This is a genomic window from Methylobacterium sp. 275MFSha3.1 (genome assembly GCF_900108435.1).
GTDB lineage: Bacteria > Pseudomonadota > Alphaproteobacteria > Rhizobiales > Beijerinckiaceae > Methylobacterium.
Map to the genome: position 1 here is coordinate 1 of NZ_FNWP01000017.1, position 55,014 is coordinate 55,014.

A 55,014-nucleotide genomic window follows, 5' to 3' on the forward strand; every position below is an offset into this window, starting at 1 on the left:
CTGCGCTGGAAACCCCAATCTCAGGAAGAAAACACGAGCAACAGCAGTTGGTTGTATGAGTTCCCTACCTAGGTCGCGAACCCATAACGGCTGGCACGGTTGAACCGCGGCGTCGTTAGCCCTCTGAGCAGGAGGGCCTTGATGGCGCGGTTTGATTTGACGGATGCGGAGTGGGCGGTGATCGAGCCGTTGTTGCCGACGGACGTGCGCGGCAAGGAGCGCGTGGATGACCGGCGGGTGCTCAACGGGATCTTCTGGCGGCTGCGCACGGGCGCGCCCTGGGCCGACATCCCGGTGCGCTACGGCCCACATACGACCTGCGGCAACCGTTTTCGGCGCTGGCGCAAGCGTGGCATCTGGGATCGGCTTCTGGACGCGGTGTCAAAGGCTTACGACGGCGACCTGCAGATGATCGACGCCACCAGCGTGCGGGTTCACCAGCATGCCGCCTGCACCCAAAAAAAGATGGCCGATCCGGTGGCATGGGTCGCTCGCGCGGCGGCCTGACGAGCAAGATCCACGCGCTGGTGGATGCCGAGGGCCGTCCGGTGGCGCTCAAGATCACCGCGGGTCAAGCGCACGATGGGCGCGCGGCGGCCGACATGCTGGGCGGTCTGGGCACGGGCCAGATCCTGCTGGGCGACCGAGCGTACGACAGCGACGCGTTACGCGCTCGGATGGCTGAGCAGGGCGCGTGGGCGAACGTCAGGCCGATGCCCAACCGCAAGAAGGTGTTGGCCTTCAGCCCGTTCCTGTACAAGTACCGCAATCTGGTCGAGCGCTTCTTCAGCAAGATCAAGCACTTCCGCGCCGTCGCCACGCGCTACGACAAGGATCCCGACAACTTCCTCGCCAGCGTCAAGCTCGCAGCCGTGCGGGTCTGGCTGCGAGCTTAATGAGTCCGCGACCTAACTGCCCGGCGAACTGGTCGCGCGGGTTGCCGCCTTCGTCGAGCCTTACAACCAAGCTCGGGCTCACGAGAGCTTGGGCAACCTCACCCCCGCCGACGTCTACTTCGGCCGCGGCGAGGCCATCCTGCAGGAGCGGGCGCGGATCAAGCGCCAGACCCTCATCGATAGCCGCTTGCGCCACCACGCGCAGGCTGCCTAACCCTTCAACCCAGAAGGACCAGAGCCTCCGCTCCTGAGCGCTTCAAGTCGTCTCAAATCATCTGACGACGGACACCACATCACGCTTTGATATGCAACTGTAGTACTAGAACGGGAGCAGAACATAGCGAGACGGGTGGCCGAGAACACCGGCATCAACCGGCCATGTGTCATGGGCAGACGCGAACAGAGCAACACCCGTTGACGGGCCGTTAACCATGCGGGGTCATGCTGCCGACAGCGATCGGTCGAGGGGCCGAGCGACGGCAGAGCAGCTCTATGGCCTACCCCCCCTGGCCTCGGTGCGGCCTCGCCGTCGCAGTCGCGCTTGCCTAGCGTGGGTCGCTATCCTCTGATCTGACGCCGTGTACGAGGGACGCCAGGTAAATGGCGGACGCGATCATGGCGCAGGCCATGACGCCAAGGGCTTGAGCTGTTGGCAAGGTCATACCGGTAACCATGCCGTCCGGTTGTAGCGAGCGTGTTGCCGGATATAGGTAGGGCGATCACGAGCTAGCGATATGGCGTGGTCAGCCCGTGATCAGATCGGCCGATGAGGCTGAGATGCAGGGCGGGCATGCGACCTAGCGCCGGATCTTTCTCACGATGTGATGTGTTCAAGCTTCGCCGCGATCCGGCGGCCAGGACGTGCCGTGTACAATCCCTTCTTCTCGTCGCTGATGCTGGCCATTGAGGCGCAGCGCGTCATCGAACTGCGTTTGGTTCGTCTGGCCTGGGGCGGTAGCGAAGGACTGGCTGAGGCTCAGTCCATGGTGATTGAGAAGGTTCACGCCGCCGGCGAGGCGATGACGACACTGATGTTCGGCGGCTCGCCCGAAACAGTCGTCGCCCGCTACCGTGAGCACGTGGCTGCGAACACGAAGCGCCTCTCCACTCCGTGAAGGCCGTGCGGCTTCATCATAAAATGCCTAGCTAGAACGCTTCGCGCTCCAGTTGCCGCTGCACTCGACCAAGCCACCAAACGTGCGCCAAGTGCCGCTGCCGCTGCCCTTCGCGGTCAGATTGCCGGCGATCGGCACCTTGTTCGAGCCCTGGGTGATCGTGGCTTGTACGGCGCCGGCCGCCGAGACACCGCCATCGATGTCGACCTCCTCCCCGGGGATCGACGCGTCGCTGTCCTTGATCTGCACCTTGTAGCTCGTGCTGGCTGAGCAGGGTCCTTCCGCAGTGGTGGCAACGATGGTCCAGGAGCCATCGAACTGGTTCGGTATCTGCACTTTTTTCGTCGCGGCATCCGCTGGGAGGAACGCGCCTGCCGTTAGCCCAGCCGCGAGGATCAGGGTCGGGGTACGTGCCACAGACTGGTCCGGAGATCGCGCCGCCGGAGACGGCTGCGCCACCGCAGAACGGATATGTCGGCTCGATAGTTTCAGCGGCTACGCAGCCCCCTCTGCGGCCGAAAGCCAAGGTGCTCAGGCGGCTCGTCGGAGAGCGCCCCTTCCACGAGCAATTCGACCTTCAGCAACCTTCTGTTAACCATAACGGCCGAGGTAGCTGTCAGCGATCGGCTGGGGGGCTGAGCGTCGGCAGAGCAGCACCGAGACCCGGATGTACGGTCTCGCGGTGCGGCCTCGTCGGCGCAGTCGCATCAAGCCCGCACCTGGAACACCAGGGCGGGCTTCTATCGTCAAATCGGGCGACGGAATGGCCTCGCTTCAGGCGAGCGGCTCATCCACCGGCATGCCCCACACCGTCTTCACCGCGGCATAGGGCGGGTCGCCCGCTGGGAAACACGCTCCCCAGCCTCGGCCGTTCTGTCAGATGTCGACCGGCCAAAGCGTCCGCCGTTCCAGACCAGATAGCCGAGGCCGGCTGCCACGCCGGCGAGCGTCGCGATAAGGGCGAACTCGCTCGACATGCCTCCCGCCACGGTGCCTCGCCGCCGCGACTGAAGCGCGTTCGTTTTGGCCCGCACGAACGCCCGTGTGGCAGCGGCAACCTCCTCGGGCCCGAAAAGCATCTGGGCTGCGGGGATCAACTCATGCACGTGGCGATGCAGGTGCTGATCCACGAGGAACGTGACATCCTCAAAGGTGTCGAGCCAGCCAGCCGAGTCCGCCCTACGGCGACGGGCGAGCTGCTGGAGTTGTCGCCTGAACTCAGCGTGGCCGCGGTTCAAGTCTTCGATCAGCGTGCGCGTCTGGCTCTCCCGGCTCAATGGGCCATACAAGCTGGCACCAAGGCCGATGGCATGCAGATCAAGCTCGTCCATGAGATCAGCCAGCATCTGCTCGCGGCTGCCGACCGCTCTGGGATCGTTGAGTGCGTATGGTATCTCACGGATCAGGCCACCAATGTTCTCATGGTCGCGCTCGATGAGTTGCCAAACGTCCATGCACGCCTTCCTTGCCGGTGGAACTACCAGCTCCGAACACCGTGCGCCCACAAAGCGTTCCTGATCGAGGTCGTACCGACCCAAGCCGCCACTTAGATGACTGCCTGAGGATGCGGCGATGGCGTGCCAGAGTACCGCTTCGGGTCCTGTGCGCAGCCGGTATGTACCCTGCGATGGGTCAACCTCCGTCGGCGGTGTTCGGCGTTGGAGGCCGAAAGGACCACCGCACCGCGGCAGGACGGGCATCGCTTCGGCGCCATCACGAAAGCGCTCTTTGCCTCAGCGACGCTGATCTGACGCCAGGCACCCTCGATCTTCGCTTCACAGGTCTGATCCTCAAGCGTCGCCATGCCCGGGGGGGGGGGCCATGGCGAGATGGCTCGCACCAGCCTGCGGCCGAGCGGACTGGCGCGACAGAATGGCAGCCCTCAGTTCATCCGCCGACGCCGTTCCCGAACCTCCTGCTGGGCGAGCCTGCGTCCGAGCGCCATTAGCAGCGTGTCCGCCCGTGCCTTCAACTCAGCGTCCTGCAACTCCACGATCGCCTGTTGGGCGGCGATAGCGTGCTCGGCCGCCCGGTCCAGCGGCCGTTCCATCGAATGGGTTTCGACTTCGCTGAACGCGTCCTCAGACATCCGCATCTGGGTTATGTCCACCAAGATGCCAGCACCGCCTACCGACCGGCCGAGATGATCAATGCTGAAGCGGCCTCGATCTAGGACCCAGCGCGTCTGGCCATCGGCCGATATCACTCGGTATTCGGCGAGATATGTGCCGCCGTCAGCGCGGCAGCGGCGGATCTGAGCGAAAACGCGCTCGCGGTCATCTGGGTGTATGCTGTCGATGAAGAGCGAGAGCAGCACACCCTGCTCAGCTTCGTCGGGATCGACATCGAACAGCAGCGCCACGAACCCATCAACACGGGCTCGATCGGTCGCCGCATTCCACTCCCACCTACCAATCACGTCGAGCGCATCGAGCGCGGCTTGAAACGCTTCAGGAGAGGTCTGTCCACTTGCGAGCTTAAGCTTTGGCACCACCGGACCCGCCTTGGTTCGTCCTAACGTGACTTAATAGACCTTTGAAGACAACCTCAAGGAGATTAAATTTAAGACTTCACTACTGTTGCGTGTATGGCACTACCAAAACGGATAGATCGTACTATTGATGCACGCTGAGGTGGCATGCACGCCCTAAGGAGGGGCCGATGGGATCGAAGGCGCGGCCTCTAGGCAAAGACACTCTGTGCGGACTGATGGCGGAAGAGTTCTCTGATCGCGCGACACGGCCTGGCTGTCTAAAGACCAAACGGCTTATCGGCCGCATCGCTGCAGGTCTCGCCGGCCGCGCTGTACAATCCGCTTGACCCCGTCGCGACAGGGCGCTGGGCTGACACCGATAAGGCCTCAAGCACCAGCCTGGATCAGAACTGCCTGGCGCTCCTGCACGCCTATAGGCGCATCCAAGATTCCAAAGAGCGGCAGCGGCTGCTGGCGCTCGTGCAAGAAGCGGCCGAGCGGACCTAGCTGCGACAAGCAGGCTATGACCTGACGGCGACCAATTCCTCTAGGACGTGATCGATCATACGGATGAGTTGCTCGGCGGTTTCAGCGACGGTGGCATCTTGCGACATTGCGATTGCGGCTTGCTGCAGCGTGCGAAACTCCTGAAGCCGCGCGACTGGATCACCTCCCCGGGCGACCGCCGACTGTACGAGGCCCTGGACCAGTTCGCGTGCCAAGCGCTCATCAAGACCCGCTGCGATTGGGTCTGAGGACGACGGAGCGGTCGTGTTCGCGCATCTTTCCGCTGCCGAGAGGAGCCGCCTGCGCCACTTCGGATGACGGTGGCCACCCACTCGTTCGACCAGACCTTCACCCTCCAGGACACCGCACGCCAGTTTGACGACCTCGCCCCGTCGGCGCGCTGTGATGCCGGCCCGCTCGGCAAGCTGCAGAGTGCTGATCGGCTCGTCGGTAAGAGCGGCGAGGATGCGGGCACGGATCGGAAGTTGTCGGCTCACGATCCCCCGAGCCCCATTCCCAAGAAAGCGGCAGACAATCATCCAACTTCGCTGCTCCAGCAACGGTTTAGCCGCTCTGATTGATTAAGGATCCCTGGAGGGATTCGCCTCAATCCATGTTGGGCAAGGTCGCTTCTGGCCGCATGGTTTAATGGCTACGCTCGCCGTAGGCCGTGGGATGGCTTCCAGTTTCGCCCCCACCATGCTCCCCGACGCCGCCGCCCTGTGGCGTAGCGCGCTCGAGGATCTGTCAGAGCACGCCTCCCCCTGCCGGTATCTCCTCCCAGCTCGATGGACCGCACTACGGGCGAACGCCGTGGTCTTCTGCGAGCAATTTGGGGCCGAGGCGCATCGGCTCGGCTGGACGGCCCCTGAGCTGTTCGCGGTGCATCCGGAGCACGGCACCCTGCGCGTGGACTACTGCGGGGTGCTCATGGTGGTGAGCGAGCCTGTCCGAGGCGTCGCAGTGCAGCGGATCTTGTTCGAGCGGCTGACTGGCTACCGGAACAAGGTCGGCCAGCAGTGGGGCATCCCGGTATGGGAGTTCGCCAAAAGGGGCGGTGGCCGATGAGGAGGGTTTCTAAGTCTCCGTTGCCCATCAAATGAAGGGTGACTGTTCGGGTTCAACCGCTACCGTGTCCGCCCAATCGAGACTCAACACCTTCCGCCCCGCCGGCAGTGCTGCGCGGGGCTTTTCTTTACCTTCGACGTGCAAAATGCCGTTGGATCCAAGCCCTTGCCCCCACTGGCGCGGATCTGGATTAGCCCGCCCGGTCCGCCGGAGCGGGCTTTTTCAAGCTGAAATGTCGATCAGTTCATCGTCTTAGGCCGATCGCCGACGAAGGGACCGATCCCAGTGGCTTCGACCGTCGCAAGGAAGGCCGCGTGTGCATCTGTGTCTGTGGCGAACGTGTCCTGCCAACGGGTGCAGCCGGAGAAATGCACCACCTCCATCCGCCAGCGATCCTGTGTGCCGGCAAGGCGGTAGATCTCGACCTCAACCTCATGTCCGTCGCGGGTGAAGAGGCCCGATAGGGGGGAAGTCTCGAAGTCGTAGTCCTCGTCGTCCACTCTCGCCGCTCCGTGCCGCTGAGCAGCGCGCCGCCCGGTCTCAACCTGGGACGGACGCGTAGAGTATGCTCGCACAATCCGGCAACCGACGCCCGCCATCTAGCCCCGCGAGCCGCGTTGCGTATCGGCTCTTATAAGTGAGGCCATCGAGACCCATGCCGCCGCAGAGCGAACCGCTACCTGCCGCTACTCGCGGCGAGAAGGCTGGCCGGCTTGCAGCGAGCGAGATGATCAAGACGGCGAGCGCCGAGACAGGAGGTCTTCAAGGCGTCATGAGCCGGCTGGGAGCAGTCGGGAACATCGTGGCCGAAGGGCATCTGAAAGCCGGAATGCCAGCGGCTGAAGTCCGAGCATGGCACATCGGCTTTCAAGCGGGGATCAGTCTTGAACTCGGGGATCACATGCGCCGCTTGCGATTGGCCACTTAATACCCCGCCCCGTGAGCAGACCGGCCGACGTGTGTGGCTAGGCTGGGGTCGGCCTCGTTCACCCCTGAACGGGGAGGCCCATGATAACGGCGGTCTTCACCATCGTGCGTCGCAGGCCGGGCGTCGTCGCCTCAACCGCCAGCAGCTTCTTGGCCTGTGGGTGCATCTCGATTGCCTTCGCCACATCGGCGGTATGGCCGGACTTGAAGGCGAACGGCTTGGCGCTCTCGTCCTTCAGGTAGGCGGCCGTCGCCGCTTCGATCTCCTCGTCCGTGATCTCGGCTTTGCGGCGCAGGTCGCCGACGTTGGGGATCTCTTTGGCCATGCCGGAGGCCTACCGCGGAGCCCCTGCCCCGTCCATGACCGGCCTCCGCGCTCACTCATTCGGGGCCAGCCAATTGAGCCGGAACATCGCCGTTTGGACTCCAGTTACGGCTGCTCAACAGGGAGTGAAACCGATGGTCGATGTCGCGCAGATCCAGGAGCATGCCGAGGTAGTTGGCTCGGACGGGAAACACGTCGGAACCGTCGATCATATCGACAAGGGCGAGATCAAGTTGACCAAGAAGGACGCGGCCGCGGGGGGCCTGCACCACTTCATCCCGGTCGATTTTGTGCAATCGATCGAGGGGGGAAAGGTTCATCTCGACCGACCAGCGGATGAGGTCATGCGCGAGTGGTCGACGTCCTGACACGTCGGCGTCAACGGCAGACTGAAGCTTCCGATGCTGACCGGACGGCCATATCATCACGGCTCGCCCGGTCTCGCGCACATCCCGACCGCGTCCGCAGGTCATTGGCCGGCGATAGTCCGATCAAAAAACCAGTGCCACGCCTCCACAAGACCACGTTACGACGTGACAGCGCGATCCCGTTGGCAGTTCCCACATCTCAAACTAAGGTCCAATAAGAGGAGATTATCGGACACCAGCAGATCCCATGCCGTCGACGCTGCCTCGCCTTCCCTTCTCACACGCCGGGCAGGAGTTCGTCGTCAAGGCGCGGCCGGTGGCGGATGGCGTCGAGGTTCGTGGCTTCTGGCATGCGCGCTCCAAGGAGCGGACGCGGTTCTTCGTCGTCGTGCCGACTGACGCTATCGAGAAAGCCAAGCGACCTGACTGGGCTGATCCGGTGCAAGCCGCGCTGAAGCTCGTTCGGAAGCAAATCGTTTCGGCGATCGACGGGGGCGAGCCGCTAGCCGAGGACCCTCAGCCTTGAGCACCGAAGTCGCCCTCCCCTCATCGACCGGGCTTCAGGCGTTCGCCGGCCGGGCGCGCGAGTATGCGGATCAGTCTCGAGCAGCGAACACGCGGCGCGCCTACGCTTCCGATGTGCGCGCCTTCGCAGCCTGGTGCGAGATGCGTGGTGAGCCGTCTCTGCCGGCAAGCCCAGCTGCTGTCCTGGCCGACCTCATCGACCACGCGACCACGTTGAAAGTTGTCACGTTACAACGTCGTCTGGCTGCCATCCGCGAGTGATCCGCCCCCAGTGAAGTGGTCCGCCCTGAGGTATGGCTTTCGGGCCAGGACGAGGACGGACAGACGGGAACGAAGCGGCACAAGCCGGAGGATGTCGTCGCCAAGCTGCGGCAGGTGGATGTGCTGGTCTCTCAAGGCCAGAGCGTCGGGGACGCGATCCGCTCGATCGGCGTGACGGAGGTGACGTACTACCGCTGGCGCAAGGAGTACGGCGGCCTGAAGAGCGACCAGGTCCGGCGCATGAAGGATCTGGAGACCGAGAACCAGCGGCTCCGGAAGGCGATTGCGGATCTCACGCTCGACAAGCTGATCCTGCAGGAGGCTGCCCGGGGAAACTGACCAACCGCTCCGGTGGTGAGAACGCCGCCAGGCTGGCGACGCCTCAGGCCTACGCCAACAGCTTCGGCGGCGGCGGTGGGGGAACCTTGCCGGCGCTGGCAGCCTCACGCGGGGGCTTGATGGGTTCGACCGCCCAGCGCGGCGGCTTCGGCTTAAACGGCATCGTCGATCGGGGCGCAGTCGTGCCGGGACAGGCTTCGGCCATGCCGGGTGTGGCCTCGCTGTCCGCTCAACCGATGGCGCTCGCGCCCAATCCGGTCGGGTTCTCCTCGGATCCGGTGGCCCAGCCCCAACAGCCGGGCAATCAGTACGCCCAGATCGGGAACGCCCTGAAAGCTGCGGCGGCAGGTAAGCAGAAGCAGGGACAGAAGGGCGGCGGGATGCAGCTCGCCCAGCCGGGGCGGCCGAGCCCCATCGGCCTGCAGCAGGCCAAGGCGATGTTCGACCCGGGCAGGTTCTACGGGGTGCTGCGCGACGCAGGGGTTCGCGGCGTCTGAGGCGTTGCCGTCGGGGTCCGAGCGTCAGATGGCCCAAGCCCTTACCGCTGTCGCCCGATCAAACCTCGCATTCTCAGGCTGTTGAGGTAGGCCCGCTGGAGAGGACACCAGAACGCGGCACCGCTCTCGCGGAGCGCCGCTGTGTCTTCGGTCTCGGCGACGTTCATGGCCTTCAGCAGCCGGTCCTGGCCGAAGCGATCGAGTGACTGCGAGAAGAGCGCGGTTCCGATCTCCTGCAGTTGGGCCTGATCGACAGCGTAGAACGGCGCGCAGTTCCGGCCGATGAGGGTCACGCGGACGATCATCCGTGCGGCTTGGTCGAGGCGAGTGGCATCTTGAGGCAGTGCAGCTTCAGGCGCCTTGGTCGGTCCAGCGACCGCATTGCAGTTCGCCAGCACGAACATGGCCAGCCCCCAGCACGCGACGGAGAGGCGGCCGCGGGCAAGCGATTGTGCGTGCACGGCCAAGCCTCTCTGTGAAGCGAGCCTCTTCTGTGGGTCGTAGGTCTGATCCTGTCGCTCGAGCATATTTTCAGGATGGCGAACGTCGCGGCGGGTGTCGAGGCGCTGGCATTGGCGCTGCCGTCATCTTGCAGCTACAGGTCTGACCATGCCCGACAAGCTCGACGCTCTCCTCGAACGCCTCAAGGCACACCAGCGCGCGCTCATCCTTGCAATGGCCGAGCATGATGGCCTGCCGGCGCAGAGCGCGATCCGCCAGGTCGCGGAGCTGGAGAACGTCATCGCGGCCGTTGAGGCGGTAGCGGCCGAGGAGGCAGAGCAGACCCGCCCTACGCCCCGATGAACCCGCGAGCGATCCACCCGACGGCCCATGCCGCAGCGTATAATGCCACTGCTACGGCGAGGGCCAACCCAGCTGGCGTATAGTCGGGCCGGCGGCCGAATACCTCTGCCTCGGTGTATTGATCCCGGTAGAGGTCCCAGGGCCCGCGATCCGTTGCACCCGGGGCAGGCTGCAGACACCTCGGTCGACCGCCACGCTCGGGGATCAGATCGTCGAACATCCCGACGCACAGCGGCAAAGGGCGGCTATCGCGCCACGCGGCAAAGCCGAGCCACAGCCCAAGGCAAAGGGGGAGGATCGCCAGTGCCACACCGATCCGGTGAAAGCCCCGGCCGATCTGAGACGGTGCCATGCCTGATCAGTCCGGTAACGTGATGCACACCTGCGCGATCGCCGCGATGGATGCCGCGCTTGCAGCAAGCGCGTTCATGGTCGATTGGAACCACGGCACGGTGCTGTCAGTCCTCTGCCGAAGCAAGCGCCGCACGCTCGGTCATTGCCCAACTGCCGATACCGCCCAGCACCCGGCTGAGATGATGCCGCAGAAGCAGGCGACGAGCTTGGTGGCGTGGAGCAGTATCATGGACCGACCTGAGCTACCGATGGAGCTTCCTCAATCGGATCCGTCAGTTCGTGAAACTCGGCCTCAAGCACACCCATCGTGTGCTCAATGGCCTCTTTCAGATTGATGGCGCTGAACTTATCCCAAAGGACCGTGACACCGCCGACCTCGTCGCCGATGTAGCTCGCATCGCATTCCAGTTCGCCGACGAAGCCAGGTGCAACGATGTCGTAGTCCTTTGAGCCGAAGCCGGGATTGAGCTTCGCACGCGTCAGCCGCGCATGCTTGGATGCATTGGCGAAGGCTTGAACAGTGGCATAGCCAAATGTGCCGGTCCCGGGGACGAGTCCCTGCCCGAGGTGGCTCTTGGCATCGTTGAACCGAGTGATCTCCCGCTCGGCCTTCTTCCCGTCCGCGTTCCGGTTCTGAAATACGTGATCAACCGTGTGCAGCAGTGCCATGCAGGCCAACATGCCGCGGCGCGGGTCATGGTGTTGGGCGAAAAATTCCTCGACCGTCGGGCGAACGATGAGATCGTAGTACTCGCGCGCGGGGTACACAGCGGCCTCCTGTCTGAGTCGCATCATGCCGCCGCGGTTCATCCCGCACCAGACTGCCGAAGCTGTTTCGCTCAAACGACAACGGCGCAGCAACCCGTGAGGTCACTGCGCCGCTTGATCGGGCCGTCGAGGGGGCGAATACGGCCTTGAGGACGAACTACGCCCGACGCCGCCTCCGTGAGGTGCGCCCAAGCACATCCAAAAGAATGTGGCCCGGTGGCGACAGCGATCAGCCATCACCTGTGGACGGCGCGAACTGCCCCTGATCCGTCAAGGTTCAGGAGCGAGCGTGCTCACATCGCCCCCGATCCTGCCTCGACATGTTCGCCAGCCCTCACGCCTTCGTCCTGCACCACCGCGAGCCCCTCGCCGTGCTCGTCTCCTACACCCTGTTCCTTGCGGGCGCGCTGCCATTGTTCTGGGCATTTAGCTAATCGATGGGCGAAATCGTGCAAATCTAAAGCCAACAGGCTCGCCCAGGCTATATTAAGCGTCCGATTAACCATTTTCGTCCAGATCTCGATGCCGGCAGTCCCACGAATGCTCCACTTAGCGGCTGCCATTGAGGTCGGCCGTGTCGTTCCAATCTTTATCCATTCGCAGCAAGCTGATTGCCGCCTTCGCAGTGCTGCTGTTGTTTCTCGGTGGCCTCAGCATCATAAAAATACAAAGCGCCTCGACGCTTCACCGTCTGCTTCTCGACGTAGAGACGAACTGGCTCCCAAGTGTCCGTGCCGCCAGTCAGATTGATGCTTTAACAGGTCGGTACACGACTAGTTTGCTTCGTCATATTCTGACGGAAGAGCCTCAAATGCTGACTAGTGTCGATAATGATCTCGTTGATCGGGGACAAAAGATCGGAGTCGCGACGAAAACCTACCAAGGGCTGATCAGCTCTTCGGAGGAGCGAGCACTGTACGAGACTTTTGCCCGCGAGTGGAATGCTCTTGCTGCCGCGGTCGAGCCGATCCTAGTGCTATCTCGCAAGGGTGAGAAGGCGCAGGCCCTCAGCCTCTACGAAGCCAAGGTGGTCACGCCGCGGCGGAACGCTTCGGTCGCGCTCGACAAAATCATCAAGCTCAACCAAGACGGCGCCGAGCAGGCTGCGCGCGACAGCCAAACCACCTACGCTCAGACACTCAGGGTGCTCATCGGCGCTGGCCTTGTCGCTGCGGCCCTGGCGATTGCTTTGGCATCCTTGATCATCCTGAGCATCTCGCGAGGCATCGGCTCGGTGGTGCAGCCGATGCAGGCGCTCGCCGATGGCAACCTCGCCGTCACGATCCCCCATCAAGGCCAGAAGACAGAGATCGGCACGATCGCGAGCACTGTTCAGGTGTTCAAGAACGGCCTGATCCGCATGAAGGCGCTGGAAGACGAAACCGCGCAGGCGCGCCTGGCCGCCGAGGAGCAGCGCAAGGCCGGCATGCGGCAGATGGCCGATGGTTTCGAGGCCGCGGTCGGCGGGATCATCGGCATGGTGTCGTCTTCTGCGACCGAGTTGCAGGCCACCGCTCAGACGATGACTGCCACGGCGACAGAGACCGCCAGCCAATCCACCACCGTAGCGGCCGCGGCCGAGGAAGCCGCCTCCAACGTCAGTACTGTTGCAGCGGCAGCCGAGGAGCTGGGCACGTCGGTGCAGGAGATTGGCCGGCAGGTTGCCGGCTCAGCCGAACTGGCGCAGTGTGCCGTGCATGAGGCCGACCAAACTGGCTCTCTTGTGCAGGAACTCAGCGCCGCCGTGTCCCGGATCGGCGACGTCGTCGGGCTGATCTCGAGTATCGCAGGGCAGACCAATCTCCTCGCCCTCAACGCCACGATCGAGGCGGCCCGCGCGGGCGCTTCCGGTCGGGGGTTCGCGGTCGTGGCCTCCGAGGTGAAGGCGCTGGCGGAGCAGACCGCCAAGGCCACGCAGGAGATCTCGGGGCAAATCGCGCAGATCCAGGCCTCGACCGGGCAGGCGGTCACGTCGATTGCCGGGATCACCGGGCGGATCCGCGAGATCAGCGGCGTAGCGACCTCGATCGCGGCGGCGGTCGAGCAGCAGGGCGCGGCGACCCAGGAGATCGTGCGCAACGTCGCTCAGGCGGCCATGGGCACCGGCGAGGTGACGAGCAACATCTCAGGTGTCGCTGGCGCGGCCGAGGAGACAGGTGCAGCGGCCAGCCAAGTGCTGGGTGCGGCCTCCGAGCTGTCGCGTCAGTCCGAGCACCTCTCGGCTGAGGTCAAGCGGTTCCTCGCTACCGTTCGGGCGGCCTGAGTAGCGGGCAGTTCGTCAAGTCAGCCATCGAAGGCGCTACCGTCGGAGGCCCGTCCCCTTGCACCTGCTGGGGGGCGGGCCTTCTGCATTTAGCAGCACAACGTCGGGCCGACACCAAGCTCACAAGGCAAAACCGCTACGCTTTCTTCACGCCGAGTGGCAGAGTGCCGCCACCATGCCGATCCGGCCAGAACACCGCTTCTTCTACCCGATCGACTGGGCGCAGCTTTCGGCCGTGATCCGATTCGGCCGGGCCAAGGGCTGCTGCGAGGGCTGCGGCCGTCCGCACGGGCGGATGGTCTACCACCTCGGCGACGGCCGCTGGTGGGACGCGGATGCCGGCCGGTGGCGCGATGGCTGGGGCCGTCGGATCCGGATCGCTGAGGAAGCTGACATCCTCGGCTATGCCCGTCGGACCCGGGTAGTCCTGGCCGCCGCACATCGGGACCACGACACCTCGAACAACGCGGATGCCAACCTCGCGGCCTTCTGTCAGCGATGCCACATGATCCACGACCGGCCGGAGCATCGGCGGCGGCGCTGGCGCACCCTGTTTCGGCGGAAGGCGCTCGGCGACCTGTTCGGTGGACCCTACGCGTAGAGCACCATCGGCCGCGCCGTGATCACCGGTGCGGCAGAGTAAACGAACGGTTCACCAAGTCAGCGCAATTGCTCGGATCGCCTCGATCCTTCCGCGATGTGACGACGTTCTACCGGCACACCCACCGGAGACACGCAGTCATGCTGATCCTCAATCCGCTTACCGGACAGATGGTCGAGGTTCGTGTTCCCCGGCCGGGACCCAGGACCGCCTGACCCTCCTGGCAATGTGGACCCGCGCATAGCCATCTCCCGGACAACAAGCGCCTGACCCGGTACCAGTAACCTCAGCCCCGCGGCATAAGCCCCGCCCGCCACGAACCCCAGCGAACCGATGACGCTGTCCGACCTCGACAAGCCCGCCGAACTCACTGTGTGGCCTGGCCATGCGCCTGCTCACGTCGCCGACACTCGTAGCTTCTCGACCCTGCGCGCGGCGCTGGCTGCAGCAGCCGAGGCGATCGACGCGGAGGATACGAAGCCCTGGATCATCACCGAGAGTGGCGACATCCTGGCGCCCAACTGGATCCGGGCCAACACCGGATCGCGACGCCTACAATAACAGGCCGTGGGCCGGCGCTCCGCGGTCTCCAGTCCCGCCGCACCACGCCGACCCTCACGCAACTGCCCGGCCAAGACTTCACGGGCGAGACCTAGGGAACGGGCCTAGGAACGCCTGTCGTCACGTGCTCGCCCGCCGCATGCCGTGCGGTGTCGCGAACACCTCGGGCACATCAGCAGGGGGAAGCTTTGCTGTAGCAGGTGTGTGCGCTGTCGTCGCCTACTACAACTAGGCTAAGCCTTGGGGATCGAAACGTAGGCCAAGGACCAACGGCTACGGGCAGAGCACCGAATGCCCCGTGCGGAACAGCATCGGCGCTACGCGGTTTCCTGAAACAAATCAGGAGGAACCGTCATGAAGAAGCTCGCCATTGTAGCTGTGTGCCTAACTTTCACCGGCCCAGCGCTCGCCGAAAGTGTGTCCGAGAAAACTGGCCTAAACTCGCTAGTCGGCGTCAGTCCGAATACGCAGGACTTTGTCACCCAAGCTGCCATCAGCGATATGTTTGAAATTCAGACGAGCAAGCTTGCTCAAGAAAAGAAAGACACCAAGGCAAACGAATTTGCTAACAAGATGATCGCTGACCATACGACCTCGAGTGACGCCATTAAAGCCATGGTTCAAAGTGGTAAGGTGAAGGCAGATATTCCAGGATCTCTCGACAGCAAGCACCAGAGCATGCTTGATAAACTCAAGGGTCTGAACGGCGACGATTTCGAGAAGCAGTACCGCTCCGATCAAATTTCTGGCCACAAGGACACGGTCGACTTGTACAAGCGCTATGCCAAGAGCGGTGATAACGCGGACCTGAAGGCGTTTGCAGAGAAGACGCTGCCGATCGTTGAGCACCATCAGAAGATGGCCGAGGATCTCGCCAAGTAAGGCCCACGGGCCCGGGTAACCCCACCGAGTGGTGTGCGGTGGGGAACAGCTTGGTGTCTCGTCAGCGGGCTCATTGTTGCCAAAGAACAGTGAGCCCGTTGCCGGGCTGAGCATCTGCGCCCGATACGCAGATAGGCCAGTCGCGCACGGTCTCGCGCGGGGGCAAGGTCTACTCGATGAATACCGGCCGGATCGGCCGGCAGCAGCCCGAACCCGCGCCTGCCGATCAGCCGCCTCCGATGCCGGTCGTGACCTTGCCGGTGCCCTTGCATTCCGGACAGCGCTCGCCATTGAGCTTGCCCGTGCCGCTGCAGGCCGGGCAGAGGTTCTCGCCGGTTCCAGGCGTTCCCGGGGGTGCTTCGTCGCCGGGTTTTGTGGGGTCTGTATCGTCCATCGGTTCCTCCCTTTATGGGAAGAAACCGAGGATCTCAGCCGCCGTTCCTGCCCCCGTCTTCGCAAGAGCCAATCACTTCCCGCGATGACCCGCCCTGTTAGCCAGCTGTCCGGCCCTGCATCCGCGACAGCTGCGAGATGTGCAGGTTGATCAGCGGCAGCGCGCCCCGGGCGATACGGCGCAGGCCAGGATCCTCGCCGGACTGGGCGTACGAGCCATGGATAGCAAGCGCCTCCTGGTGATCCTGCAGCGAGTTGGCCACGAAAGTGGCATCGTACTGCGGTCCCGGCGGCATCGCGGTCAACTGGGACAGGATCTGCGCCTTCTGAGCGTCCGTCGTCATGCCGCTGGGCGGCGGTGCAATACCGAGCGCGCCGCCCGCCACGCCAGCAGCCGTGCCAACTGCAGCCCCGGCAACGGCCACCGGCGCAGCAACGAGGCCGCCAATCAAGCCGCCGGATCCAGCCGGCACAGCTGCCATTGGAGCGCCACCGGTGTAGGGGCCGAGTTTGCGGGAGAGATTGACCTGCTCAATCACCTCGGCCCGGGAGAATTTCTTGACCATCGGGCTCGTGGTCTTCTCGTGGGCGTCGCGGGCGGTGTTCTCAAGGAACATGCCGCCGGTGGTCGCCATCTGAAGATAGACGCTCGACGGGATCGCACCGGCCGGTGTGACCTGGGCGACAGCGGTGCGGGTGATCGCCAGGGCCGCTGTGGCGCCCAGCATCGTGGTGAGGACTTCGCGACGGTGCATCATGAGACGACTCCGGGTCGTGAGAGAGGACACCGAGGCGCCAAACGTCGCTGTGGTGCCATCCCGCGAACCAGACGGCCCAGTCCCGGTATCCCGGCGTTGGAGCGGCTGGGACAAACCGCCACGCGGATCCAAACGTGCCGTGGACCGGCCGCTCGGCCCCGCCCCGATCTGCTCACGGGGCGGGGGAGCGTCCGATCTCACCAGCGTAGGCCGATACGCAACGCAGCCTGACTAGATGATGCCCAGATCCGATCAGCGAGCCGTCATCCGGGCAGGCTTGGAGCTGTACTGGAATAGGCCACGCAGGAGCCGGAAGGGCAGCCGCACTAGCTTGTAGAGAGCATGGGCGGCCATAACGGCGAGGACAGCGAGAAGCGCCAGGATGGTGTTCAGCATGCGGTGCGCCCTCTGACGGAGAGAAATCAGCGGTCCACCACCGCCGGTGGGCCCAAGAGGCGCGCCGAACACGGCGAGATCGTGAAGCACACCTGCAGTTCACAGGCCGGGCAGCTATTGAGGCTGTGCCGGCCGTCCTACACCGTTAGCGAGCGAGGGCGTCGGCGGGGCCACCGGCATGCTGACCCGAGTAGCGATAGGCCGGGGCAGGCCGGAAGTGGGTCACCGAGATCTCCGGCAGGACCACCGAAGCATTGCTGGCGTAGCCCGAGTACGCTGAAGCCGGATAGGGGCTGTGCTTGCTGTCGATGCCCTGGGCCAGGGCGGGCGTAGCAACAGCAACCAAGGCGGCAGCGGCGAGCAGATGCAGCTTCATGACAATCTCCATGCGGGTTCGTTTGACTTCACGGGGAAGCCATCCGGTCAGTCGGGTCGCGTGAGGAAGATCGTCGGTTCGGCGGTCTTGATTGCGGCGGCTGTGCTTGGCCGGCTGTGACCTCTCAACGGCATACCCTGCCAATCGTTCGCCAGGTTCTGTGCGCCGCGACACATCCCGGGGCATCGGCTAGCTACTGGCGCTATTCAGCGCCCTCGGATGCGAAGGCGAGGCTGAGAACCTCGCTTCGCCATCAAGCGCAGTCTTGACCGGCTATTTCATCGATCGCTTGAATTTCCTGGGCCCATTCCTCGTAGAGTTCGAGGCAGATAATAAAAATTCCGCACGAGATCGCGATGATTACAGCCGACCAAAAAATCGTATCCAGCATGATTGCCTGCCGATATTTCACCTCCTAACCAATTCTTATGGGTCATGGTTAACAATCGATTAAAGTGCTTGATCCACGCAGCTCGATTTTGACGCCGCGGCCGCTGGTGAGCTGTGCTGGTTCAGCCCGGCGGGTCCTTAATCGCGGTATCGGGCTGCATGACTTCGAGAAGCCGGAGCATCTGATCGATGTGGCCCAGCCCGTGGATCGCGTCGACAAACAGGTCAGCGTTGATCCGGTCGATCTGTGCGTTCCCGCTGGACGGGCGTGATTGAAGGTCGTCGATCACTGCCACTAGCTCAGACCGCTTCGCCTGGATGCTTCCCAGCAGCAGACTGATCCTCGCGGCCGTGAGGGTTGTCGCTCCGCCGCCAGCCAGCATCTCCGCGGCTGTGGCGTCGAGGCTTTGGAGCGCGGATCCCTTCAACGGCAGAGGTACAACCGATGCAGTCATTTGTTCGCCCTAGCTTGAGCGGCATGTGCGGTCAGAACAGGGCGACCAACGCCACGCCGGCGACCATCAGGACAGCTCCGAGTATCCGCCAGAGGCTTGCCGGATGCACAGGAAAGCCGACCCAGCCGTAGTTGTCGAGGACGAGGGAGGCGGCGACGCCCACGGTCACGATGATGCCCAGGAACGAGGCGGCGCCGATGGCCGGCGAGGCGTAGAGCTGCGCAAGGATCAGCAGCACGCTGAACAGGCCGCCGAGCCACGCCCACCAGGGCACCTGAGTCAGTTGCTGTCCGGTCGGTACCTCAAGCTTGCCGATGGCGAGGCCTCCCAGCAGCAGCGCGACCGTACTCACAAGCAGGGTAATCAGCCCCGCCGTGACAGGGAGGCCGAGCGACTTGGATAGGGTCGCGTTTTGCCCGGGCTGGATCGCGTTCGCGACGCCGGCGAGGATGGTGAGACCGTAGAGGAAAGGCATGCTGGGCTAGCACGCGAGCACGTAGCTAAGGTCCGCAGGAAGGCGAAGACGCGGGCTTCTGCCGCAGTACCGATACGGTGCCGCTCAGGGTTAGTCGGGAGCCAACCCAGGAGACAGCATGGCGGACAAGGCTGACGTGACGACCTACACGGTGAAGCAGGCGCTGGCTGCGAAGGTCGGCGATCACATCGAGATCGCGATCGAGGCCCAGGATGGCACTAAGCTGAAGCTCAAGGCGACAGCCGACCAGCTCGACGCCCTGGTGGGCGACCTAGAGACGATCCTGGACGGTGACGACGCGGAGGTGGAGGCGGCCGAATAGCGATCTGCGGCCGTCTGAACCGTCGGAGAGGATGCCACTCCGCAATCTCGGAGTGGCGTCACTGGGAATGCCGGCCCCTCAGAGTGGATCCTGTTATAGGTCAGCGTACTCGCATCGATGGGCGGCGATCTGGCCCTGCAGTTCCAAAATTCGGATGCGATTGTTGCGGACGACGCCGCGCATAGCCACTGACCTGGCCGGTATTTTGGCCCGGGCCGAGTGGGAGGCTACTGCATGGTAGCGGCCATGGGTAGCCGGAAGGCCAGATCTGGGAAGCTGACAGGCGCAGGTGGCCGATAGCCAAGCGACGAGTGCGGTCGGACGCGGTTGTAGGTGGATTGCCACAGACCAATCACGATCTGCGCCTCCAGCGAGTCGAAGATCTCTCGGCGTAGGCACTCGTCGCGCAGCTTGCCGTTGAAGCTCTCACAGTACCCGTTCTCCCACGGCGATCCCGGTGCGATGTACTGGATCTGCGAGCCAGCTTTGGCGACCCATTTGTGCAGCGCCTTCGAGATCATCTCAGGGCGATTGTCGCAGCGGATGTGCTCCGGGATGCCGTGCAGGCACATGGCGTCGGCCAGTGCCTCGATCACACCGAAGCTGTTGATCCGCCGCGCCACCTTCAGCGCGAGGCACGCCCGGCTGTGCTCGTCGATCAGCGTCAGGATGCGCAAGGTTCGGCCGTCGTGCGTCTGGGCCTGCACGAAGTCGAAGCTCCAGACGCGGTTGCGGCGGAGCGGGCGCAGCCGTTTGCCCGAGCCGTCGTTCAGCCAAAGCCGGCTGCGCGGCCGATGCTTCTGCGGGACCTTCAGCCCCTCGCGACGCCAGATGCCCTCATCCTGAGGTTCTCGAAGGATGAACCCGGTCCTTGCCCACCTGCCACCCTGCCGCCGCGCGGTGACGCGGCGACAGCCATAGCGCCCGTACTCGGACGCCAGGGCGATGATGGCGCGGGTCAGCTCATCCTCGTCCGCCATCAAGGTCGGCACGTAGCGTTGCGTGCCGCGGTGCTGACCGACGATCCGGCAGGCGTGACGTTCGGAAGAGACCGTACTTCTCCCGGATCCCGTCCACCGCCAGCCGGCGTCGCTCGAGGACTACAAGTTTCCAGAGGCGACGTCCGCCAGCACCTGATTCTCCAAGGATAGATCGGCTACCAGACGCCGCAGCCGTGCGTTCTCGCGCTCCAGGCTCTTCATCTTCCTGGCCTGATCGACTTGGAGACCGCCGTACTCCTTGCGCCAGCGATAATAGCTCTGCTCGGAGATCTCCGCCTCCTTGCACGCCAACGCCAAGCTCTTGCCCTGGGTCGTCTGCACCTCGATCTAGCGCAGCTTCAGCACACCTGCTCCGCACTCGTCTTCTGACCTCGCCGCACGTCCAACTCCCTCGGTCCCAACTGATCCTCTCAATCAGCCCGGTCCAAAGCCAGCCGGTCAGGTCACTCTGCCGCGAGCGCGGCCTCTTGGCCAAGCTTGGCCGCCAGCACACAGACGCGACTCACGTCCTCGGTGCGGTCCGCAGCCTCAACCGCCTCGGCTGCGCCATCGAGACCTTGCAGGCCGCCCTGAACGCCCTGGCTGTCGTCGCGCCGGACTGGCTACGGGCCCATACGGATCCGAACTGGATCGAGCGCTACGGCTGCTCCATCAACGACTTCCATATCCCGCAGGGCGAGACGGCGCGCCGCGCCTGCGCGGAGGCGATCGGTGACGACGGGCACCGGCTGCTTGCAGCCGTCGACACCAAGGCTGCACCGGGCTGGCTGCGCAACGTCCCCGCCATGGTGGTCCTTCGCCGCGTCTGGCTGCAGAACTTCCAAGTCGCCGAACCACCGACCGAAGGCTCGCAGGGAGACGGGCGGATCCGCTGGCGGACGGAGGCCGAGGGCATCCCAGCGGCCCTGGTGATGGTCGCATCGCCCTACGATCCGGACGTGCACTACGCCAAGAAGCGCGCGACCACGTGGATCGGTGACACCGTCCACCTGACCGAGACCTGCGACGACGCCCAGCCACTGCTGATCGTCCACGTCGCGACGACAGCGGCCCCGATCGTGGACCGGGCGGTGCTCGACCCGTTGCACGCGGCGCTGGCGACGAAGGACTTGCTGCCGGCACGCCATCTCGTCGACGCCGCCTATATCGACGCCGACGGTCTCGTGGCCGCCGCGCGTGATCACGACGTCGTCCTGACCGGACCGGTGTCGAAGGACAACCAGTGGCAAGCGCGTACCGAGGGCGCCTTCACCATCGAAGCCTTCCACCTCGATTGGGATCGGAAGATTGCGACCTACCCGGCGGGACATGACTGTCGGAGTTGGCATCCCAATCACAACCTCGGTCGCACGGTCATACGGATTCGGTTCGCGGCACAGCACTGCCGAGCCTGCAGCCTGAAGCCTCGCTGCACCCGCTCGCAGCGCCGTCTACTGACCCCGCGCTCGCGTGAGGAACAGGATGCGCTCGTCGCGGCACAGGCGCGAGAGACCTCGTCGGCCTTCGCAGTTGACCGGCGACGGCGCGCTGGCATCGAAGGCACGCTCTCACGCGGCGTACGGACGATGGGCCTGCGTCGCAGTCGCTATCTCGGTCTGGCCAGGACGCATTTGCAGCACCTGCTGACCGCGAAGGCGATCAATCTCGGCCGCCTTGCCGCCTGGATTGGCGACACGCCCGCTGGCCGAACCCGACGCTCTGCATTCGCACGCCTCATGGCTCGGCCAACGGCCGCGTAGGAATTCGCCAGCAGTATCTTTCTCGAGGCAAGCCCAGCATCCACACACGTCATCGGAGCGTACGATCGCCCTCACCCCCGACGCGCGCGTCCCACCCCGCCATCGTCAGCTGGGCGACGGCCTCGAGCTCCTCCCGGGTCGCGCCGTCGCGGGCCTGGAGCGACATGCCGTTCTGCACCGTGAGCACGAAGCGGGTGAGTGCGGAGACATCGACGGCGGTGCCGATCTCGCCCGCCGCGACCGCGCGCGCGAGCCGCTCCTCGACCCGTCGGCGTCCCTGGGCGCGGGCCGCGCGCAGCAACGCGCCGAGCTCCGCCTGTCCCTCGCTGCCGGCAGCCGAGAGCGTCACCATGCAGCCGAGCGGCTCGATGCTGCCGCAGGCGCCGGTGAGCGCGGCGGCCGAATCCATCAGGAGCGCCTCGACGGCCCCGCGCGCCGATGCGGCAGCGTCGAAGTTGGCCCAGACCATCCCGCCGTACCGGTCGCCGTAGTGGCGCAGCGCCTCGGCGTAGAGCGCCTCCTTCGAGCCGAAAGCCGCGTAGAGGCTCGGCGACCCGATCCCCATGGCCGCGGTGAGATCCGAGATGGATGTCGCGGCGAAGCCGCGGCGCCAGAACAGCTGCATCGCCTGATCGAGCGCCGCCTCCCGGTCGAAGGCGCGGGGCCGGCCGCGACCGCGGGCGGGCGCCGCTTGGTCCACTGCCCGGTCCCCTGCCTGGATCGAAGCGGATTTTTGCATCAATCGTTATATAAACCGCTTGACCCGGGCCGGCAACGCATCTAGCTATTTCTGTGTCGTTCATTACAGAAAGAGGCGGACGTGAGTGAGCTGGCAGGCAAGCGCGCCCTGGTGACGGGCGCATCACGCGGCATCGGTGCGGCCATCGCCCTGGCGCTCGCGGACCGGGGCGCGGACGTCGCCATCACGTACGAGCGGTCCGCCGAGCGGGCGGCCGAGATCGTCCGCGCCATCGAGGCGAAGGGCCGCCGCGGGCGCGCCATCCAGGCCGACAGCGCCGACGCCGCGGCGGTGAAGCGCTCGGTCGACGAGGCGGCCGAGAGCCTCGGCGGGCTCGACATCCTCGTCAACAACGCCGGCATCGCCCGCGGCGGCCCCGTCGCGGAGATGAGCCTCGCCGACATCGACGCCATCCTGGACGTCAACGTCCGCTCAGTCGTGCTGGCGTCGCAGGCGGCCATCCCGCACCTGAAGGAGGGCGGCCGGATCATCTCCATCGGCTCCTGTCTCGGGGAGCGGGTCCCGTTCCCCGGGGTGACGGTCTACTCCATGTCGAAATCCGCCCTGCTCTCGTTCACGCGGGGCCTGGCGCGCGAACTCGGGCCGCGCGCGGTCACGGTGAACCTCGTGCAGCCGGGATCGACCGACACCGACATGAACCCGTCCGACGGGGCGCAGGCGGACATGCAGCGGGCGATGACCGCCCTCGGCCATTACGGGACGCCGGACGATATCGCGGCCGCGGTGGCCTTCCTGGCGAGCCCGGGCGCGCGCCAGATCACCGGCACCACCCTCACGGTCGACGGCGGCGCGAACGCGTGAACCTCCGCGGCGGACCGACGGACGCGGGCTCCGTCGCGTCGATCCGCCGATGGCCGCCCCGCCCCCGGTCGGGGCGGCCCTCATGCGCGGGCCACCTGCGCGGCCCTCCCGGGCCGAAGCCCCGGGTCGCGCGCACGGCTTCGGCTCAGCGGACGCGCTCCCACGTGATGGCGATCCGCGTGCCGTCCGGGCGCCGGAAGCTCTCGCTCAGCCGGTCCCCCTCGACGGTCAGGCGAAGCTGCTCGGTCGTGCGCACGTCGCCGACCCAGTTCGGGAAGGTCGAGCCCTCGACGCGGTTGCCGCTGAACGCGCCGTCGGCGTCCACCGTGTAGGTGCCGAAGAACCCGATGCTGCCGGCCATGGCCGCCCGGTTCTCCTCCGCGGTCCCCTGACCGCGCGCGCTCGAGGCGAACCGGGGAATGTCGGCGTCCGTAAGCACCTCGACGAAGTGCATGTCGCGCGTGAACACCAGCAGCCCGCTCGGGCGCGCGCCGTAGGCCGGCGCGTTGCGCCCCTCCGGATCGAGCCGCGCGGACACCATGCGCCACGTCCCCAGCACCTGGTTGGCGGGCTCGGCTCTGGCGGTCGATGCCGCCGCGAGCGCCGCCGCGAGCACGGCCAGTCCCCATCTCGATCGGATCATCCCTCCCCTCCCCTTCTGCCCGCGGCAGGCACCGCGACCGACATGGACGGCGCGGCGCTCCACCCTAGCCGCCCCCGTGGACGAAGACGCCGTCGTCTTCGCGTCGTTGTCTCCGCGACGCTGCCCCGGCACGCGGTCAGGCACCGACACGCGCGCAGGCGCAGCGCCGTGGATCAGCGGATGCCGCCGCTGGCCGTGATGTTCTCGCCGGTGAGCCAGCGCGCGTCGTCCGAGGCGAGGAAGGCCACGACGGTGGCGATGTCGTCCGGCTCGCCGGCCCGGCCGAGGGGCGTCTGCGCGACCATCCCGGCCTCCATCTCCGAGCCGGAGATCCCGGCCGCGTGCGTGCCCTCGGTCACCACGTAGCCCGGGCTGACGACGTTCACGCGGATCTTTCGCGGGGCCAGCTCGTTGGCGAGCACCTCCGATATGGCGTTCACCGCCCCCTTGGTCCCCGCGTAGACCGCCGCCGCCGGCGTGTGGACGTGCGTGATCGCCGAGGAGACGTTCACGATGCTCCCGCCCTCGCCGAGATGCTTCGCCGCCGCCCGCGTCGCCAGCAGGACGCCGAGCACGTTGACGTCGAACTGGCGGCGATAGTGTTCCTCGGTGACCTCCTCGATCGCCGCGAACTCGTAGACGCCGGAATTGTTGACCAGCACGTCGAGCCGCCCGAACGCGCGGATCGCGGCCTCAATCACATCCTGCGCCTCGGACGCTCGGGACACGTCCCCCTGGGCCGCGACGGCCCGGCCGCCGGTGGACGTGATCGCGGCCACGACGGCGTCGGCCCCTGCCCTGCTGGACGCGTAGTTCACCACCACGGCGGCGCCGTCCCGCGCCAGCGCCTTGGCGATCCCCGCACCGATGCCCTTCGATGCCCCGGTCACGACGGCGACCTTGCCCGCAAGCTTCGACATGTGTCCTATCTCCGATATGGGTCAGCCGCGGGATGGCAGCCTGAGTCCCATAGTTCGGAACTTCGGAACTAACGGAGTGTCGTTCAAGACCCCATATGGACGAAAGATGAGACCGCTGTTTCACCCCGCCATCGAGGACGTGCGACCCGAGGCCATCCTGCACGCCCTCGCCGACCCGAGCCGCGCGGCCATCTTCGCCAGGATCATGCGGGCGGGATGCGTCGAGGCCTGCTCGGCCGTGTCGGCGCTCGGGGACCGCGTCATCCCGAAATCCTCGTTGTCCAACCACTTCAAGGTCCTGCGCGAGGCCGGGTTGATCCGCAGCGAGCGTCACGGCGTCGAGGTGCGCAACCATTCCCGCTGGGCCGAGGTGGAGGCGCGCTTTCCCGGCCTGCTGATGGGCATCATCAACGCCTACGCGGCGGAGGCCGGCCCCGCCGCAGAGGCTGCCGGACCGCGATAGGGGCCCGGCCCGGGTCGGCCGCCGCGGGCACCTCGAGCGCGCACGGCCGCTCGCCCGGAGCGGCCGACGGTCGGTCAGGACCGATCCCGCCGAGACACGGCGGGACGGCCGATCTCGCCGTCACGCGCGCCGGATCAGCGCGGCCCGATCGGCTCCGAGGCCAGCAGCGTCTCGAAATACGCGATGGTTCTCATGAGCCCGTCCCGCAGCGGCACGGTCGGGCGCCAGTCGAGGAGTTGCGCGGCCAGGGCGATGTCGGGCCGCCTCTGGCGCGGGTCGTCCACCGGCAGCGGGGCGTGCACGAGCTTCGAGCGCGAGCCCGACAAGTCGACGACGAGTTCGGCGAGCTGCCGGATGGTGAACTCGTCCGAGTTTCCCAGATTGACGGGGCCGGTGATCTCCGCGTCCGTGGCCATCATCGCCTGCAGCCCCAGGACCAGGTCGTCGACGTAGCAGAACGAGCGGGTTTGATGCCCTTCGCCGAAGATCGTGATCGGCGCGCCGCGCAGGGCCTGGACGACGAAGTTGGAGACGACCCGGCCGTCGCTGGGATGCATGCGCGGGCCGTAGGTGTTGAAGATCCGCACCACCTTGATCGGGACGCGGTGCTGTCGGTGATAGTCGAAGAACAGGGTCTCGGCGCAGCGCTTGCCCTCGTCGTAGCAGGAGCGCGGGCCGAGGGGATTGACGTTCCCCCAGTAGCCCTCGGGCTGCGGGTGCACGAGCGGATCCCCGTAAACCTCCGAGGTCGAGGCCTGGAGGATCGGCACGCGGAGCCGCTTCGCCAGCCCCAGCATGTTGATCGCCCCCATGACGCTGGTCTTGGTCGTCTGGACCGGGTCGAACTGGTAGTGGATCGGGGATGCCGGGCAGGCGAGATTGTAGATCCGATCCACCTCGACGAAGAGCGGGTGCGTGACGTCGTGCCGTATGAGCTCGAAGCGCGGATTGTCGAACAGGTGGGCGATATTGCTCTTCCGGCCCGTGAAGAAATTGTCGACGCAGAGCACCTCGTGGCCCTGCTCCAGCAGGCGCTCGCTGAGGTGCGAGCCGATGAAGCCGCCGCCGCCGGTGATCAGGATCCGATCGCTCATCCGTGATGCTCCCGGCGCTCAGAGCCTGGCCGCGTCGGTGGCGGCGCGGGTCCTGAAGAGGGTGAGCCGTCTCAGCCAGTGCGGGCGCGCGGCGCGCCGCTCGGGCAGGTTCCGCTCGACGAAGCCGGCGAACTCTTCGAGGTCGAGATCGAAATCCTCGCGCTCCCGGCTGCCGGGGACATGCAGGGCGTTGGTCGAGGTGTCGAGGTCCGTCACCCGCTCGGCGGGGAAGTAGTGACAGGCCGACACGTTCTCGCGAAAGATCTCGGTGTCGTAGATGCGCAGATCGTCCTTCCCGCTGAGCACGGATCGGCTCGATATGACGCATCCGGGCGCGTTGGCGACCCACTTATACTTGGCGAGCCCGGCCCCGAAATGCGTCACGAACAGGTCGGTGTGGAGCGCGGCCACGAGGCTCGCCCCCATCGAGCAGGGCACGAGCGGCAGCAACTCCACGTTGGAGACATCGGCGACCCGTGCGCGGAGCGCCCCGATCAGGTCGAGCTCCTTCCGGACGATGGACGGCACGGTCCCCTCCGCGGGCACGAGGCTCTCGCAGTAGCTCTCGACGTAGCCGCCCGCAGTGCCCGCGAGCGTGTTGTGCCCGTCGACGATGACGAGGAATCTCTCGCCGCGCCGCCGGCCGAGGCGTCGGATCAGCGCCACGTAGCCGTCGAGCTGCCGGACCCACTGGCGGTTCTCCAGGCGCAGCCCGATCAGGACGATCGTGGCCCGGCGCGCCGCTTCCGTCAGTCGGGCATCGAGCGCGGGTTCCGCGCTCCGCGCCAGGGCCGCGAGACGATCGGCCAATCGCTGGCTCACGCGGTAGGACCGGAAGGGCAGGAAGGTGGCCGCGCCGGCGACGGCAGCCTGCAGCAGGGGCAGCGGGCCTTCCATCCCGCGATACACCTGCCCGGCGAGCTCCGGGAAGACGGCGTCGACCGGGGAGATCGGCTCGTTGCAGCTCGCGAACAGGAACACCGCCGGCGCGCGACCGAGCGACAGCACGTCGTCGACCGCGGCCAGCTCGTTCCAGATGGCGTGACTGATGTGCGCGTGCTCGAAGACCACCCCGACGCGCGTCGACCGCGCCGCGCCGTCGATCAGCGCCGGCAGGAGGTACTGCCGCCACAACCGGACCTGCACCAGGGTCGCGGCGTCGAACCCGATGCTTCCCAGGTTCGGCCGGGCGTAGGCCGTGTTCGCGCGAACGTCCAGCAGGGCCGACGCGAGGCGCGAGTTCTTGCCGATCAGCGTGCACAGCGTCTCGTTCCGGTCCGCCGCGTAGCCGACAAAGCGGAAGCCCGGCATGGGCAGGTAGATCGAGAAGCGCAGATCGCCGCCGTCCGGATGGGCCGTCTCCTGGCCGCCGCGCGCGACGATCGCCTTCGTCACCAGTTCGGGCAGGTGGGGCGGAGCCCCCGCCGGTGCGGCGTTGAGGCGTGCCAGCGCCGCGTGCATCGCCTGCGCCCGCGGATCGGAACCGCCGCCCGTGACGACCCGGACAGCGTGCTCCGGGCTCGCGGCAGCCGCGCGCGCGAGGGCTTCGATCAGGAGGTGGAGATCCTCGATCATGGCCCGCGTGTTCGACGCGTCGCCGTCGTCGGTGTGGAGCGCCTCGGCCTGCCAGTCGAGCGGGCCGGCGCCGTCCCACGGCGCGGCGAGGAAGTCCGCAGCGCAGGACGCCAGCGGTGTGCCGTCCGGGTTCAGGAATCGGAACGCGCGCGCGTCGTTCGGACCCAGGAGCGCGACCACCGTGACGCGCCCGCCGAGATCGATCAGACCCAGGACATCCCAGTCGGGCTCCGTCGGGGCAGGCGCGACGAGCCGACCATCGCGGCTCGCGACCGCCTCGCCCGATCGCTGCAGCCTGCGGGTGTGGCGGATGATCATGGGCGCCCGTCCTCGATAGCTCCGTCCGGGTTTGTCGAAGTTCGGGCGTTGCCACAAGGAGGCCCGTGGGCGCGCCCCCGGAACAGGCCGATCCGATCGGATGCACCCGGCGCGCCCGCAGCGGACCCGCGTCCCGTCGACGGGGTGAAGGCTGCTAGGCGGCCCGCGATCACCTGTCCCGCCGACATAGCAGAGCGGGGTGCCGCGGCGCGCTTCGATCGTTGACGGCGCTGTCGGGTCGCCGGGAGCACTGACACATTGTTGCGGCGGCGCCGAGGAGTTCTTGCCGCGCGTCGCGCCGATCCTGGCCGACACGATCTGCTGCAGAGAGTTGTATATCTTCGGGTCACGCAGATACTAGAAGTTGCCAGATTTCCGGCATGGACGGTATGATACTGGTACCGAATATCGATTTTGGTATATCGCTACCAGAGATCGGGTTTGTGCGATCCGATTTGCGCCGGAGGAGGCCAGGCTGTTGCAGACTACGGCTGATCTTGCATTGCGCGCGGCCGGCTATGTCGGCGCCTGGACAGCGGACGTGTCGGCGGGACAATCCCTCCTCGACGAGGGGACGGCGGCGCTGCTCGCCGGGGATGCGACCCTGGCCGGGCGCCCGCTGCCCATCGAGATCGCCCTTCGATGCACCCATCCGGACGATCGCGACTGGGTCTTCGCGCGCATCGCCCGGGCGCGCCAGACCGGCGGCCCCGTCTCGGCCGAGTACCGCGTCCTCACGGACGGCGGCGAGGTTCGATGGGTTCTCGACCGTGGCAGCCTCACGCCCGATCCGGCGGGACGGATGCGCGGTCGCGGCATCATCATCGACACCACGGACAGCCACCGCGGCCCCTTCCTTCCGAGCGCGGCGGGCGATCTGCCGGCGGACGACCCGATGGTCCTCGCGATCGATCACCTCCTGCAGGCGCGCGCGGCGATCGTCGCGATGGGCCACCAGCGGCTGCAACAGGTGTCGGATCTGGCGCTGTTCGAGGTCGGGCGAGCGCTGGCGCGGCGCGCTCGGGCGTAGCCGGACGGTCCTGCCCGCGGGACGCCGGCGCGGATCTTCCCGGATTGCCACGGACGCGAGTCAGTGTTCGAGGGCGTGTGCCGGAGCACGGTCGGCGGCCTCGGCCCGTGAGAGCTTACCGACAGGCCGAGAGATCAGTATTCCCGGTGGAGGCTCCGATGGCTGATGCTGCGATCCGCGAGACGATACACCTCGACGAAGGCGACGTGATCGTCCTGCTCCCCGGCAACCTGTCCCCGGCCAGCATCGGCCTGCTCCAGGCCAAGCTCGACGGTTTGGCCGCGGACCTGAACGCGCGGTGCCTGGAGGAAAGCCGCGCTTCCCTCTCGGGATTGGCCGGGCTGGCCGCCTTCCTCGCGAGCTGAGGCCGCCCAGACAGCGCAGCACGGGCCGTTCTCGACCGTGCTGCGACGGTTGGAGGACAGGTGTCGCCGGTCGAGACAGCCGCGACATGCCCCCTCGCCCGACCCGGTCGGGAGCGGCCCTAGTGCAGGTGCAGGGCCTTGAGCGCCTGGCGCACCAGTTTCTCCCCGCAGGGCTTGGCGATGAAATGGGCCTCCTCGGGCAGCGCGGTCGCCTCGCGCGGATCGCAGCCCGAGCAGACGATGATCCGGGTCTCCGGCCAGCGTGCCCGGACGGCGTGCGCGAGCGCGCGGCCGTCCATCGTGCCGGGCATGTTGATGTCGGTGTAGAGCAGGACGGCCCCGTCACATGCCTCCAGATGCTGGAGCGCGCCCTGGGCGTGTTCCGCCTCCAGCACCTCGAACCCCAACGCCGTCAGCAGGTCCGCCGCGACGAGGCGGCTGAACTCTTCGTCCTCGGCGAGGACGGCGATGGGGCGAGGTCCTGACATGCAGCGGCAACTGCATCGCCGGGTCGCCTGTTTCAGCGTGGCCGGGGATTTTCCGACACCTGCGACCCTTTCGACAGATCCGGCTCGCCGGCGGCGCTGTCGACCTCCCGACCGCGCACGCGGCGCACGAGGCCAACCCTGCGCGACCCCAGCCGGACGCTTCGGTCACCGAGCCGGCAAGTCATCGCCGCGCTTGCCGGGCTTCCGGGCGCCGTCGCCGAGATCAGCGTGCGCCGCCGCAGCCTCGTCCTCGACCGATGCGGCACGCGCCTCCAGTGCCGTGCCGACCTGTCCAGGCGAATACCTGACTCAGCCGGCCTCGCGGCCGCCGAAATATGTGCCTCGTCTGCGAGAGACTTCATATCCGGAAGTCGCCCATCGAGTCGGGTGCCCCTGTCGACGTAGAAGCGGCCGCGTCCTGTAGGGCGAAACCTGACTTATGATGCTTGCAACGGTTTGCTACGGCTGATGGTTACTGCTCGCGAAAAGCGTGGAGAGCTCGATGTACGCCTCGGTGCTGGGTGGTCCGGAGATAGCGGTCGAGCCTCCGGGTGCCGGTCCGCCGCCTGAGGCGATCACCCTCCGCGAACACATCCGCCTGATCCTGCGCAAGCTCCCGCGCCCCGCGCCCAGCGCTCAGTACAGCTGAAGGGAACGAAGCACGACACCGTCGGTGGTGTGGATCTCCACGCACCAGCGCTCGTCCGGATCGGGCAACTCGCCCCGTGCGTGCATCTCGGCGATCAGCTGCGTCGCCTCGGCCACGGCGATCTCGATCGAGTTTGCCAGCACGCCCTCCTCGTCCTCGATGACCTCGTCCGGCCCCCTCAGGCGGAAATGGTACCGCTCTACCATGTCGCTCCTGCTCACGCCGTCGGCACGGCATGCCGACCGCGCGAGGGTAGCATCGAATGGCCGGATAAAGCCAAGCTGGCATGCCAAGTCGGGGCCGACCGTGGCGCTATCCGCCCAGGGCGGCGCAGGTTCCCGCCTGTGATCTGCGAGGATGTCGGGGGCAAGGCCGGTGCGCGCCGACGCAGGTTGTTGCGCCGGTCAAGCTCTTAACGCGTCAGGCCTTTTCGCGGCGCATTGTGCGGGCATGTGCCATTGCCCGACGAGTTCGCCATGCATTTCGAGATCCGCGCGACCGACACCCGTCTGTGGACCTGGGTCCTCCTCGATGCGACGCAGATGCCGGTCCTGACCTCGGACCGCACCTTCCCCTCGGAAGCCCAGGCCTCGGCGGCGGCGCTGGCCTTCGCCAAGCTCGTCACGCGGGCCGGCAGGACCCTCACCGCCGCACCGCCGGGCGGCCTGATCTGAGGCGACCGCCGTTCCCCGGCGCGACGGGGTCTATGGCTGACGCCTGACGCAACCCCGCAGCGCCATGTCGGTGTGCAGGGCGACGATCTCCGCCTTGGTCATCCGGCCGTCGGGCCGGTACCACGTGCAGGCGCTGGTGAGCATCCCGAGGATCGCGTAGCCGGCGACCCGCGCATCCCGGACGTCCAGCTCCCCCGCCTCCGATCCCCGCTCGAGCAGCGCGACCAACCGGTCTTCGTAGGCCCGGCGCAGGGCGACGATCGCCGCGTAATGCGGCGGGTCGAGCGAGCGCAGCTCGAAATTCGCGATGAAGACTTCCTGCTTCTTCTCGAGATGGTACGTGACGTGGTGCGCCACGAAGGCGCGGAGACGGTCCGTCGGGGTGCCGGTCGCCGTCGCCAGCGCCGCGTCGGTCCGCGCCAGCAGCGTCTCCATGTGGTCGCGGACGATGTCGAACAGCAGATCCTGCTTGCTGCGGATGTGGTTGTAGAGCGAGGCCGCCTGGATCCCGACCTCGGCGGCCAGGGCGCGCAGGGTCATCGCCTCGTAGCCGTGGCGATAGATGAGCCGAAGCCCGGCCCGGCGGATGGCGGCGGCCGTGCGCGGCCCGTTCGATCCGGCGGTGCGACCCACGAAGACACTCCGAAGACAGTTCAGAGCGCAACAGACACCGGGGAATGCTCACGCCGATCCCCGCTATAGGCTAACGAACAACCGTTCGTAAATCGCCTTGCCAGCCTCGCTTAACGAACGTACGTTCGTTTCAAAGAGGCGAGTGCCCGATTCTCAGGCGAGGAGACGCGCGATGCCCATCGGCCTGCAGGATTTCGACTTCGGCCTGGGCGAGACGGCCGACGCCCTGCGCGCCGAGGTGGAGCGCTTCGCGCGCGCCGAGATCGCCCCCCGCGCGGCGGCGATCGATGCCAGCAACGCGTTTCCCGCGGACCTCTGGCGCAAGCTCGGCGCCCTCGGCGTTCTGGGCGTCACCGTCGAGGAGACCTATGGCGGCGCCGGCATGGGCTACCTCGAGCACGCCGTGGCCATGGAGGAGATCAGCCGGGCCTCGGCCTCGGTCGGGCTGTCCTACGGCGCGCATTCCAACCTCTGCGTGAACCAGATCCGCCGCAACGGCACCGAGGCGCAGAAGCGGCGCTACCTGCCGAAGCTGATCGCGGGCGAGCATGTCGGCGCGCTCGCGATGTCCGAGCCGGGCTCCGGGAGCGACGTCGTCTCCATGCGGCTGCGGGCCGACAGGCGCGGCGACCGCTACGTCCTGAACGGCACCAAGATGTGGATCACCAACGGTCCCGACGCCGACGTCCTGGTGGTCTACGCCAAGACGGATCCCGAGGCCGGTCCGCGGGGGATCACGGCGTTCCTGGTCGAGAAGGATTTTCCCGGCTTCTCCACCGCGCAGAAGCTCGACAAGCTCGGCATGCGCGGCTCGAACACCTGCGAGCTGCTGTTCCGGGACTGCGAGATACCGGAGGAGAACGTCCTGGGCGCGGTCGGGCGCGGCGTCGGCGTGCTGATGTCGGGCCTCGACTACGAGCGCGCCGTGCTGGCCGCCGGGCCGCTCGGCATCATGCGCGCCTGCCTCGACGTCGTGCTGCCCTACCTCCACGAGCGCCGGCAGTTCGGTCGGCCGATCGGCGAGTTCCAGCTCATGCAGGGCAAGATCGCCGACATGTACACGGCGACGAACGCCGCCCGGGCCTACGTCTACGCGGTGGCGCGGGCCTGCGACCGCGGGCGGGCGACGCGCCGGGACGCCGCGGGCGCGATCCTGTTCGCGGCCGAGCGCGCGACCGCGGTAGCCCTCGACGCGATCCAGGCGCTCGGCGGCAACGGCTACATCAACGACTATCCGACCGGCCGCCTGCTGCGCGACGCCAAGCTCTACGAGATCGGCGCCGGCACGAGCGAGATCCGGCGGATGCTGATCGGCCGCGAATTGTTCGCCGAGACGGCCTGAGCGGGGAGCGGGCGCCGTGCCGGTAATCGAATCCGCTCTGGATCCGCGCGCGCCCGAGGCCCGCGCCAATGCCGAGGCCATGCGCGCCCTGGTGGCGGACCTGCGCGCGACCGCCGACCGCGTCCGGCTCGGCGGCGGGGAGGCCGCGCGGGAGCGCCATCGCGCCCGCGGCAAGCTCCTGCCCCGGGACCGGATCCGGGCGCTGATCGACCCGTTCTCGCCCTTCCTGGAAATCGGCCAGCTCGCCGGGCACGGCCTCTACGGCGGCGAGGTCCCCTCGGCCGGGATCGTCACCGGCATCGGCCGCGTCGCGGGGCGCGAGTGCGTGATCGTCGCCAACGACGCGACCGTGAAGGGCGGCACCTACTTCCCGATGACGGTGCAGAAGCACCTCCGGGCGCAGGAGATCGCGCAGCAGAACCGGCTGCCCTGCCTCTACCTCGTCGACAGCGGCGGCGCGCATCTGCCCAGCCAGGACGAGGTTTTCCCGGGCCGGGACCATTTCGGCCGCATCTTCTACAACCAAGCGACGATGTCGGCGCAGGGCATCGCCCAGATCGCCGTGGTGATGGGCTCCTGCACCGCCGGCGGCGCCTACGTGCCGGCGCTGTGCGACGAGTCGATCATCGTCCGCGGCCAGGGCACGATCTTCCTCGGCGGGCCGCCGCTGGTGAAGGCCGCGACCGGCGAGGTGGTCAGCGCCGAGGAACTCGGGGGCGCCGACGTGCACGCCCGGATCTCGGGCGTGACCGACCACATGGCGGAGACCGACGCGCACGCCCTCGGCATCGCCCGCCGCATCGTGGCCAACCTGAACGCGGTGAAGCGCCCCGCGCTCGCGCCGCGGCAGCCCGAGCCGCCGCGCTACGCCGCCGAGGAGATCTACGCGGCGGTGCCGGCCGACCGCCGGACGCCCTACGACGTGCGCGAGGTCATCGCCCGGCTGGTGGACGGCAGCGACTTCGACGAGTTCAAGCACCTCTACGGCCAGACCCTGGTCTGCGGCTTCGCCCATATCTGGGGCTACCCGGTGGGGATCGTCGCCAACAACGGCATCCTGTTCTCGGAGAGTGCCCTGAAGGGCGCCCACTTCGTCGAGCTCTGCGCCCAGCGCGGCGTGCCCCTGGTGTTCCTCCAGAACATCACCGGTTTCATGGTCGGCCGGCGCTACGAGGCCGGCGGCATCGCCAAGGACGGGGCCAAGATGGTCTCCGCCGTCGCGACCGCGGCGGTGCCGAAATTCACCGTCCTGATCGGCGGCAGCTTCGGGGCCGGCAATTACGGCATGTGCGGGCGGGCCTACGGGCCGCGCTTCCTCTGGATGTGGCCGAACGCGAGGATCGGCGTGATGGGCGGCGAGCAGGCCGCCTCGGTCCTGGCCACGGTCCGGCGCGACGGTGTCGAGGGCCGCGGCGGCACGTGGTCGGCGGAGGACGAGGCGGCGTTCAAGGCGCCGATCCGGGCGCAGTACGAGGAGCAGGGCCACCCCTACTATTCCAGCGCCCGGCTCTGGGACGACGGGGTGATCGACCCGGCCGACACGCGCCGCGTCCTGGCGCTCGGTCTCTCGGCGAGCCTCAACGCGCCGATTCCCGAGACCCGCTTCGGCCTGTTCCGGATGTAGGAGGCGCGGGATGAGCGGCACCTTGCTGGAGACGGTCGACGAGCGCGGAGTCGCCACCCTGACGCTCAACCGTCCGGAGCAGCACAACGCCTTCGACGACGGCCTGATCGCCGCCCTCACCGCGTCCCTGCACCGGCTGGGCGCCGCTCCCGGGATCCGGGCGGTCGTCCTGGCGGGCGCGGGCCAGAGCTTCTCGGCGGGCGCCGACCTCGCCTGGATGCGCCGGATCGCCGGCCAGTCCTTCGACAGCAACCTCGCCGACGCCGCCGGGCTCGCGGGGCTGATGCACAGTCTCGACCGGCTGCCGAAGCCGACGCTCGCCCTCGTGCACGGGGCGGCCTACGGCGGCGGCGTCGGGCTCGCCGCCTGCTGCGATATCGCCTTCGCGGCCGAGAGCGCGCGGTTCTGCCTGAGCGAGGTGCGGCTCGGCCTGATCCCGGCGACGATCGGCCCCTACGTGGTCAACGCGATCGGCCCGCGCTGGGCCCGGCGCCTGTTCCAGACCGCGGAGGTCTTCTCCGCCGAGCGCGCCCGGGCGATCGGCCTCGTGCACGAGGTGGTGCCCGACGACCGGCTGGAGGCGGCCGGCGCGGAGGTGCTGCGCGACATCCTCCGGGGCGCCCCGGGCGCGCAGGCCGAGGCCAAGGACCTCGTCTTCCTGTGCGAGGGGCGGCCGGTGGACGCCGACCTAGGGCGCGAGACCGGCCGGCGCATCGCCCGGCGCCGGGCCTCGGACGAGGGGCAGGCGGGCATCGCCGCCTTCCTCGACAAGCGCTTAGCCCCGTGGCGGCGGGACTGAGGGGGCGGCCATGTTCGGCAAGATCCTCATCGCCAACCGCGGGGAGATCGCCTGCCGGGTGATCGCCACCGCCCGGCGCCTCGGCATCGGCACGGTCGCGGTCTATTCGGAGGCGGATGCCGGCGCCCGACACGCTCGGATGGCCGACGAGGCGTGGCCGATCGGGCCCGCCCCGGCGCGCGAGAGCTACCTCGTGGCCGAGCGGATCCTCGACGTCGCCCGGCGCGCCGGGGCGGAGGCGATCCATCCGGGCTACGGCTTCCTGTCGGAGAACGCGGACTTCGCCGGCGCCTGCGCCGGGGCCGGCCTCGTGTTCGTCGGCCCGCCCCCGGCGGCGATCCGCGCCATGGGCTCCAAGGCCGAGGCCAAGGCGCTGATGGAGCGCGCCGGGGTCCCGCTGGTGCCGGGCTATCACGGCGCCGCGCAGGATCTCCCGGCGCTGAAGGAGGCGGCCGCCCGGATCGGCTACCCGGTCTTGATCAAGGCCTCGGCCGGCGGCGGCGGCAAGGGCATGCGCGTCGTCGAGGCGGCCGCGGCGTTCGAGGCCGCGCTGACCGGCGCGCAGCGCGAGGCGCGGGCGTCCTTCGGCGACGACCGGGTGCTGATCGAGGCGTACCTGACCCGCCCCCGGCACATCGAGATCCAGGTCTTCGCCGACAGCCACGGCAACACCGTCTCGCTGTTCGAGCGCGACTGCTCGATCCAGCGCCGCCACCAGAAGGTGATCGAGGAGGCGCCCGCCCCGGGGATGGATCCGGTCCGGCGCGCGCGGATGGGCGAGGCCGCGGTCGCGGCGGCGCGGGCGGTCGGCTATGTCGGCGCCGGCACGGTGGAGTTCATCGCCGAGGGCGAGACCTTCTACTTCATGGAGATGAACACCCGGCTCCAGGTCGAGCACCCGGTGACCGAGATGGTCACCGGCCTCGACCTGGTGGAGTGGCAACTGCGCGTGGCCGCGGGCGAGCGGCTGCCGCTCGGCGCCCCGGATCTGGCCCTGCGCGGCCACGCCATCGAGGCGCGGGTCTACGCCGAGGATCCGGCGCGCGATTTCCTGCCGGCGGTCGGCACCCTCGCCCACCTGCGCCAGCCGCCGGAGGTGCCGGGGCGGGTGCGGGTCGAGACCGGCATCGTGCAGGGCGACCGGATCACCCCGGATTACGACCCGATGATCGCCAAGCTGGTCGTCTGGGGCGAGGACCGGGCGGCCGCGATCCGGCAGCTCGCAACCGCCCTCGCCGCCTACGAGGTGGTCGGCGTGACGACCAATCTGGATCTCCTGCGCGCCGTCGCCGGCCACCCCGCCTACCGCTCGGCCGACCTCGACACCGGCTTCATCGCCCGCCACGCCGACGACCTGCTGGCGCCGCTCGCGACCGGTGCGGTCGATCCCGCGCTCTGGGCCGCCGCCGCCCTGACCGTCCTGCGCGACCGGCGCGCGGCCGTCGCGGCGGAGGCGCTGGCGAGCGGCGACCCGTGGTCGCCCTGGGCCGATCCGGATGCGTGGCGGATGAACGGGGCGCGCTACCAGGAGCTGCAGTTCCGCCACGGCGACGCGCCGCCCGTCACCCTGCGGGCATGCCCCCTCCCCGACGGCAGCGCCCGCCTCGACCTGCCGGGCGGCACCGTCCTGGCGGCGCTCGCCGAGGACGCCGAGGGCGAGCGGCTGATGCTGGACGGCGTCTGGCGCCGGCTGCGCACGGTCCGCCGCGGCGCGGAGCTGACGGTGATCGTCGGCGGCCGGAACGCGACGCTGGTCCACGTCGATCCCCTCGCCCCGCCCCGGACCGAGGCGTCCGGTAGCGACCGGGTGACGGCGCCCGTGCCGGGCCGCCTGACCCAGCTCTGGGTGCGGCCCGGCGATGCCGTGGAGAAGGGCGCGCCGCTCGCGGTGATCGAGGCGATGAAGATGGAGATCACCCTCCGCGCGCCGCAGGCCGGCACCGTCGCCGAGACCCGCCACGCCGTCGACGACATGGTCGAGGAGGGCACCGAGATCGTCACCTTCGCGGCGGAGGAGCGGCCCGCATGAGCTATCCGGCCCGGGTGCAGGTGATCGAGGTCGGGCCGCGCGACGGGCTCCAGAACGAGCCCGCGCCGGTGCCGATCGCCGCCAGGGTGGCGCTGATCGAGGCCCTGGCCGAGGCCGGGCTGACCCGCATCGAGGCCGGCAGCTTCGTGTCGCCCCGATGGGTGCCGCAGATGGCCGAGACCGCGGAGGTTCTGGCGCGGCTGCGCCCCCGGCCCGAGGTCGGCTATTCCGTTCTGGTCCCGAACCTGCAGGGCCTGGAGCGGGCCCTCGCCTCCGGCGTCCGGGACATCGCGGTGTTCGCCGCCGCCTCCGAGAGCTTCTCCCGGCGCAACGTCAAAGGCTCGATCGCCGAGACCCTCGACCGCTTCACCCCGGTGCTGGAGGCGGCGCGCGCGAACGACCTGCGGGTGCGGGGCTACGTCTCCTGCGTCCTGGGCTGCCCCTACGAGGGCGACGTCGCGCCGGCGGCGGTCGCCCGCGTCGCCGCGTCCCTCCACGCGATGGGCTGCCACGAGATCGCCCTCGGCGACACGATCGGGACCGGGACGCCGCGCGCGGCCCGGCGGCTGGTCGAGCGGGTGGCCGCCGACGTGCCGCTGCAGGCGATCGCCCTGCACTTCCACGACACCTACGGGCAGGCCCTGGCCAACATCCTCGCCTGCCTCGAACTCGGCGTGTCGGCCGTGGACGCCGCGGTGGCGGGCCTCGGGGGCTGCCCCTACGCGCCGGGGGCCGCCGGCAACGTCGCCACCGAGGACGTCGTTTACATGCTGCGCGGCATGGGCATCGAGACCGGGATCGATCTCGATGCCCTCGCCGCGGCCGGGCGGTCGATCGCGTCCCAGCTCGGCCGGGAGCCGGCCTCGAAGGTCGCCCGCGCGCTGGCCGCCGCGCCGCCGCCGACACCCTGATCGAAGGGCGGCCTCGGACAGCGCCGCGGCGGCGCGCGCGTTCGGAGGAACGAGGGAGGACGACATGAGCGACCGGGCGGTGAGCTATGTCCACGGGGCGATCGGCGAGCCCCTGCTCGGCCTGACCATCGGCCAGGCCCTGGATCGCGCCGCCGCGGCGTGGCCGGATCACCTGGCGCTGGTCGCGCACGCCCAGGGCGTCCGATGGACCTGGCGCGAGCTGAGGGACCAAGCCGACGCCTTCGCGGCCGGCCTGCTCGCCCTCGGCCTCCGGCCCGGCGACCGCATCGGGATCTGGTCGCTCAACCGCGCCGAGTGGGTGCTGACCCAGTTCGCCGCCGCCCGTGCGGGGCTGATCCTGGTGACGATCAACCCGGCCTACCGGCTGTCGGAGCTGGAATTCGCGCTCAACAATGTCGGCTGCACCGCCCTGGTCACGGCGACGGCGTTCAAGACCAGCGACTATCTCGGGATGCTCCGCACCCTGGCCCCCGAACTCGCGGCCTCCGGGCCGGGCCGGCTGTCCGCAGCCCGCCTGCCGCACCTGCGCACGGTGATCCAGATCGGCGGACCGCCAACCCCGGGGACGGTCCCGTTCGACGCGGTCGCGGCCCGGGGCGACGCGGCCGGCACCGGCGCCCTGCGCGACCTCGCCGACGCGATGCAGTTCGACGACGCGGCCAACATCCAGTTCACCAGCGGCACGACGGGCGCCCCGAAGGGCGTCACGCTGACCCACCACAACATCCTCAACAACGGCCACTTCGTCGGCCGCGCGATGCGGCTGACCGCCGAGGATCGGATCTGCATCCCGGTGCCGCTCTACCATTGCTTCGGCATGGTGATGGGCAATCTCGCGGCCCTGACCCACGGTTGCGCCATGGTGTTTCCGGGCGAGGGCTTCGACCCGCGCGCGACACTGGAGACCGTGCAGGCCGAGCGCTGCACCGCGCTCTACGGCGTGCCGACCATGTTCATCGCCGAGCTCGACCATCCCGAGTTCGCGCGCTTCGATGTCCGCTCCCTGCGGACCGGGATCATGGCGGGCGCGCCGTGCCCGATCGCGGTGATGCGCCGGGTCGTGGAGCAGATGAACATGCGCGACGTCACCATCGCGTACGGCATGACCGAGACGAGCCCGGTGAGCTTCCAGAGCTCGAGCGACGACCCGCTGGAGCGGCGCGTCACGACCGTCGGCCGGATCCACCCGCATCTCGAGGTCAAGATCGTGGATCCCGAGGGACGCGTGACGCCGCGGGGCGCCCGCGGCGAGCTGTGCACGCGCGGCTACTCGGTCATGCTGGGCTACTGGGGCGATGCCGCGCGGACCGCGGAGGTCCTCGACGACGCCGGATGGATGCACACCGGCGACCTCGCGACGCTGGATGCGGAGGGCTACTGCAACATCGTCGGCCGGATCAAAGACATGGTCATACGCGGCGGCGAGAACATCTATCCGCGCGAGATCGAGGAGTTCCTCTTCCGGCACCCGCAGATCCAGGATGTCCAGGTCTTCGGGGTCTCCGATCCGAAATACGGGGAGGAGCTGTGCGCCTGGATCAGGCTGCGCGACGGCGAGACCCTGTCGGAGCCGGCGGTGCGCGCGTTCTGCGCGGGGCAGATCGCGCATCAGAAGATCCCGAAATACATCCAGTTCGTCGACGCCTTCCCGATGACGGTCTCCGGAAAGATCCAGAAATTCGTGATGCGTCGGTGCGTGGAGGAGCAGCTGGGCCTCGCGCGATCCGAGACGGCCTGAGCCGGTCTCCGCGAATGCTGTCATCGCCCGGCGGAACGAAGATTTCGTCGTCCGATCGGGCTTGAACGTTGCTGCGCGCACCGCGAGCGGACATGCTGGCGCGCGACATCACCGAGGCGGCGTATCAGTGTCGGCATGGCCACAGGGCGACGGCGAGATGGCCGCGCGCATCCGCGACTTCGGCTGGGAGCGGACGCCGCTGGGGCCGGCCGCCCGCTGGCCGGAGCGCCTCAAGGTGATGGTCGAGCAGGTGCTCGCCAGCCCGCTGGTCGCGTCCCTCGTCTGCGGGCCCGAGCGCCTCCTGATCTACAACGACGCCGCCGCCCGGCTCTACGGCGCCTGGCACCCCGAGGGTCTCGGCCGGCCGCTCGCGCGCACGTTCCCGGAGGGGTGGGCGACGGTCGCGGACTTCTACGCGCGCGCCTTCGCGGGCGAGGCCGTGCAGGTGGCCGGGCAGCCGCTGGACACCCGCGGCGAGGGCGCCGCGGAGGACGTCTTCGACGCGCTCCTCGTGCCCGTGCGCGACGCCGACGGGAAGGTCATGGCCGTCCACATGACCGGCTTCGAGATCGGTGAGCGCCTGCGCGCCGAGGCCAAGCTGCGCACGAGCGAGGCCCGGTACCGCAACCTCTTCGACGCCATCGACGAGGGCTTCTGCACCATCGAGGTCCTGTTCGACGCGGCCGGGCGGGCGGTCGATTACCGCTTCCTGTCCGTGAACGCGGCCTTCGAGCAGCAGACCGGGCTCCGCGACGCGGTCGGCCGGACGGTCCGGGCGCTGGCGCCCGACCTCGAGCCGCACTGGTTCGAGACCTACGGCCGGATCGTCCGAACCGGCAAGGCGGAACGCTTCGAGGACCGCGCCGACGCGCTCGGGCGCTGGTACGAGGTCTACGCCTTCCCCATCGGGGCGCCGGAACGGCGGCAGGTGGCGGTCCTGTTCAAGGACATCCTCCAGCGCAAGCGCGCCGAGGATCGGCTGCGCGCGAGCGAGGAGCGATTCCGCGCCCTCGTCACGGCCAGCTCGGACGTCATCTACCGCATGAGCCCGGACTGGAGCGAGCTGCGGGTCTTGGAGGGCCGCGGCTTCCTGGCCGACACCGTCACCCCGAACGACGACTGGCTGAGCGCCTACATCGATCCGGCCGACCAGCCGCGCCTGCGCGAGGCCATCCAGCGGGCGATCCGATCCAAGACGATGTTCGAGCTGGAGCACCCCGTCCGGCAGGCGGACGGGAGCCTGGGCTGGGCGCTGTCCCGGGCCGTGCCGCTGCTCGACGACGACGGCGAGATCCGCGAATGGTTCGGCGCCGCCAGCGACGTGACCGCGCGCAAGCGGGTGGAGGACGATCTGCGCGCGAGCGAGGAGCGGTTCCGCGGGCTGGTCGAGGGGTTCGGTCAGTTCAGCTGGGAGGCCTCGGCCGAGGGCCTCATCGAGGTCGACAGCCCGGGCTGGCGCGCGTTCACCGGGCAGCGCCCGGACGAGTGGCTCGGGCGCGGCTGGATCCACGCGATCCACGCGGACGACCGGGCGCTCACGGAAGCGAAGTGGCGGCAGGCCGTCGCGACGCGGACGGCGGTCGATCACGAGTATCGCCTGTGGCACGCCCCGAGCGCGTCCTGGCGGTGGTCGAACGTCCGCGCGGTGCCGATCACGAACCCCGACGGGTCGATCCGCAAGTGGTCGGGGGTGAACATCGACGTCACGGACCACCACAGGCTGCTGGCGCGCCAGGAAGTGCTGATCAACGAGCTGCAGCACCGCACGCGCAACCTCCTCGGCGTCGTCAGCGCCGTGGCGGGCAAGACACTGCGGCAGGGCAGCTCGGTCGAGGCGTTCGAGGCGCGGCTGCAGGCGCTCAGCCGCGCGCAGGGCCTGCTCAGCCAGTACGGCAGCGACTCGGTCGAGGTGGGCGCGCTGGTGCGCGCCGAGCTGGCCGCCTACGTCGACGGCGCGACCGGCCGCATGACCGTCGCCGGCCCCGAGGTGCACCTGACCGCGCGACAGGTGCAGAACTTCGCCCTCGCCGTCCACGAGCTGACGACCAACGCGGTCAAGCACGGGGTGCTCAAGACCGGGACCGGCCATCTCAGCGTCACCTGGGAGATCGTGCGCGACCGGCGCGAGCGCCGCCGACTGGCCCTGTGCTGGATCGAGAGCGGCCTGCCCGCGCAGGCGGCGCGCGTCACCCGCCGCGGCTACGGGACCGAGCTGATCCAGGAGGCGCTGGCATATGCCCTGGGCGCCACGGTCGAGTACGCGCTGGACCGCGACGGCGTGCGCTGCCGCATCGAGATGCCGGTGTCCTAGGTTGCGCGAAGGCCGCGATGCGCGCGCGATCCGTCAAGGTTGGTCAGCGGCTTCCGCGATCACGAGACCGTCCACCCGAAGCATTCGAGCATCATCATCGCGGATCCAGCGCGAAAAAATTCAACGACAACCGTTACAGCGCGATCTACCGCGTCCCGACCGGCAGATAATATCGTCTGACGGCGCCTCCAGTTACGACCGTAACCAAAAACTCTTCCGACAGACACGAAAGCGGCCGATCACCGAACTTACTATGCATCTCGGACAGTCATGAGGTCTGAGAATGAACGGTGTCGCCCCCTCGATCCGCCCTGCCGCGCGAGCCGGAGATCCGGACGCGGCGTTTCTCGCGACCGTCGCGACGCTTCGGCCCCTCATCGCGGAGCACCGGTCGGCCCTGGCTGTCGGCCCGGACCTGCCGGAGCCGGTCGCAGAGGCGCTCATCGACGCCGGTCTCGCGCAGCTCTGGCTTCCGCGGGGCCTGGGCGGTCCTGAAGCGCATCCGCTGAGCGTCCTGGCGGCGATCGAAGCTCTGGCGAAACTCGACGGTTCGGTCGCCTGGTGCGCCGCGATCTCGTCCGGGGGCGCGTCACGCTTCGCCGACCTGATCGACGCGGACGTGATGCGTTCGCTCATCCCTGCCGGCAGGAAGTTCGCGGGCAGCGGGAGCGGCCAGCCGACGGGAACAGCGGTTCGCCATGGATCCGGCTGGCGGATCAACGGACGTTGGTCCTGGGCGAGCTTCTGCCGCTACAGTTCCGTGTCCGCACTGATGTGTGTGGAGATCGACGGCGAGCGGCCGAAGCTCGGCGAGAACGGGCGGCCGTCGCTGCGCGGCGTCTTCATCGCCTCGAAGGATGTCGAGGTCGTCGGCAACTGGAATGCCGGGGGGCTCCGGGCCAGCGGGAGTCACGACGTCGCGTGCACCGACATCTGGGTGCCGAACGAGCAGACCATCGACGGCGCGAGCCTCATGATGCCTCGCGACAGAAGGCCCCTCTACATGCTGCCCATGGCATCGGCGGCCGCGATCGCCGCCATCGGTGTTCCGCTCGGGATCGCCCGGGCGTCGATCGACGCCTTCATCGATCTCGCGCAGACGAAGACACCGCATGGCGGCAAGGTGCCCCTGAGACTTCGCGAGGATGTCCAGGTCGCGATCGCGCGTGCCGAGACGAGCCTCGGTGCCGCGCGCGCCTTCGCCCGGGACACGGTCTCCGAATTCTGGTGGGAAGCCGAGAACGGCCATCCGATAACGCTCGCGTGGCAGGCCAAGCTTCGGCGGGCCTGCTGGTACGCGGGCCATGTCGGGAAGCAGGTGGTCACGAGCATGTACGAGGCGGCCGGCAGTTCCGCCGTCCTCGAAGACCTGCCGTTCGCGCGCCAGCTCCGCGATGTCTACGCGGCCTGTCAGCACATGCATTATCAGGACCGGCTGCTCGTGCCGACCGGCCGCATCCTTCTGGGCCTCGAAGCCGACGCGCCGTTCATCTAGAGCCGTCGCCGATCACGCATGCGCCGACCGCTCCTCGCGCCACGGTCGCCCCCGTTCCTCGGGACCCCATCGAGGAGGGACGCGGCCCTGGCTTCACGAACAGGCGTTCTCGACCTTCGAGAAGATGGTCGTCTCGAGCGCGACGTGATCGGCCACGGCCTTCGGCTGCGCAGACCGTTCGACGGCGTGGAAGACTGCGTGGATCGCCTCGGCCGTCTTCTCGTCGGTCCGGACGAGGCGCCCGGTCCAGGCCGTGATCTCCTGGGGCGACGACGTGCTGGTCACGAAGCCGATGATGTCGCCCTCGGCCGTGCCGACGAGGATGCGGCTTCGATGCGTCTGCGCGTAGCCGGGATCGGCGGCGGTGTAGGTTCCGGAGACCGCCTCGCCCATCTGGAGGAGGCGGAGTTCCGCGCCGGCTTGGCTCCGCCAGACACCATCGAACATCGTTGCTCAAGCCCGCCGATCGAGCGGCCGCTCGCACGGCCCATCACAAGCGATATAGCAGATTTGATATAACGGATGCGCGAGCCCGGCAATGCTGGGGCGCGGTCCGCGTCTCGTGAGGCCCTGAGCGCGGCCCCGCTACCAGAGGGCCCCGTGCGGGTGGAACCGCACGGCGTCGCCCGGCACGACCTCGGTCCGGTCATCCTCCAGCTCCACGAGGCCGTCGGATTCGGTGAGCGATGACAGCATGCCCGCGCCGTCGCGCTGGAACTTCCGGGCCTCCCAGGCGCCGTCGGCGTCCCGGGCGAGGCTGACCCGGACGAACTCCCTGCGGCCCGCGCGCTTCCGATAGGGGAAGGCCGCCCTGACGGTGAATCCGCGCGACGGCGCGTAGGCCTCGCCGGCGAGCCGGGCGAGGAGCGGCCGCACCACGAACAGCAGGGTGACGTAGACAGCCACCGGGTTGCCCGGCAGGCCCAGGAACGGCTTGCCGTCGATCATGCCCATCGCGACCGGCCGTCCCGGCTTGATCCCCAGCCGCCAGAACACGAGGCGCCCGATGCTCTCGACGGCGGTCTTCACGTGATCCTCGTCGCCGGTCGACACGCCGCCCGAAGTCAGGATCACGTCGTGCTCGGCGGCCGCCGCCGAGAGCCTGGCCGCGAGGGCCGCCGGGTCGTCGCGGATGACGCCGAGGTCGCGCGCCGCGACGCCCATCCGCCGGAGAAGAGCGAGCAGCAGGACGCGGTTCGAGTCGTAGATCGCGCCCGGCCCCAGGGGCGCTCCGGGCTCGACGAGTTCGTTGCCCGTCGAGAACACGCCGACCCGCAGGGTGCGGCGGACCTTCAGCGTGCGCAGGCCGACCGCGGTCGCCAGGGCCAGGTCCTGCGGCCGGAGACGCCGGCCGGCCGCGATGATCGTCGAGCCCTTCGCCGCGTCCTCGCCGGCGTCGCGGCTGTTGGCGCCCCGCTTCAGCCCGAGCGGCAGGGACACCCGGCCGTCGGGCAGGACCTGGACGTCCTCCTGCATGAAGACGGTGTCGGCCCCCGCCGGCATCGGGGCCCCGGTGAAGATCCGGGCGGCCGAGCCCGCCACCGACACGCCTTCGGGGGAGGCGCCGGCCGCGACGACCGCGCCGACCGGCAGGATCGTCGCATCGGAGGCGCGCAGGTCCGCTAAACGGACCGCGTAGCCGTCGACGGCCGAGTTGGGGAACGGCGGGACGTCGATGGGCGCGACGCAATCCTCGGCCAGGACGCGCCCGTCGGCGTCCGGGACGGGAACGTCCTCGGTGCCGACGATCGCTGCGAGGCGCTCGCCGAACAGCGCGTGCGCGTCCTCGATGGTCATCAGAGGGCCGCCGAACGCGAAGCAGTCGTCGCTGAGCTGGGCCATCCGGCTAGAGCCTCCCGAGGACGTCTTCGAAGGGAACGGCCACGTCGAGCATCAGCCCCGTCACCGCCGCCGCGTCGTTCAGATCTACGACGGGAATGCCCGAGGCCGGAAACGCGACGTCGCTCGCGATGCCCACGATGGTGGTGTCCAGCGGATGGAGGGGTGGGCGGCCGTTCTCGGCGCGATGGACCTCCATTTTGGGGATGGGCTCCCGCTTGTACCCTTCCACGACGACGAGGTCGCACGGGCTGATCCGCCGCAGGAGCTGACCCAGGCTCGCCTCCTGCTCGTCGCGCAGCTCGTGGACCTGGGCCCAGCGGCGGCCCGACGAGATCAGAACCTCGCTCGCGCCCGCCCTGCGGTGCTCGTAGGAATCCTTCCCGGGCCAGTCCGTGTCGAAGTCGTGATGGGCGTGCTTGATGGTCGCCACCCGCACCCCGCGGGCGACGAGCAGGGGGATGGCCCGGACCAGCAGGCTGGTCTTGCCGGCCCCGCTCCACCCGGCGAGTCCGATTACGCGCATGCCGGACACCGCTGACAGCCCCTCTCGTGCCGTTCCCACTGCCCCGCGCGAGGGCTCAGGGCAAGCGTCGGCCGCGCCGCCGGGACGCGCGGCCCCGGCGTCACGCAAATTGAAACGACTTCAAAAACGATATAACACCTCCGCTATAACGGCTGCCATTTGGTATGCCACGAGCGAGCGCCACGCCAACGGACCCGAACGGGCACGCCATGCACGACTTCAACCGTCCCTCGATCGCGCAGGCCTGAGCATGGGCGACGCATCCTCCGCGGCGGACTGGGCCGCCATCGTGACGGACGCCTACTGCGCCGACGCGAAGCCGCCGCTCACGCAGGAGCTCGCCGGCCGGGTCCGCGACGCGCTCGCCCAGGCGGTCGCGTCGCCGGCCGGAGACGCGCCGGGCTCCCTGTTGGACCGCCTGAACGACGCCCTCGACGCGTTCGAGACCGAGCTGCGCTCCGTCGTCGGACCCAGGGTCACGTCCCTGGACGAGGCGACGGGCGCGGCCACGATGAAGCCGCGGTCCGAGGCCGGCCAGCCGCTCCGGGCCTTCGGCGGCCAGTAGCCTCCGACCGGACCTCAGGACACCGCGACCACCCGTCCCAGCAGTTGGAAATCAGATACCGCATGAGTGAGGCACCGGGGACAGTCAGGACTTTCTCGCATCCCGGCCGGGGGCGGAACAAGGCGCGCAGCGTCCCCAAGGGGCGCCAGGTCGAGCCGCGGGCGAAGGTCGAGATCGAGGAGCTTCTCGGCTCCCGCTCGCGCCAGCGCGACCTGCTCATCGAGCACTTGCACCTGATCCAGGACACCTACGGCCAGATCAGCGCCGAGCACCTGGCGGCGCTCGCCGACGAGATGGCCCTGGCCTTCGCCGAGGTGTTCGAGACCGCGACTTTCTACGCGCATTTCGACGTCGTGAAGGAGGGTGACGCCTCGATCCCGCGGCTGACCGTCCGGGTCTGCGACAGCATCACCTGCGCGATGTTCGGCGCCGACGAGCTGCTGGAGACGCTCCAGCGGGAACTCGCCTCCGACGCCGTCCGCGTCGTGCGCGCGCCCTGCGTCGGCCTGTGCGACCACGCGCCCGCCGTCGAGGTCGGGCACAACTTCCTGCACAAGGCCGACCTCGCCTCCGTGCGGGCCGCGGTCGAGGCCGGCGACACGCACGCCCATATCCCGGACTACGTCGACTACGAGGCCTATCGGGCCGCCGGCGGGTACGCGACCCTCGACCGGCTCCGCAGCGGCGACCTTCCGGTCGACGACGTCCTGAAGGTGCTCGACGACGGCGGCCTGCGCGGCCTCGGCGGCGCGGGCTTCCCGACGGGGCGCAAGTGGCGCTCGGTGCGCGGCGAGCCCGGGCCCCGGCTGATGGCGGTCAACGGGGACGAGGGCGAGCCGGGCACCTTCAAGGACCAGCTCTACCTCAACACCGACCCGCACCGCTTCCTCGAGGGCATGCTGATCGGCGCCCACGTCGTCGAGGCGCCCGAGGTCTACATCTACCTGCGCGACGAGTATCCCATCTCCCGCGAGATCCTGACGCGCGAGATCGCGAAGCTCCCCGCGGGCGGTCCGCGCATCCACCTGCGCCGCGGCGCCGGCGCCTATATCTGCGGCGAGGAATCCTCGCTGATCGAGTCCCTCGAAGGCAAGCGCGGGCTGCCGCGGCACAAGCCGCCGTTCCCGTTCCAGGTCGGCCTGTTCAACCGTCCGACGCTGATCAACAACATCGAGACGCTGTTCTGGGTCCGCGACCTGATCGAGCGGGGCGGCGACTGGTGGAAGAGCCACGGCCGCAACGACCGCGTCGGCCTGCGCTCCTACTCGGTCTCGGGGCGCGTGAAGGAGCCGGGGGTGAAGCTCGCCCCGTCCGGCCTCACCATCCAGGAACTGATCGACGAGTATTGCGGCGGCATGGCGGACGGCCACACCTTCGCGGCCTACCTGCCGGGCGGCGCGTCGGGCGGCATCCTGCCGGCGTCGATGAACGACATCCCGCTCGATTTCGGGACGCTGGAGAAGTACGGCTGCTTCATCGGCTCCGCCGCGGTCGTGATCCTGTCGGACCGGGACGATGTGCGCGGCGCCACGTTGAACCTGATGAAGTTCTTCGAGGACGAGAGCTGCGGGCAGTGCACCCCCTGCCGTTCGGGGACCCAGAAGGCCCGCATCCTGATGGAGCAGGGCGTCTGGGACACCGAGCTCCTGGGCGAATTGTCCCAGTGCATGCGGGACGCCTCGATCTGCGGCCTCGGCCAAGCCGCCTCGAACCCGCTCAGCAGCGTCATCAAGTACTTCCCGGACCTGTTCCCCGCCCCGCGCGCCGCGGCTGCCGAGTGAGGCAACCGATGGTACCGGCGAATTCTATCCCGATGTCCGAGCCAGGAGCGGCCGCATGAGCAACGCCCCCGAACAGCGCGGCGACAAGACCGAGAAGCCCGAGATCCGGGCCGACGGGCTGCAGGATGCGGGCGGCCCCGCGCCGGGCCCGAAGCCGGGAGCCGGCGGCTCCTACTCGGAAGGCGCGAAGGCGGGCGGCCAGGCGGCCCCGGAGCCGTCGGGCCTGCACGATCTCAAGGAGCGGCCGACCGCCCCCCCGACCATCGCGTTCGAATTCGACGGACAGCAGGTCGAGGCCGCCCCCGGCGAGACGATCTGGGCCGTCGCCAAGCGCCTCGGCACCCACATCCCGCACCTCTGCCACAAGCCCGAGCCCGGCTATCGCCCGGACGGCAATTGCCGCGCCTGCATGGTCGAGATCGAGGGCGAGCGCGTGCTGGCCGCCTCGTGCAAGCGCACGCCGGCCGTGGGCATGAAGGTCAAGTCCGCGACCGAGCGCGCCACCAAGGCCCGCGCCATGGTGCTCGAGCTGCTCGTGGCCGACCAGCCCGAGCGCGCGACCTCGCACGACCCGACCTCGCACTTCTGGGTACAGGCCGACTTCCTCGACGTGTCCGAGAGCCGCTTCCCCGCGGCCGAGCGCTGGACCGGCGACTTCAGCCACCCGGCCATGAGCGTCAATCTCGACGCCTGCATCCAGTGCAACCTCTGCGTCCGCGCCTGCCGCGAGGTCCAGGTCAACGACGTGATCGGCATGGCCTACCGCTCGGCCGACGCGAAGGTGGTGTTCGACTTCGACGACCCGATGGGCGGCTCGACTTGCGTGGCCTGCGGCGAGTGCGTCCAGGCCTGCCCGACCGGCGCGCTGATGCCGTCCGCCTACCTCGACGCCGAGCACAACACCCGGACGGTCTATCCCGACCGCGAGGTGACCTCGCTGTGCCCCTATTGCGGCGTCGGCTGCCAGGTCTCCTACAAGGTGAAGGACGAGAGGATCGTCTACGCCGAGGGCGTGAACGGCCCGGCCAACCACAACCGGCTCTGCGTGAAGGGCCGCTTCGGCTTCGACTACGTCCACCACCCCCATCGCCTGACGGCGCCGCTGATCCGCCTGGACAACGTCCCGAAGGACGCCAACGACCAGGTCGACCCGGCCAACCCGTGGACGCACTTCCGCGAGGCGACCTGGGAGGAGGCGCTCGACCGCGCCGCCGGCGGCCTCAGGACGGTCCGCGACACCCATGGCCGAAAGGCGCTCGCCGGCTTCGGCTCCGCGAAGGGCTCGAACGAGGAGGCCTACCTCTTCCAGAAGCTGGTGCGGCTCGGGTTCGGCTCGAACAACGTCGACCACTGCACCCGGCTGTGCCACGCCTCGTCGGTGGCCGCCCTCATGGAGGGGCTGAACTCGGGCGCCGTGTCGGCGCCGTTCTCGGCGGCGCTCGACGCCGAGGTCATCATCGTGATCGGCGCCAACCCGACCGTGAACCACCCGGTGGCGGCGACCTTCCTCAAGAACGCCGTGAAGCAGCGCGGCGCCAAGCTGATCGTCATGGATCCGCGCCGGCAGGTGCTGTCGCGGCACGCCTACAAGCACCTCGCGTTCAAGCCCGGCTCGGACGTCGCGATGCTCAACGCGATGCTCAACGTGATCATCGAGGAGCGGCTCTACGACGAGCAGTACATCGCCGGCTACACCGAGAACTTCGAGGCGCTCAAAGAGAAGATCGTCGAGTTCACGCCGGAGAAGATGGCCTCGGTCTGCGGCATCGACGCGGAGACCCTGCGCGAGGTGGCCCGGCTCTACGCCCGGGCCAAGTCCTCGATCATCTTCTGGGGCATGGGCATCAGCCAGCACGTCCACGGCACGGACAACTCGCGCTGCCTGATCGCGCTCGCCCTCGTCACGGGGCAGATCGGGCGCCCCGGCACCGGCCTGCATCCGCTGCGCGGCCAGAACAACGTCCAGGGCGCGTCCGACGCCGGCCTGATCCCGATGGTCTACCCGGACTACCAGTCGGTCGAGAAGGCCGCGGTGCGGGAGATGTTCGAGGAGTTCTGGGGTCAGAAGCTCGACCCGCAGAAGGGTCTCACCGTCGTCGAGATCATGCGGGCGATCCACGCCGGCGAGATCAAGGGCATGTTCGTCGAGGGCGAGAACCCCGCGATGTCCGACCCGGACCTGAACCATGCCCGGCACGCCCTGGCGATGCTCGACCACCTCGTCGTGCAGGACCTGTTCCTGACGGAGACCGCCTTCCACGCCGACGTGGTGCTGCCGGCCTCCGCCTTCGCCGAGAAGGCCGGCACCTTCACCAACACCGACCGTCGCGTGCAGATCTCGCAGCCGGTGGTGTCCCCGCCGGGCGACGCGCGGCAGGACTGGTGGATCATCCAGGAACTGGGGAAGCGCCTCGGCCTGCCCTGGAACTACGGCGGCCCGGCCGACATCTTCCGCGAGATGGCCATGGTGATGCCGTCGTTCAACAACATCACCTGGGAGCGCCTGGAGCGCGAGGGCGCCGTGACCTACCCGGTCGACGCGCCCGACCAGCCCGGCAACGAGATCATCTTCTACGCCGGCTTCCCCACGGAGAGCGGGCGCGCGAAGATCGTCCCGGCCGCCGTGGTGCCCCCGGACGAGCTGCCGGACGAGGACTACCCGATGGTCCTGTCGACCGGTCGCGTCCTCGAGCACTGGCACACCGGATCGATGACCCGGCGCGCCGGCGTCCTCGACGCGCTGGAGCCCGAGGCGGTCGCCTTCATGGCCCCGAAGGAGCTCTACCGGCTCGGGCTGGAGCCCGGCGACACGATGAAGCTGGAGACGCGCCGCGGCGCGGTCCACCTGAAGGTGCGCTCCGACCGCGACGTGCCGGTCGGCATGATCTTCATGCCGTTCTGCTACGCCGAGGCCGCGGCCAACCTGCTGACGAACCCGGCGCTCGACCCGATGGGCAAGATCCCGGAGTTCAAGTTCTGCGCGGCCCGGGCCTCCGCCGTCCACACGGCCATGGCCGCCGAGTAGGCGGCGTGACCTCCGGCGGCGCGCCCAGGCGTGCCGCCGGCCCCTGGCGGCGGACATCGGGCTGATACTGTTTCCAATTGATCAGCCCGGTGCCGTCTTTGCGAGCGCAGCGAAGCAATCCAGTCGGCGCGACGCTGACAGATGTCGCGCGGCCCTGGGTCGCTTCGCTGCGCTCGCGATGACGCAGCGGGCTGATGCTGTTTCCGGTCGATCAGCCCGGTGCCGTCCTTGCGAGCGCAGCGAAGCAATCCAGTCGGCGCGACGCTGACAGATGTCGCGCAGCCCTGGGTCGCTTCGCTGCGCTCGCGATGACGCAGCGGGCTGCACAGACCGAAGCCGACGCCCGACCGTCGAGAGACCGCTTCCCACGGAGGCGCGCCTCTGCGCGGCCTCGCTCCTACGAATCAACCTTCATCAGCGAGGCGAGAAGGTCGAGCTCGCCCGCCACGGCCTCCGAGGCCAGCCGCTCCATGCGCAGGTAGCTGTCGAGGATGGCGTCGCCCGTGCTGGTCAGGACCGCCCCGCCGCCCCGGCGGCCGCCCTTGCTCGCGGAGACGAGCGGCTCCTGGAACGCCTTGTTCAACGTGTCGATGAGGTACCAGGCTCGCTTGTAGCTCATGCCCATCCGGCGCCCCGCGGCGGCGATGGAGCCGGTGTCGCGGATGCCGCTCAGGAGGGCGGCCTTGCCCGGTCCCAGCAGGGTGTCCGAGCCGAGCTCGATCCGCAAACTGATGCTCGTGTCCTCGCCCAACGCACACCGCCGCTTCGCTGGAGGCCCCAGCGCCTCGCAGGCGTCCCTACGCGAAACGGCCCCGTCGATCATCCCGGCGGGCGACAGGATCGTCCGTCCCGTTCCGTCGAGGCCGGCCAACGGTGCGCGCGTCACGCGGCTCGCGCGGCGGGCGTGAAGCCCAGAGCGCGCAGCGCGGCGGCCGTCCCGGGCTCGCCCAGCAGGCTCAGGAATGCCGCGAGCGCCGGCATCTCCCGAGCGTCCGCGCGATACGCGAGGTCGTAGGCCTCCTCCGTCAGCGGGCGGAAGCCCAGCCCGTAGGCATCCGCGACGCTCGCGATGGCCACGCCCCAGTCCGCCCTGCCCTGCGAGACCGCCGCGGCGACGGCGTTGTGCGAGCGCGGCTGGTTCCAGAACCCCGCCGGCCGGGCACCGTTCAGCAGCCCGTCCACGAGCAGGCGCGTGCCCGATCCGGCGTTGCGGTTGACCATCACGGCGTCGGGGTCGGCGAGCGCCGCGGCGACCGCGTCCGCGGCGTCGCGCCCTTCGAACCTGCCGTCGCCGCGGCGGAACACGACGCCCTGGAGGCGGCGCCACCCGGGCGCGAGGGACAGGCCCTCGGTGAGGAACGGGGCATTGTACCGGCCCGTCTCGGGATCGAAGAGGTGCATGGCGGCGACATCGCACTCGCCGCGCCGCAGGGCGGCGAGGCCGCCGGCCGACCCGACCCAGATGGTGCGGGCGCGGTACCCTCGCTCGCCGAGCAGGCCGACCACCCGGTCGAGGCCGATGCAGTGGCTGCCGACGATCGTCAGGTCGGGCGCCCGCACGCCGGCGCCCAGGCGGACCACGGCGACGCCCTCCCCCGCCTCGACGCCGGCGCGCGCGGCCGGAACCGCGAAGAAGCCGTCCGCCTGCGAGAAGGCGGTGACCGAACCCGAGCCCTTCGGCAGCGGCAGGGCGATCGTCCCCTCGGGACCGTGGGCGAGGGAGGTCATCACGAACTCGGTGCGGCCGAGTTCGGAGGGCACCCGCTGGGACACGCGCGCCGCGATCGTCTCGTCCTCGCGCGGCGGCAACCCGGCGAGCGCCCGCACGTACGGCACGACGAAGTCGTGGAAGGTGAACATCGCGGAGGTGGGGAATCCCGGCAGGACGATGACCGGCCTTCCCTGCGCCACTGCCACGCAGAGCGGCTTCCCGGGCTTCAGGGCCACGCCGTGGAACAGGATTCCCGGCTCGCCGAGGCGGGACAGCACCCGGTGCGACACGTCGCCGGCGCCTTTGGACGTGCCGCCCGAGAGCACGACGAGGTCGCTGTCCCGGAGGGCGGACCGGAGGGCGGCCTCGAGGACGGAAGCCTCGTCGCGCACGATCCCGAGCCGGACCGGCTCCCCGCCGTTCTCGGTCACCGCGGCCGCGATGATCGCGCCGTTGGAATCGTAGATCGCGCCCTCGGGCAGGGGCTCGCCCGGTGCGACCAGCTCGTCCCCCGTGGACAGGATTGCGACCCGCGGGCGTCCGGTGACGTCGACGGCCGCGAGGCCGCACGCCGCCAGCATGCCGATCTCGCGGGCGGTGATCCGCGTTCCCGCGCGCAGCACCGTCTCGCCGCGGGCCATGTCGGCCCCGGCATAGCCCACGAACTGCGCCGGCCGCACCGCGGTCAGGACATCGACGGTGAGGCTCCGGGCGTCGAACTCCGTGTGCTCGACCATCACCACCGCGTCGGCGCCGCGGGGGATCACGCCGCCGGTGGCGATCGGCGTCGCCGTACCCGGCTGGACGACGATGGCCGGCGCGACGCCGCAGGCGAGGATCTCGCGGTTCAGCGTGAGACGCCGCGGGCTCGCCGGCCCGGCGCCTTCCGTGTCGGTCGCGCGCAGGGCGAAACCGTCGACCAGGGACCGGTCGAAGGGCGGCACGTCCATGGGCGAGGCGACGTCGCGGGCCAGAACGCGCCCGAGCGCGTCGTCCAACGACACCGTCTCGGACGGCAGGCGCGCGTGCGGGACCGCCGCCCGGA

59 protein-coding genes and 3 pseudogenes (1 of these 62 only partly in view) are annotated in these 55,014 nt (G+C 68.6%); 34 read left to right on the forward strand and 28 right to left on the reverse strand.

What is annotated here, in order from left to right; genetic code table 11:
* Positions 1-141: 141 nt before the first annotated feature.
* The 3 genes and pseudogenes from BLW78_RS19660 to BLW78_RS19670 all read left to right on the forward strand — a co-directional run bounded on the left by BLW78_RS19660 (position 142) and on the right by BLW78_RS19670 (position 2,011).
* Positions 142-896 (forward strand): IS5 family transposase gene (locus BLW78_RS19660; RefSeq protein WP_210186891.1). Its coding sequence is split into 2 segments (ribosomal slippage): positions 142-466 and positions 466-896, totalling 756 coding nucleotides; the frame shifts between segments, so codons are not numbered across the junction.
* 16 nt (positions 897-912) lie between these two features.
* Positions 913-1,110 (forward strand): annotated as a pseudogene (locus tag BLW78_RS19665) (IS3 family transposase); the annotation flags it as partial.
* A 652-nt stretch (positions 1,111-1,762) separates the two neighbouring features.
* Entirely contained in the window at positions 1,763-2,011 is a 249-nt protein-coding gene (locus BLW78_RS19670) for a hypothetical protein (RefSeq protein WP_091681576.1), read from the forward strand.
* 27 nt (positions 2,012-2,038) lie between these two features.
* Here BLW78_RS19670 and BLW78_RS19675 read toward each other — a convergent pair whose 3' ends face one another.
* The 3 genes from BLW78_RS19675 to BLW78_RS19685 all read right to left on the reverse strand — a co-directional run bounded on the left by BLW78_RS19675 (position 2,039) and on the right by BLW78_RS19685 (position 4,505).
* Positions 2,039-2,428: a heme utilization protein gene (locus BLW78_RS19675; RefSeq protein WP_091681578.1), complete on the reverse strand. Its 390-nt coding sequence runs from the start codon at positions 2,426-2,428 to the stop codon at positions 2,039-2,041.
* Positions 2,429-2,826: 398 nt separating this feature from the next.
* Positions 2,827-3,465 (reverse strand): hemerythrin domain-containing protein, encoded by a 639-nt coding sequence (locus BLW78_RS19680; RefSeq protein ID WP_091681579.1) that lies wholly within the window; start codon positions 3,463-3,465, stop codon positions 2,827-2,829.
* A 428-nt stretch (positions 3,466-3,893) separates the two neighbouring features.
* The gene (locus BLW78_RS19685; RefSeq protein ID WP_348272458.1) at positions 3,894-4,505 is read right to left on the reverse strand and encodes a PAS domain-containing protein; all 612 of its coding nucleotides are present in this window, start codon (positions 4,503-4,505) and stop codon (positions 3,894-3,896) included.
* A 533-nt stretch (positions 4,506-5,038) separates the two neighbouring features.
* On the opposite strand from BLW78_RS19685, the gene BLW78_RS31440 reads away from it, so the two are divergent.
* The 3 genes from BLW78_RS31440 (at position 5,039) to BLW78_RS19695 (ending at position 6,059) form a co-directional block, all read left to right on the forward strand.
* On the forward strand, positions 5,039-5,239 hold the full coding sequence (locus BLW78_RS31440; RefSeq protein ID WP_170855194.1) for a hypothetical protein: 201 nt from the start codon (positions 5,039-5,041) through the stop codon (positions 5,237-5,239).
* Between the two features lie 72 nt (positions 5,240-5,311).
* Positions 5,312-5,572, forward strand: coding sequence for a hypothetical protein (locus BLW78_RS31445; protein ID WP_170855195.1), 261 nt, complete (start codon positions 5,312-5,314; stop codon positions 5,570-5,572).
* Positions 5,573-5,666: 94 nt separating this feature from the next.
* The gene (locus BLW78_RS19695) at positions 5,667-6,059 is read left to right on the forward strand and encodes a hypothetical protein (RefSeq protein ID WP_091681581.1); all 393 of its coding nucleotides are present in this window, start codon (positions 5,667-5,669) and stop codon (positions 6,057-6,059) included.
* 239 nt (positions 6,060-6,298) lie between these two features.
* Here the strand turns inward: BLW78_RS19695 and BLW78_RS19700 are convergent, their stop codons facing one another.
* Together BLW78_RS19700 and BLW78_RS19705 are read right to left on the reverse strand one after the other, a co-directional pair.
* A complete protein-coding gene (locus tag BLW78_RS19700; RefSeq protein ID WP_091681583.1) occupies positions 6,299-6,559 on the reverse strand; it encodes a hypothetical protein in 261 nt (86 codons plus the stop codon).
* Positions 6,560-7,045: 486 nt separating this feature from the next.
* A complete protein-coding gene (locus BLW78_RS19705; RefSeq protein WP_091681584.1) occupies positions 7,046-7,312 on the reverse strand; it encodes a hypothetical protein in 267 nt (88 codons plus the stop codon).
* A gap of 133 nt (positions 7,313-7,445) precedes the next feature.
* Here BLW78_RS19705 and BLW78_RS19710 point away from each other — a divergent pair, with 133 nt between their 5' ends.
* The 5 genes and pseudogenes from BLW78_RS19710 to BLW78_RS19730 all read left to right on the forward strand — a co-directional run bounded on the left by BLW78_RS19710 (position 7,446) and on the right by BLW78_RS19730 (position 9,301).
* Positions 7,446-7,679 (forward strand): DUF2171 domain-containing protein, encoded by a 234-nt coding sequence (locus BLW78_RS19710; protein WP_091681586.1) that lies wholly within the window; start codon positions 7,446-7,448, stop codon positions 7,677-7,679.
* A 247-nt stretch (positions 7,680-7,926) separates the two neighbouring features.
* Positions 7,927-8,205, forward strand: a complete 279-nt coding sequence (locus BLW78_RS19715) for a hypothetical protein (RefSeq protein WP_091681588.1) — start codon at positions 7,927-7,929, stop codon at positions 8,203-8,205.
* A complete protein-coding gene (locus BLW78_RS19720) occupies positions 8,202-8,465 on the forward strand; it encodes a site-specific integrase (protein ID WP_244526990.1) in 264 nt (87 codons plus the stop codon). The genes BLW78_RS19715 and BLW78_RS19720 overlap by 4 nt, the downstream gene beginning before the upstream one ends.
* A gap of 15 nt (positions 8,466-8,480) precedes the next feature.
* A pseudogene (locus tag BLW78_RS19725) lies at positions 8,481-8,798 on the forward strand (transposase); the annotation flags it as partial.
* 125 nt (positions 8,799-8,923) lie between these two features.
* Positions 8,924-9,301 carry a hypothetical protein gene (locus BLW78_RS19730; RefSeq protein ID WP_210186892.1) on the forward strand — a complete coding sequence of 126 codons (378 nt, stop codon included), beginning with the start codon at positions 8,924-8,926 and terminating at the stop codon, positions 9,299-9,301.
* 41 nt (positions 9,302-9,342) lie between these two features.
* Here BLW78_RS19730 and BLW78_RS19735 read toward each other — a convergent pair whose 3' ends face one another.
* Complete coding sequence (locus BLW78_RS19735) at positions 9,343-9,705, reverse strand: hypothetical protein (RefSeq protein WP_128083247.1); 363 nt, start codon at positions 9,703-9,705, stop codon at positions 9,343-9,345.
* Between the two features lie 205 nt (positions 9,706-9,910).
* Between BLW78_RS19735 and BLW78_RS19740 the strand changes: the two genes are divergently transcribed.
* A complete protein-coding gene (locus tag BLW78_RS19740; protein ID WP_091681589.1) occupies positions 9,911-10,105 on the forward strand; it encodes a hypothetical protein in 195 nt (64 codons plus the stop codon).
* 579 nt (positions 10,106-10,684) lie between these two features.
* Here BLW78_RS19740 and BLW78_RS19745 read toward each other — a convergent pair.
* A complete protein-coding gene (locus BLW78_RS19745) occupies positions 10,685-11,227 on the reverse strand; it encodes a hypothetical protein (protein WP_091681729.1) in 543 nt (180 codons plus the stop codon).
* A gap of 293 nt (positions 11,228-11,520) precedes the next feature.
* Positions 11,521-11,790: a hypothetical protein gene (locus BLW78_RS31450; protein ID WP_170855196.1), complete on the reverse strand. Its 270-nt coding sequence runs from the start codon at positions 11,788-11,790 to the stop codon at positions 11,521-11,523.
* Between the two features lie 11 nt (positions 11,791-11,801).
* On the opposite strand from BLW78_RS31450, the gene BLW78_RS19750 reads away from it, so the two are divergent.
* From BLW78_RS19750 to BLW78_RS19765, 4 genes are all read left to right on the forward strand, one after another.
* Entirely contained in the window at positions 11,802-13,490 is a 1,689-nt protein-coding gene (locus BLW78_RS19750; protein ID WP_091681730.1) for a methyl-accepting chemotaxis protein, read from the forward strand.
* A gap of 175 nt (positions 13,491-13,665) precedes the next feature.
* Positions 13,666-14,091: a hypothetical protein gene (locus BLW78_RS19755; RefSeq protein ID WP_091681591.1), complete on the forward strand. Its 426-nt coding sequence runs from the start codon at positions 13,666-13,668 to the stop codon at positions 14,089-14,091.
* A gap of 333 nt (positions 14,092-14,424) precedes the next feature.
* The gene (locus tag BLW78_RS19760; protein WP_091681592.1) at positions 14,425-14,652 is read left to right on the forward strand and encodes a hypothetical protein; all 228 of its coding nucleotides are present in this window, start codon (positions 14,425-14,427) and stop codon (positions 14,650-14,652) included.
* A gap of 354 nt (positions 14,653-15,006) precedes the next feature.
* Positions 15,007-15,534 carry a DUF4142 domain-containing protein gene (locus BLW78_RS19765; protein ID WP_091681594.1) on the forward strand — a complete coding sequence of 176 codons (528 nt, stop codon included), beginning with the start codon at positions 15,007-15,009 and terminating at the stop codon, positions 15,532-15,534.
* A gap of 226 nt (positions 15,535-15,760) precedes the next feature.
* On the opposite strand, the gene BLW78_RS31455 is transcribed toward BLW78_RS19765, so the two are convergent.
* The 6 genes from BLW78_RS31455 to BLW78_RS19785 all read right to left on the reverse strand — a co-directional run bounded on the left by BLW78_RS31455 (position 15,761) and on the right by BLW78_RS19785 (position 18,777).
* Positions 15,761-15,928, reverse strand: coding sequence for a hypothetical protein (locus tag BLW78_RS31455; RefSeq protein ID WP_170855197.1), 168 nt, complete (start codon positions 15,926-15,928; stop codon positions 15,761-15,763).
* Positions 15,929-16,025: 97 nt separating this feature from the next.
* The gene (locus BLW78_RS19770; RefSeq protein WP_091681731.1) at positions 16,026-16,682 is read right to left on the reverse strand and encodes a DUF4142 domain-containing protein; all 657 of its coding nucleotides are present in this window, start codon (positions 16,680-16,682) and stop codon (positions 16,026-16,028) included.
* 255 nt (positions 16,683-16,937) lie between these two features.
* Complete coding sequence (locus BLW78_RS31460; protein WP_170855198.1) at positions 16,938-17,081, reverse strand: hypothetical protein; 144 nt, start codon at positions 17,079-17,081, stop codon at positions 16,938-16,940.
* A 145-nt stretch (positions 17,082-17,226) separates the two neighbouring features.
* Positions 17,227-17,457 carry a hypothetical protein gene (locus BLW78_RS19775; protein ID WP_091681733.1) on the reverse strand — a complete coding sequence of 77 codons (231 nt, stop codon included), beginning with the start codon at positions 17,455-17,457 and terminating at the stop codon, positions 17,227-17,229.
* 512 nt (positions 17,458-17,969) lie between these two features.
* Positions 17,970-18,302 (reverse strand): hypothetical protein, encoded by a 333-nt coding sequence (locus BLW78_RS19780; RefSeq protein ID WP_139307701.1) that lies wholly within the window; start codon positions 18,300-18,302, stop codon positions 17,970-17,972.
* Positions 18,303-18,333: 31 nt separating this feature from the next.
* Positions 18,334-18,777 (reverse strand): DMT family transporter, encoded by a 444-nt coding sequence (locus BLW78_RS19785; protein ID WP_091681598.1) that lies wholly within the window; start codon positions 18,775-18,777, stop codon positions 18,334-18,336.
* Between the two features lie 118 nt (positions 18,778-18,895).
* Here BLW78_RS19785 and BLW78_RS19790 point away from each other — a divergent pair, with 118 nt between their 5' ends.
* On the forward strand, positions 18,896-19,099 hold the full coding sequence (locus tag BLW78_RS19790; RefSeq protein WP_091681600.1) for a hypothetical protein: 204 nt from the start codon (positions 18,896-18,898) through the stop codon (positions 19,097-19,099).
* 227 nt (positions 19,100-19,326) lie between these two features.
* On the opposite strand, the pseudogene BLW78_RS19795 reads toward BLW78_RS19790, so the two are convergent.
* Positions 19,327-20,480, reverse strand: a pseudogene (locus BLW78_RS19795) (IS3 family transposase).
* 87 nt (positions 20,481-20,567) lie between these two features.
* Here BLW78_RS19795 and BLW78_RS19800 point away from each other — a divergent pair.
* The gene (locus tag BLW78_RS19800; protein WP_244526991.1) at positions 20,568-21,839 is read left to right on the forward strand and encodes a transposase; all 1,272 of its coding nucleotides are present in this window, start codon (positions 20,568-20,570) and stop codon (positions 21,837-21,839) included.
* A 49-nt stretch (positions 21,840-21,888) separates the two neighbouring features.
* Here BLW78_RS19800 and BLW78_RS19805 read toward each other — a convergent pair whose 3' ends face one another.
* Positions 21,889-22,578: a TetR/AcrR family transcriptional regulator gene (locus BLW78_RS19805; protein ID WP_170855199.1), complete on the reverse strand. Its 690-nt coding sequence runs from the start codon at positions 22,576-22,578 to the stop codon at positions 21,889-21,891.
* Positions 22,579-22,659: 81 nt separating this feature from the next.
* Here BLW78_RS19805 and BLW78_RS19810 point away from each other — a divergent pair, with 81 nt between their 5' ends.
* Positions 22,660-23,400 (forward strand): SDR family oxidoreductase, encoded by a 741-nt coding sequence (locus tag BLW78_RS19810; RefSeq protein WP_091681602.1) that lies wholly within the window; start codon positions 22,660-22,662, stop codon positions 23,398-23,400.
* A 145-nt stretch (positions 23,401-23,545) separates the two neighbouring features.
* On the opposite strand, the gene BLW78_RS19815 is transcribed toward BLW78_RS19810, so the two are convergent.
* Complete coding sequence (locus tag BLW78_RS19815) at positions 23,546-24,043, reverse strand: lipocalin-like domain-containing protein (protein WP_091681605.1); 498 nt, start codon at positions 24,041-24,043, stop codon at positions 23,546-23,548.
* 173 nt (positions 24,044-24,216) lie between these two features.
* Positions 24,217-24,963, reverse strand: a complete 747-nt coding sequence (locus tag BLW78_RS19820) for a glucose 1-dehydrogenase (RefSeq protein WP_091681607.1) — start codon at positions 24,961-24,963, stop codon at positions 24,217-24,219.
* Between the two features lie 106 nt (positions 24,964-25,069).
* On the opposite strand from BLW78_RS19820, the gene BLW78_RS19825 reads away from it, so the two are divergent.
* Entirely contained in the window at positions 25,070-25,426 is a 357-nt protein-coding gene (locus BLW78_RS19825; protein WP_020094821.1) for an ArsR/SmtB family transcription factor, read from the forward strand.
* Between the two features lie 134 nt (positions 25,427-25,560).
* Here BLW78_RS19825 and BLW78_RS19830 read toward each other — a convergent pair whose 3' ends face one another.
* Both BLW78_RS19830 and BLW78_RS19835 read right to left on the reverse strand, forming a co-directional pair.
* Positions 25,561-26,520, reverse strand: a complete 960-nt coding sequence (locus BLW78_RS19830) for a UDP-glucuronic acid decarboxylase family protein (protein WP_020094822.1) — start codon at positions 26,518-26,520, stop codon at positions 25,561-25,563.
* A gap of 18 nt (positions 26,521-26,538) precedes the next feature.
* Positions 26,539-28,413 (reverse strand): hypothetical protein, encoded by a 1,875-nt coding sequence (locus tag BLW78_RS19835; RefSeq protein ID WP_091681608.1) that lies wholly within the window; start codon positions 28,411-28,413, stop codon positions 26,539-26,541.
* Between the two features lie 478 nt (positions 28,414-28,891).
* Between BLW78_RS19835 and BLW78_RS19840 the strand changes: the two genes are divergently transcribed.
* Positions 28,892-29,443 carry a PAS domain-containing protein gene (locus tag BLW78_RS19840; protein WP_244492098.1) on the forward strand — a complete coding sequence of 184 codons (552 nt, stop codon included), beginning with the start codon at positions 28,892-28,894 and terminating at the stop codon, positions 29,441-29,443.
* A 158-nt stretch (positions 29,444-29,601) separates the two neighbouring features.
* Positions 29,602-29,808 (forward strand): hypothetical protein, encoded by a 207-nt coding sequence (locus tag BLW78_RS19845; protein WP_020094825.1) that lies wholly within the window; start codon positions 29,602-29,604, stop codon positions 29,806-29,808.
* A 119-nt stretch (positions 29,809-29,927) separates the two neighbouring features.
* Here the strand turns inward: BLW78_RS19845 and BLW78_RS19850 are convergent, their stop codons facing one another.
* Both BLW78_RS19850 and BLW78_RS19855 read right to left on the reverse strand, forming a co-directional pair.
* Entirely contained in the window at positions 29,928-30,296 is a 369-nt protein-coding gene (locus BLW78_RS19850; RefSeq protein WP_091681610.1) for a response regulator, read from the reverse strand.
* 636 nt (positions 30,297-30,932) lie between these two features.
* Complete coding sequence (locus tag BLW78_RS19855; RefSeq protein WP_020094827.1) at positions 30,933-31,151, reverse strand: DUF6894 family protein; 219 nt, start codon at positions 31,149-31,151, stop codon at positions 30,933-30,935.
* Positions 31,152-31,421: 270 nt separating this feature from the next.
* Between BLW78_RS19855 and BLW78_RS19860 the strand changes: the two genes are divergently transcribed.
* A complete protein-coding gene (locus BLW78_RS19860; protein WP_056530425.1) occupies positions 31,422-31,619 on the forward strand; it encodes a hypothetical protein in 198 nt (65 codons plus the stop codon).
* Between the two features lie 30 nt (positions 31,620-31,649).
* Here BLW78_RS19860 and BLW78_RS19865 read toward each other — a convergent pair whose 3' ends face one another.
* Complete coding sequence (locus BLW78_RS19865; protein WP_020094829.1) at positions 31,650-32,252, reverse strand: TetR/AcrR family transcriptional regulator; 603 nt, start codon at positions 32,250-32,252, stop codon at positions 31,650-31,652.
* Positions 32,253-32,424: 172 nt separating this feature from the next.
* On the opposite strand from BLW78_RS19865, the gene BLW78_RS19870 reads away from it, so the two are divergent.
* From BLW78_RS19870 to BLW78_RS19905, 8 genes are all read left to right on the forward strand, one after another.
* Positions 32,425-33,594, forward strand: coding sequence for an isovaleryl-CoA dehydrogenase (locus tag BLW78_RS19870; RefSeq protein WP_091681612.1), 1,170 nt, complete (start codon positions 32,425-32,427; stop codon positions 33,592-33,594).
* Positions 33,595-33,610: 16 nt separating this feature from the next.
* On the forward strand, positions 33,611-35,218 hold the full coding sequence (locus tag BLW78_RS19875; protein WP_091681615.1) for a carboxyl transferase domain-containing protein: 1,608 nt from the start codon (positions 33,611-33,613) through the stop codon (positions 35,216-35,218).
* 10 nt (positions 35,219-35,228) lie between these two features.
* Entirely contained in the window at positions 35,229-36,017 is a 789-nt protein-coding gene (locus BLW78_RS19880; RefSeq protein WP_091681616.1) for an enoyl-CoA hydratase-related protein, read from the forward strand.
* Between the two features lie 10 nt (positions 36,018-36,027).
* Positions 36,028-38,046 carry an acetyl/propionyl/methylcrotonyl-CoA carboxylase subunit alpha gene (locus BLW78_RS19885; RefSeq protein WP_091681618.1) on the forward strand — a complete coding sequence of 673 codons (2,019 nt, stop codon included), beginning with the start codon at positions 36,028-36,030 and terminating at the stop codon, positions 38,044-38,046.
* The gene (locus BLW78_RS19890) at positions 38,043-38,957 is read left to right on the forward strand and encodes a hydroxymethylglutaryl-CoA lyase (protein WP_091681620.1); all 915 of its coding nucleotides are present in this window, start codon (positions 38,043-38,045) and stop codon (positions 38,955-38,957) included. The genes BLW78_RS19885 and BLW78_RS19890 overlap by 4 nt, the downstream gene beginning before the upstream one ends.
* 64 nt (positions 38,958-39,021) lie before the next feature.
* A complete protein-coding gene (locus BLW78_RS19895) occupies positions 39,022-40,716 on the forward strand; it encodes an AMP-binding protein (RefSeq protein WP_091681621.1) in 1,695 nt (564 codons plus the stop codon).
* A 157-nt stretch (positions 40,717-40,873) separates the two neighbouring features.
* The gene (locus BLW78_RS19900; RefSeq protein WP_091681623.1) at positions 40,874-43,027 is read left to right on the forward strand and encodes a PAS domain-containing sensor histidine kinase; all 2,154 of its coding nucleotides are present in this window, start codon (positions 40,874-40,876) and stop codon (positions 43,025-43,027) included.
* 283 nt (positions 43,028-43,310) lie between these two features.
* A complete protein-coding gene (locus BLW78_RS19905) occupies positions 43,311-44,522 on the forward strand; it encodes an acyl-CoA dehydrogenase family protein (protein ID WP_091681624.1) in 1,212 nt (403 codons plus the stop codon).
* 93 nt (positions 44,523-44,615) lie between these two features.
* On the opposite strand, the gene BLW78_RS19910 is transcribed toward BLW78_RS19905, so the two are convergent.
* From BLW78_RS19910 to mobB, 3 genes are all read right to left on the reverse strand, one after another.
* The gene (locus tag BLW78_RS19910) at positions 44,616-44,969 is read right to left on the reverse strand and encodes an avidin/streptavidin family protein (RefSeq protein WP_091681626.1); all 354 of its coding nucleotides are present in this window, start codon (positions 44,967-44,969) and stop codon (positions 44,616-44,618) included.
* A gap of 138 nt (positions 44,970-45,107) precedes the next feature.
* Positions 45,108-46,364 carry a molybdopterin molybdotransferase MoeA gene (gene glp / locus BLW78_RS19915; protein ID WP_091681628.1) on the reverse strand — a complete coding sequence of 419 codons (1,257 nt, stop codon included), beginning with the start codon at positions 46,362-46,364 and terminating at the stop codon, positions 45,108-45,110.
* A 4-nt stretch (positions 46,365-46,368) separates the two neighbouring features.
* The gene (gene mobB, locus BLW78_RS19920) at positions 46,369-46,887 is read right to left on the reverse strand and encodes a molybdopterin-guanine dinucleotide biosynthesis protein B (RefSeq protein WP_170855200.1); all 519 of its coding nucleotides are present in this window, start codon (positions 46,885-46,887) and stop codon (positions 46,369-46,371) included.
* A gap of 250 nt (positions 46,888-47,137) precedes the next feature.
* On the opposite strand from mobB, the gene BLW78_RS19925 reads away from it, so the two are divergent.
* The 3 genes from BLW78_RS19925 (at position 47,138) to fdhF (ending at position 52,258) form a co-directional block, all read left to right on the forward strand.
* Positions 47,138-47,452, forward strand: a complete 315-nt coding sequence (locus BLW78_RS19925; RefSeq protein ID WP_091681631.1) for a hypothetical protein — start codon at positions 47,138-47,140, stop codon at positions 47,450-47,452.
* 62 nt (positions 47,453-47,514) lie between these two features.
* A complete protein-coding gene (locus BLW78_RS19930; protein WP_091681633.1) occupies positions 47,515-49,233 on the forward strand; it encodes an NAD(P)H-dependent oxidoreductase subunit E in 1,719 nt (572 codons plus the stop codon).
* Between the two features lie 55 nt (positions 49,234-49,288).
* On the forward strand, positions 49,289-52,258 hold the full coding sequence (gene fdhF, locus BLW78_RS19935; RefSeq protein ID WP_091681635.1) for a formate dehydrogenase subunit alpha: 2,970 nt from the start codon (positions 49,289-49,291) through the stop codon (positions 52,256-52,258).
* Between the two features lie 397 nt (positions 52,259-52,655).
* Here fdhF and BLW78_RS19940 read toward each other — a convergent pair whose 3' ends face one another.
* A complete protein-coding gene (locus BLW78_RS19940; protein ID WP_091681636.1) occupies positions 52,656-52,985 on the reverse strand; it encodes a winged helix-turn-helix domain-containing protein in 330 nt (109 codons plus the stop codon).
* Positions 52,986-53,140: 155 nt separating this feature from the next.
* On the reverse strand, positions 53,141-55,014 hold the 3' portion of the coding sequence (locus BLW78_RS19945; protein WP_091681638.1) for a molybdopterin biosynthesis protein. The gene runs 115 nt beyond the window's last position; the window shows 1,874 of its 1,989 coding nt (coding positions 116-1,989); its start codon lies off the right edge, out of view — the gene reads right to left on this strand; the stop codon is at positions 53,141-53,143.

Coding starts and splice junctions, on each gene's coding strand:
- BLW78_RS19755 (WP_091681591.1), top strand. CDS start 13,666: ATGCCGATCCGGCCAGAACACCGCTTCTTCTACCCGATCGACTGGGCG.
- BLW78_RS19870 (WP_091681612.1), top strand. CDS start 32,425: ATGCCCATCGGCCTGCAGGATTTCGACTTCGGCCTGGGCGAGACGGCC.
- BLW78_RS19925 (WP_091681631.1), top strand. CDS start 47,138: ATGGGCGACGCATCCTCCGCGGCGGACTGGGCCGCCATCGTGACGGAC.
- BLW78_RS19910 (WP_091681626.1), bottom strand. CDS start 44,969: ATGTTCGATGGTGTCTGGCGGAGCCAAGCCGGCGCGGAACTCCGCCTC.
- BLW78_RS19715 (WP_091681588.1), top strand. CDS start 7,927: ATGCCGTCGACGCTGCCTCGCCTTCCCTTCTCACACGCCGGGCAGGAG.
- BLW78_RS19885 (WP_091681618.1), top strand. CDS start 36,028: ATGTTCGGCAAGATCCTCATCGCCAACCGCGGGGAGATCGCCTGCCGG.
- BLW78_RS19775 (WP_091681733.1), bottom strand. CDS start 17,457: ATGAAGCTGCATCTGCTCGCCGCTGCCGCCTTGGTTGCTGTTGCTACG.
- BLW78_RS19765 (WP_091681594.1), top strand. CDS start 15,007: ATGAAGAAGCTCGCCATTGTAGCTGTGTGCCTAACTTTCACCGGCCCA.
- BLW78_RS19760 (WP_091681592.1), top strand. CDS start 14,425: ATGACGCTGTCCGACCTCGACAAGCCCGCCGAACTCACTGTGTGGCCT.
- BLW78_RS19895 (WP_091681621.1), top strand. CDS start 39,022: ATGAGCGACCGGGCGGTGAGCTATGTCCACGGGGCGATCGGCGAGCCC.
- BLW78_RS19825 (WP_020094821.1), top strand. CDS start 25,070: ATGAGACCGCTGTTTCACCCCGCCATCGAGGACGTGCGACCCGAGGCC.
- BLW78_RS19790 (WP_091681600.1), top strand. CDS start 18,896: ATGGCGGACAAGGCTGACGTGACGACCTACACGGTGAAGCAGGCGCTG.
- BLW78_RS19880 (WP_091681616.1), top strand. CDS start 35,229: ATGAGCGGCACCTTGCTGGAGACGGTCGACGAGCGCGGAGTCGCCACC.
- BLW78_RS19730 (WP_210186892.1), top strand. CDS start 8,924: ATGGGTTCGACCGCCCAGCGCGGCGGCTTCGGCTTAAACGGCATCGTC.
- BLW78_RS19770 (WP_091681731.1), bottom strand. CDS start 16,682: ATGCACCGTCGCGAAGTCCTCACCACGATGCTGGGCGCCACAGCGGCC.
- BLW78_RS19850 (WP_091681610.1), bottom strand. CDS start 30,296: ATGTCAGGACCTCGCCCCATCGCCGTCCTCGCCGAGGACGAAGAGTTC.
- BLW78_RS19805 (WP_170855199.1), bottom strand. CDS start 22,578: ATGCAAAAATCCGCTTCGATCCAGGCAGGGGACCGGGCAGTGGACCAA.
- fdhF (WP_091681635.1), top strand. CDS start 49,289: ATGAGCAACGCCCCCGAACAGCGCGGCGACAAGACCGAGAAGCCCGAG.
- BLW78_RS19890 (WP_091681620.1), top strand. CDS start 38,043: ATGAGCTATCCGGCCCGGGTGCAGGTGATCGAGGTCGGGCCGCGCGAC.
- BLW78_RS19835 (WP_091681608.1), bottom strand. CDS start 28,413: ATGATCATCCGCCACACCCGCAGGCTGCAGCGATCGGGCGAGGCGGTC.
- BLW78_RS19855 (WP_020094827.1), bottom strand. CDS start 31,151: ATGGTAGAGCGGTACCATTTCCGCCTGAGGGGGCCGGACGAGGTCATC.
- BLW78_RS31460 (WP_170855198.1), bottom strand. CDS start 17,081: ATGCTGAACACCATCCTGGCGCTTCTCGCTGTCCTCGCCGTTATGGCC.
- BLW78_RS19735 (WP_128083247.1), bottom strand. CDS start 9,705: ATGTTCGTGCTGGCGAACTGCAATGCGGTCGCTGGACCGACCAAGGCG.
- BLW78_RS19710 (WP_091681586.1), top strand. CDS start 7,446: ATGGTCGATGTCGCGCAGATCCAGGAGCATGCCGAGGTAGTTGGCTCG.
- mobB (WP_170855200.1), bottom strand. CDS start 46,887: ATGCGCGTAATCGGACTCGCCGGGTGGAGCGGGGCCGGCAAGACCAGC.
- BLW78_RS19780 (WP_139307701.1), bottom strand. CDS start 18,302: ATGACTGCATCGGTTGTACCTCTGCCGTTGAAGGGATCCGCGCTCCAA.
- BLW78_RS19900 (WP_091681623.1), top strand. CDS start 40,874: ATGGCCGCGCGCATCCGCGACTTCGGCTGGGAGCGGACGCCGCTGGGG.
- BLW78_RS19830 (WP_020094822.1), bottom strand. CDS start 26,520: ATGAGCGATCGGATCCTGATCACCGGCGGCGGCGGCTTCATCGGCTCG.
- BLW78_RS19705 (WP_091681584.1), bottom strand. CDS start 7,312: ATGGCCAAAGAGATCCCCAACGTCGGCGACCTGCGCCGCAAAGCCGAG.
- BLW78_RS31450 (WP_170855196.1), bottom strand. CDS start 11,790: ATGGCAGCCGCTAAGTGGAGCATTCGTGGGACTGCCGGCATCGAGATC.
- BLW78_RS19815 (WP_091681605.1), bottom strand. CDS start 24,043: ATGATCCGATCGAGATGGGGACTGGCCGTGCTCGCGGCGGCGCTCGCG.
- BLW78_RS19785 (WP_091681598.1), bottom strand. CDS start 18,777: ATGCCTTTCCTCTACGGTCTCACCATCCTCGCCGGCGTCGCGAACGCG.
- BLW78_RS19680 (WP_091681579.1), bottom strand. CDS start 3,465: ATGGACGTTTGGCAACTCATCGAGCGCGACCATGAGAACATTGGTGGC.
- BLW78_RS19845 (WP_020094825.1), top strand. CDS start 29,602: ATGGCTGATGCTGCGATCCGCGAGACGATACACCTCGACGAAGGCGAC.
- BLW78_RS19905 (WP_091681624.1), top strand. CDS start 43,311: ATGAACGGTGTCGCCCCCTCGATCCGCCCTGCCGCGCGAGCCGGAGAT.
- BLW78_RS19820 (WP_091681607.1), bottom strand. CDS start 24,963: ATGTCGAAGCTTGCGGGCAAGGTCGCCGTCGTGACCGGGGCATCGAAG.
- BLW78_RS19930 (WP_091681633.1), top strand. CDS start 47,515: ATGAGTGAGGCACCGGGGACAGTCAGGACTTTCTCGCATCCCGGCCGG.
- BLW78_RS19860 (WP_056530425.1), top strand. CDS start 31,422: ATGCATTTCGAGATCCGCGCGACCGACACCCGTCTGTGGACCTGGGTC.
- BLW78_RS31455 (WP_170855197.1), bottom strand. CDS start 15,928: ATGGACGATACAGACCCCACAAAACCCGGCGACGAAGCACCCCCGGGA.
- glp (WP_091681628.1), bottom strand. CDS start 46,364: ATGGCCCAGCTCAGCGACGACTGCTTCGCGTTCGGCGGCCCTCTGATG.
- BLW78_RS19695 (WP_091681581.1), top strand. CDS start 5,667: ATGGCTTCCAGTTTCGCCCCCACCATGCTCCCCGACGCCGCCGCCCTG.
- BLW78_RS19740 (WP_091681589.1), top strand. CDS start 9,911: ATGCCCGACAAGCTCGACGCTCTCCTCGAACGCCTCAAGGCACACCAG.